The 42,959-nt window shown below is 60.0% G+C and carries 38 protein-coding genes (1 of these 38 cut by a window edge); 15 read left to right on the plus strand and 23 right to left on the minus strand.

The genetic code is table 11. From position 1 onward, the window contains the following. Nucleotides 1–120, plus strand: the end of a protein-coding gene (locus Q0601_RS12760) for a hypothetical protein (RefSeq protein WP_305290223.1). Its footprint begins 378 nt before the window's first position; 120 of the gene's 498 nt are visible here — the last part of the coding sequence; the start codon falls outside the window, past its left edge; its stop codon occupies nt 118–120. Nucleotides 121–163: 43 nt separating this feature from the next. Here Q0601_RS12760 and Q0601_RS12765 read toward each other — a convergent pair whose 3' ends face one another. From Q0601_RS12765 to surE, 3 genes are read right to left on the minus strand one after another with little or no spacing between them, the layout of a single operon-like run. After that, complete coding sequence (locus Q0601_RS12765) at nt 164–1,312, minus strand: LysM peptidoglycan-binding domain-containing protein (RefSeq protein WP_305290224.1); 1,149 nt, start codon at nt 1,310–1,312, stop codon at nt 164–166. Nucleotides 1,313–1,348: 36 nt separating this feature from the next. Next, nucleotides 1,349–2,017: a protein-L-isoaspartate(D-aspartate) O-methyltransferase gene (locus Q0601_RS12770; RefSeq protein ID WP_119745766.1), complete on the minus strand. Its 669-nt coding sequence runs from the start codon at nt 2,015–2,017 to the stop codon at nt 1,349–1,351. A 2-nt stretch (nt 2,018–2,019) separates the two neighbouring features. After that, entirely contained in the window at nt 2,020–2,838 is an 819-nt protein-coding gene (surE, locus tag Q0601_RS12775; RefSeq protein ID WP_305290225.1) for a 5'/3'-nucleotidase SurE, read from the minus strand. Nucleotides 2,839–2,997: 159 nt separating this feature from the next. Between surE and Q0601_RS12780 the strand changes: the two genes are divergently transcribed. Both Q0601_RS12780 and Q0601_RS12785 read left to right on the plus strand, forming a co-directional pair. Beyond that, nucleotides 2,998–3,912 (plus strand): sulfite exporter TauE/SafE family protein, encoded by a 915-nt coding sequence (locus Q0601_RS12780; RefSeq protein WP_305290226.1) that lies wholly within the window; start codon nt 2,998–3,000, stop codon nt 3,910–3,912. After that, nucleotides 3,912–4,781 carry a TIGR02186 family protein gene (locus Q0601_RS12785; protein ID WP_305290227.1) on the plus strand — a complete coding sequence of 290 codons (870 nt, stop codon included), beginning with the start codon at nt 3,912–3,914 and terminating at the stop codon, nt 4,779–4,781. Before Q0601_RS12780 ends, Q0601_RS12785 begins: the two co-directional genes overlap by 1 nt. 102 nt (nt 4,782–4,883) lie before the next feature. On the opposite strand, the gene Q0601_RS12790 is transcribed toward Q0601_RS12785, so the two are convergent. Further along, nucleotides 4,884–5,843 (minus strand): L-malyl-CoA/beta-methylmalyl-CoA lyase, encoded by a 960-nt coding sequence (locus tag Q0601_RS12790; RefSeq protein WP_305290228.1) that lies wholly within the window; start codon nt 5,841–5,843, stop codon nt 4,884–4,886. A 176-nt stretch (nt 5,844–6,019) separates the two neighbouring features. Here Q0601_RS12790 and Q0601_RS12795 point away from each other — a divergent pair, with 176 nt between their 5' ends. After that, on the plus strand, nt 6,020–6,880 hold the full coding sequence (locus tag Q0601_RS12795; protein WP_305290229.1) for a D-amino-acid transaminase: 861 nt from the start codon (nt 6,020–6,022) through the stop codon (nt 6,878–6,880). An 87-nt stretch (nt 6,881–6,967) separates the two neighbouring features. Then, a complete protein-coding gene (locus tag Q0601_RS12800; RefSeq protein WP_305290231.1) occupies nt 6,968–7,288 on the plus strand; it encodes a TM2 domain-containing protein in 321 nt (106 codons plus the stop codon). 260 nt (nt 7,289–7,548) lie between these two features. On the opposite strand, the gene Q0601_RS12805 is transcribed toward Q0601_RS12800, so the two are convergent. The 8 genes from Q0601_RS12805 to Q0601_RS12840 form a co-directional block, all read right to left on the minus strand. Continuing rightward, nucleotides 7,549–8,328 carry an SDR family oxidoreductase gene (locus Q0601_RS12805; protein ID WP_305290232.1) on the minus strand — a complete coding sequence of 260 codons (780 nt, stop codon included), beginning with the start codon at nt 8,326–8,328 and terminating at the stop codon, nt 7,549–7,551. A 53-nt stretch (nt 8,329–8,381) separates the two neighbouring features. Continuing rightward, the gene (rpe, locus tag Q0601_RS12810; protein WP_305290233.1) at nt 8,382–9,068 is read right to left on the minus strand and encodes a ribulose-phosphate 3-epimerase; all 687 of its coding nucleotides are present in this window, start codon (nt 9,066–9,068) and stop codon (nt 8,382–8,384) included. A gap of 103 nt (nt 9,069–9,171) precedes the next feature. Next, a complete protein-coding gene (locus tag Q0601_RS12815; protein WP_305290234.1) occupies nt 9,172–9,513 on the minus strand; it encodes a hypothetical protein in 342 nt (113 codons plus the stop codon). Next, entirely contained in the window at nt 9,510–10,136 is a 627-nt protein-coding gene (locus Q0601_RS12820; RefSeq protein WP_305290235.1) for a hypothetical protein, read from the minus strand. Before Q0601_RS12820 ends, Q0601_RS12815 begins: the two co-directional genes overlap by 4 nt. 182 nt (nt 10,137–10,318) lie before the next feature. Then, entirely contained in the window at nt 10,319–11,641 is a 1,323-nt protein-coding gene (locus Q0601_RS12825; protein WP_305290236.1) for an ATP-binding response regulator, read from the minus strand. Then, nucleotides 11,631–12,800, minus strand: a complete 1,170-nt coding sequence (locus tag Q0601_RS12830; protein ID WP_305290237.1) for an FIST N-terminal domain-containing protein — start codon at nt 12,798–12,800, stop codon at nt 11,631–11,633. The genes Q0601_RS12825 and Q0601_RS12830 overlap by 11 nt, the downstream gene beginning before the upstream one ends. After that, nucleotides 12,800–13,507 (minus strand): response regulator, encoded by a 708-nt coding sequence (locus Q0601_RS12835; protein WP_119745790.1) that lies wholly within the window; start codon nt 13,505–13,507, stop codon nt 12,800–12,802. Before Q0601_RS12835 ends, Q0601_RS12830 begins: the two co-directional genes overlap by 1 nt. Nucleotides 13,508–13,761: 254 nt before the next feature. Then, entirely contained in the window at nt 13,762–14,919 is a 1,158-nt protein-coding gene (locus Q0601_RS12840; protein ID WP_305290238.1) for an NAD-dependent epimerase/dehydratase family protein, read from the minus strand. 200 nt (nt 14,920–15,119) lie between these two features. Between Q0601_RS12840 and arfB the strand changes: the two genes are divergently transcribed. The 3 genes from arfB to Q0601_RS12855 all read left to right on the plus strand — a co-directional run bounded on the left by arfB (nt 15,120) and on the right by Q0601_RS12855 (nt 17,503). After that, entirely contained in the window at nt 15,120–15,542 is a 423-nt protein-coding gene (gene arfB, locus Q0601_RS12845) for an alternative ribosome rescue aminoacyl-tRNA hydrolase ArfB (RefSeq protein WP_119745794.1), read from the plus strand. Continuing rightward, entirely contained in the window at nt 15,539–15,991 is a 453-nt protein-coding gene (locus tag Q0601_RS12850; protein WP_305290239.1) for an NUDIX hydrolase, read from the plus strand. Before arfB ends, Q0601_RS12850 begins: the two co-directional genes overlap by 4 nt. A gap of 84 nt (nt 15,992–16,075) precedes the next feature. Next, nucleotides 16,076–17,503 (plus strand): inorganic phosphate transporter, encoded by a 1,428-nt coding sequence (locus Q0601_RS12855; RefSeq protein WP_305290240.1) that lies wholly within the window; start codon nt 16,076–16,078, stop codon nt 17,501–17,503. A 52-nt stretch (nt 17,504–17,555) separates the two neighbouring features. Here the strand turns inward: Q0601_RS12855 and pncB are convergent, their stop codons facing one another. Further along, nucleotides 17,556–18,848, minus strand: coding sequence for a nicotinate phosphoribosyltransferase (gene pncB, locus Q0601_RS12860; protein ID WP_305290241.1), 1,293 nt, complete (start codon nt 18,846–18,848; stop codon nt 17,556–17,558). A 68-nt stretch (nt 18,849–18,916) separates the two neighbouring features. Then, on the minus strand, nt 18,917–19,513 hold the full coding sequence (gene pncA, locus Q0601_RS12865; protein ID WP_305290242.1) for a bifunctional nicotinamidase/pyrazinamidase: 597 nt from the start codon (nt 19,511–19,513) through the stop codon (nt 18,917–18,919). A gap of 103 nt (nt 19,514–19,616) precedes the next feature. Between pncA and trhO the strand changes: the two genes are divergently transcribed. Together trhO and Q0601_RS12875 are read left to right on the plus strand one after the other, a co-directional pair. Beyond that, nucleotides 19,617–20,507, plus strand: a complete 891-nt coding sequence (gene trhO, locus Q0601_RS12870) for an oxygen-dependent tRNA uridine(34) hydroxylase TrhO (protein WP_305290261.1) — start codon at nt 19,617–19,619, stop codon at nt 20,505–20,507. Continuing rightward, a complete protein-coding gene (locus Q0601_RS12875; RefSeq protein ID WP_305290243.1) occupies nt 20,504–21,337 on the plus strand; it encodes a hypothetical protein in 834 nt (277 codons plus the stop codon). The genes trhO and Q0601_RS12875 overlap by 4 nt, the downstream gene beginning before the upstream one ends. Nucleotides 21,338–21,343: 6 nt before the next feature. On the opposite strand, the gene Q0601_RS12880 is transcribed toward Q0601_RS12875, so the two are convergent. The 9 genes from Q0601_RS12880 to Q0601_RS12920 all read right to left on the minus strand — a co-directional run bounded on the left by Q0601_RS12880 (nt 21,344) and on the right by Q0601_RS12920 (nt 29,602). Further along, on the minus strand, nt 21,344–23,620 hold the full coding sequence (locus tag Q0601_RS12880; protein WP_305290245.1) for an NADP-dependent malic enzyme: 2,277 nt from the start codon (nt 23,618–23,620) through the stop codon (nt 21,344–21,346). A 121-nt stretch (nt 23,621–23,741) separates the two neighbouring features. Next, complete coding sequence (locus Q0601_RS12885; RefSeq protein WP_305290246.1) at nt 23,742–25,007, minus strand: MFS transporter; 1,266 nt, start codon at nt 25,005–25,007, stop codon at nt 23,742–23,744. A gap of 70 nt (nt 25,008–25,077) precedes the next feature. After that, nucleotides 25,078–25,797, minus strand: coding sequence for an Ntn hydrolase family protein (locus Q0601_RS12890; RefSeq protein ID WP_305290247.1), 720 nt, complete (start codon nt 25,795–25,797; stop codon nt 25,078–25,080). A gap of 212 nt (nt 25,798–26,009) precedes the next feature. After that, nucleotides 26,010–27,047: a hypothetical protein gene (locus Q0601_RS12895; protein ID WP_305290248.1), complete on the minus strand. Its 1,038-nt coding sequence runs from the start codon at nt 27,045–27,047 to the stop codon at nt 26,010–26,012. After that, nucleotides 27,044–27,442, minus strand: coding sequence for an ExbD/TolR family protein (locus tag Q0601_RS12900; protein WP_305290249.1), 399 nt, complete (start codon nt 27,440–27,442; stop codon nt 27,044–27,046). Before Q0601_RS12900 ends, Q0601_RS12895 begins: the two co-directional genes overlap by 4 nt. Continuing rightward, nucleotides 27,439–27,846 (minus strand): ExbD/TolR family protein, encoded by a 408-nt coding sequence (locus Q0601_RS12905; protein ID WP_305290250.1) that lies wholly within the window; start codon nt 27,844–27,846, stop codon nt 27,439–27,441. The genes Q0601_RS12900 and Q0601_RS12905 overlap by 4 nt, the downstream gene beginning before the upstream one ends. A gap of 69 nt (nt 27,847–27,915) precedes the next feature. Next, nucleotides 27,916–28,551, minus strand: coding sequence for a MotA/TolQ/ExbB proton channel family protein (locus Q0601_RS12910; protein WP_305290251.1), 636 nt, complete (start codon nt 28,549–28,551; stop codon nt 27,916–27,918). A 19-nt stretch (nt 28,552–28,570) separates the two neighbouring features. After that, entirely contained in the window at nt 28,571–29,092 is a 522-nt protein-coding gene (locus Q0601_RS12915) for a hypothetical protein (RefSeq protein ID WP_305290252.1), read from the minus strand. Between the two features lie 21 nt (nt 29,093–29,113). After that, complete coding sequence (locus Q0601_RS12920; RefSeq protein ID WP_305290253.1) at nt 29,114–29,602, minus strand: hypothetical protein; 489 nt, start codon at nt 29,600–29,602, stop codon at nt 29,114–29,116. A 71-nt stretch (nt 29,603–29,673) separates the two neighbouring features. Between Q0601_RS12920 and Q0601_RS12925 the strand changes: the two genes are divergently transcribed. The 5 genes from Q0601_RS12925 to tssK all read left to right on the plus strand — a co-directional run bounded on the left by Q0601_RS12925 (nt 29,674) and on the right by tssK (nt 42,812). Then, on the plus strand, nt 29,674–30,093 hold the full coding sequence (locus tag Q0601_RS12925; RefSeq protein ID WP_305290254.1) for a DUF1036 domain-containing protein: 420 nt from the start codon (nt 29,674–29,676) through the stop codon (nt 30,091–30,093). A gap of 50 nt (nt 30,094–30,143) precedes the next feature. Then, nucleotides 30,144–31,415, plus strand: coding sequence for a hypothetical protein (locus Q0601_RS12930; protein ID WP_305290255.1), 1,272 nt, complete (start codon nt 30,144–30,146; stop codon nt 31,413–31,415). A 4-nt stretch (nt 31,416–31,419) separates the two neighbouring features. Beyond that, complete coding sequence (locus Q0601_RS12935) at nt 31,420–33,609, plus strand: M23 family metallopeptidase (protein WP_305290256.1); 2,190 nt, start codon at nt 31,420–31,422, stop codon at nt 33,607–33,609. 111 nt (nt 33,610–33,720) lie between these two features. After that, complete coding sequence (locus Q0601_RS12940; protein ID WP_305290257.1) at nt 33,721–41,361, plus strand: beta strand repeat-containing protein; 7,641 nt, start codon at nt 33,721–33,723, stop codon at nt 41,359–41,361. A 116-nt stretch (nt 41,362–41,477) separates the two neighbouring features. After that, entirely contained in the window at nt 41,478–42,812 is a 1,335-nt protein-coding gene (gene tssK / locus Q0601_RS12945) for a type VI secretion system baseplate subunit TssK (RefSeq protein WP_305290258.1), read from the plus strand. Nucleotides 42,813–42,959: the final 147 nt, after the last annotated feature.

The following is a 42,959-nucleotide window of genomic DNA, read 5'->3' on the forward strand; positions in this document are numbered from 1 at the left end:
CGCGAAATGATTCAAAGCGAATTGCAGGGCGAACTGGGAGAGCGGTTTTCCCGCAACCTGCGTATCGTGATCCGGCGCGAGATTGCGGCCGCGGTTGACGATCAGTTCGACCGGCTCTGAGCAGGCGTGGCACCGCCCGATCCCGTGACCGGGCGGTTTGCCATCAGTTCAGGTAATCTTCCGGGTTCACACTGTTATAACCACGGCGGACCTCGAAATGCACCACGCCACTGCTGCCCGATGTACCCATCGCCTGACCACTGCTGACTGAATCGCCCTTGGACACGCTGAGTTCGTCCAGACCGGTATAGACCGTCATCAGACCGTCATTGTGACGCACCACCACGATCGGCACGCCGCTTGTGTCGCGGGTAACGGCGGCGACTTGTCCCGCCCCGGCTGCCTTGACCGATGTGCCAGCGGGTGCGGAAATGTCGATTCCCTCATTCTTGCCCTTTTCATAGACCCGGATGATCGAGCCCGAGGCCGGCATGCTGAAGCGACCGTTGCCCGAGGCGCCCGTCCGCGTCGCACCCAGATCCGGTGTGTCGGTCGCAGGCCCCGGCTCCGAGGCGGGATCGGTCTTTTCGTCCGGCAGAGGGGCAGCCGCGGAAGGCGGGCGCGGGGTGGGGCTGCCGCTGCCCGGTGCGGTGGTCCCTGTTCCCGCAGCCGGGGCGGCCTGACCCTTGACTGGGATCATCAACCTTTGACCGACACGCAATTGCATGTTTGAAGGCAATCCGTTCCAGGACGCCAGATCCTGCACATTGACCCCGTACTTGCGGGCGATCGACCATGCGGTTTCGCCAGAAGCAACCTGATGCTGCTGCGGTTGCTCGCCTTTGGGCGCGGCAGCCTGTTGTTCGCCTTCCATGCCCGGCACGTCCGGCTTGGCGATGCCCTGGCCCGCGAATGGATCGGACACTTGCCCGGTGCTGCTGATGATGCCGCCCTGAACCTGTGTGCCGCCGGGAACGCTGCGCGGCAGGACCAGAACAGCGCCCTGCTGTAGGGTGGCGCTGGCAGGCAATGCGTTGTAGCGGGCCAGTTCCTCGGCGCCCAGCCCGATCCGCGACGCGACGCTGGCCGGTGTGTCGCCGGATCTGGCCACCACCACCTGATAATCGCGGAAAGTGATCAATCCGCGGCTGTCCGGTTGCGGGCGTGGCACGGCCTTGGCCGCAGCATCCGCCGTGCTCAACGCGCCGGGAACCCAACCACGCAGATCCGGATCAAAACCATTCGGACCGCAAGAGGAAAGCAGGGCAATTACCATAGATGTGCCCGCCAAACGCCTGAAATTTCTGCTCATTCCAAAATCCTCAACCTGTATCTGCCCGAACGGGGGTCATGTTTGTCCCAACCCCTCGACCAGAGGCACGAACCGTACCTGCCGCAACTCGTCATAATCGAACCCGGTATCCGTCCGGGTCACGCGGATCAAGGTCTGAACTGCGTCCGATTGCCCGACAGGCACCACCATAATACCGCCGATCTTGAGCTGTGCCAATAATGGACCGGGGGGGTCCTCTGCCGCGGCGGTCACGAGAATGCGGTCGAAAGGGGATTGATCCGGCAACCCGCGAGAACCATCGGCAACCTGCGCGGTGATATTCGACAGACCCAGCTTCTGAAAAATCGCTTCGGATTCCTGCACCAGCCGGCGATGACGGTCGACAGTATAGACCCGGCGGCACAGCCCCGCCAGAACGGCGGCCTGATAGCCCGAGCCGGTCCCGACTTCCAGCACAGTATCGCGCGGGCGTGGGTTCAGTGCCTGAGTCATCAGGCCAACGACGGATGGCTGGCTGATCGTCTGACCGCAGGGGATGGGCAAAGGCGTGTCTTCATAGGCTCTGTCGGCGAATTGCCCGCGGATGAAAATCCCCCGGTCGATACGTTCCATCACGGAAAGGACACGCGGATCGGTTACCCCACGGGAGCGAAGCTGGAAAAGAAAGCGCATCTTGCGCTCGGCTGGCGAGTCATCTTGATCTGGAAGATCATCGTCGCTCATTGCTATCCGGTACCTCTGCTATCCACGAGATCCCGATCAAGCTTTCCGGCAAGGCTGGACAGCGAATCATGGCAGGTCAGATCGGCCCGCATCGGTGTAACAGAGATGTAACCCGCCATATTTACGGCGACATCGCTGCCTTCATTCGCCATCGCCTGCTGATCGCCGCCCTTGGCCCACATGAACCGTCTGCCGTTCGGGGCGCTGTATGGCTGTACTGAAAAGCGCGAATCCTTGCGCCTGCCTTGCGCGGCGACTCTGGTGCCCAATACCTCGGCGGCCGGGAGTGCGGGAAAATTGACATTGTAGAACAGGCAGTAATCGTCGTTCTGTGTCCAGTCGGCATGATCAAGCAGCCCGCGTATGATCGCCACGCCATGCCGGCGCGACGCTTCGAACGGGTCATCGAGCCCGGCTGTGCGCGGTCCCAGATATTGCGACAGCGCAATTGCGGGCAGACCTTGCAGCGCGGCCTCCATCGCGCCGCCAATCGTGCCGGAATACATTGCGTTCTCGCCCGAGTTGTTGCCGCGATTCACGCCTGACAGGACCAGATCGGGCAGGGCATCGGCCATGACATCGGCAACGGCTGCCAGCACGCAATCGGCGGGGCTGCCTTCGGTTGCATAGCGCCGGTTATCCAGCCGGGCGACCATCGTCGGATGGGAATAGCTGATGCAATGTCCCACGCCGGATTGCTCGAATGCGGGGGCCACTGTCCAGACTTCGCCGGACGGGCCTGCAATTTCGGCGGCGATCTCTGACAGTACCGCCAGCCCCGGAGCGTTGATCCCGTCGTCATTGGTGATGAGGATGCGCATTGCGGTTCCGTTCACGCGCTTGTTGTTTCTTTTCCCTGCTTACCTGCGTGCAGGATGGGCTGCAACCCGTTGAGATTCCCTTGACGGCGATCCGCAAAGCCGTTTGACGCAGCGAATTTACCGTTGCATCCTAGGATAACCTGACCGATAGCGCTCAACATGCAGATCTTTCTTCCCATCGCCGAGGTTTCGGTCAACGCTTTCACCCTTGTAGGACTTGGCGGTCTTGTCGGGCTGATGAGCGGGCTGTTCGGCGTGGGGGGCGGTTTTCTGATTACCCCGCTTCTGTTCTTTATCGGCATTCCTCCGGCGATTGCGGTGGCGACCGGCGCAAATCAGGTCGTCGCCTCCTCGGTTTCCGGCGTATTGGCGCATGTCAAACGCAAGACCGTGGATTTCCGGATGGGTGGTGTGCTGCTGGCGGGCGGCCTGATCGGCTCTTGGCTTGGGGTATGGGTGTTCAACCTGTTGCAATCGGTTGGGCAGGTCGATCTGGTGGTGCAGCTTTGCTATGTGGTGTTTCTGGGCCTGATCGGCATGATGATGCTGCAGGAAAGCATACGCGCCCTGCGCCGGTCGAAGAATGCCACCTATCGCCGACGGCTGCATCAGCACATGTGGGTGCATCGCTGGCCGGTCAAGATGAAATTCCGCGCGTCGGGCCTGTATATCAGCGTGTTTCCTCCGCTTCTGGTGGGGCTTGCAGTCGGGGTTCTGGCTGCGATCATGGGGGTCGGCGGCGGCTTCATCATGGTTCCCGCGATGATCTACCTGCTTGGGGTGCCGACCAAGGTCGTCGTCGGGACGTCGCTGTTCCAGATCATCTTCGTAACCGCATTCACTACGGTGATGCACGCCGTCAGCTACAATACCGTGGATATCATGCTGGCGTTGCTGCTGATCGTGGGCGGCGTGATCGGCGCGCAGGTTGGCACGACCCTTGGCGCAAGACTCAGGGCCGAGCAATTGCGCATTCTTCTGGCGCTGCTGGTGCTGCTGGTCTGTGGCAAGCTGGCGCTTGATCTGGTTCTGCGTCCGGATGAACTCTACTCGATCACGTCGGGGATCGAGTGATGCGGCGTATCGCAGCATTCCTTCTGGCGCTTTCGTTTTGCGGTGCGACCAATGCGCAAAGCCCCGATACCGGCACTGGGCAGACCGAGGGCGAGGCCGTTCCCGTCTACCCGGTCACGGTATTTCCCCCCAGTCCCGAATCCGAAGACAAGGAACAGCGCAGGGAAAGGGTTGTGGCCGGTCTGTCGCAGGATTCGGTCGGAATCACCGCAAGATATGACCGGATGGATATCCTGATTTATGGTGCGATCAAGCGGGAGGCGCCGATACCTTCGGGTTCGCTGGATGTCATCGTCACGGTCGAGGCGCCGTCCCGCCCTTTGACGATCTGGCGGAAAGAGCGCAAGGCGGGGATCTGGATCAATTCCGAAAAGGTCGAGATCGGGGCCGCGCCCGGCTTCTATGCCGTCGCGAGTTCGGCGCCACTGGATGAAATCCTGCAACCGGATTGGGATCGTCGCTACCGGATCTCGCTGCCGCTGGCTCTCCGGGCCTATGCCGGTCAGATCGCGGTCAAGGATGCGGTTCCCTTTACCGAGGCGTTGATCCGCATTCGCGAGAGTAACGGCCTGTATCGTCTGGACGAAGGCGCGGTCAAGCTGGTCGATCAGACCCTGTTTCGTGCGGATGTGCGATTGCCCGCGAATCTGATCGAAGGCGACTATAAAACCCGCATCTTCCTGCTGCGTGACGGCAAGGTGATCGACGTCTATCGCGCCCCGATCGAGGTTCGTAAGGTCGGGTTGGAACGCTGGCTTTACCGCCTGGCATTCGATCAGCCGCTCGTTTACGGCCTGATGTCGCTGGCTGTCGCGGTGTTTGCGGGCTGGGGCGCCTCTGCCGCGTTCCGCAAGCTGCGCCGGGCGTGATGCGCAGCCCGAAAACGCAACGGGCCCTGTGTTGCCACAGAGCCCGCGCCCTCCCACGTCGCGAACCGGCCCCCTCCACAAGGCTAGTCCGCTTGTGATCGATTATTTCCTCGCAATCAGTTCGGCCTGCCGCACGATCACCTCGGCCTGTCTGATCGAAGCTATATCGACCAGGCGGCCCTTGTAAACCGTTGCCCCTGCACCAGAGCGTTTGGCTTCTTCCATGGCGGCAAGGATTTCCCGCGCTTCGGTTACGGCGTCTTCCGTGGGCGAGAAGACCTCGTTTGCCAGCGCGATCTGGCTGGGATGGATTGCCCATTTGCCGACCATGCCCAAAGTGGCCGAGCGTCGTGCCTGCGCCACGAAGCCCTCTTTGTCGCTGAAATCGCCGAAAGGACCATCAACCGGCAGCACGCCATGGGTCCGGCAGGCCGCGACGATATTCGCCTGAGCCCAGTGCCAGGGATCGGACCAGTATTTCTGGCCCTCGCGATGCATGTAATAATTCTCTTGCGTTCCGCCGATTCCGGTTGTGGCCATGCCCATCGATGCCGCGAAATCCGCAGCACCAAGGCTGACCGCCTGCAGGCGCGGCGAGGCAGCGGCGATTTCCTCGACATGTGAAATACCGGCTGCGCTTTCGATGATGACTTCGAAACCAAGGCGTTTTTCCCGCCCCTTGGCCCGCTCAATTGCGGTGACAAGCGCGTCAACGGCGTAGATATCCGAGGCATTTCCGACCTTTGGGATCATGATCAGGTCAAGCCGCTCGCTTGCCTGTTCCATCAGGTCGACCACATCGCGGTACCAGTAAGGCGTGTCCAGCCCGTTGATCCGCACCGAAAGCGTCTTGTCGCCCCAGTCGATATCGCCGATGGCCTGAATGGCCTGCTTGCGCGCGGTGTCCTTGTCATCGGGGGCAACTGAATCTTCCAGATCGATATTGATGACATCGGCTTCGGATTTGGCCATCTTCTCGAACAGCGCCGTGCGCGATCCCGGTCCGAACAATTGGCAGCGGTTCAGGCGGGCCGGAGCTGCGGGTTGGAGGCGAAAGCTCATTACGAATCCTTGGTGCGTGACGAAACGATGTTGCGCTACCCTTTACCGCAGCCTATTCCGGGCAGCAAGCCGTCTTTGGGAAACCGTACTGGGAAAGGGTTAACGCGCCACGTCGCTTGACCCTGCCGCAGTTTCGGCGCAGGACCGGAACCACCAGCCGCAAGGGAGAGAAAGCGATGACACGGACCGTATATGTAAATGGCGAATATCTGCCTGAAGATCAGGCCACAGTGTCGGTATTCGACCGTGGTTTCCTGATGGCCGATGCGGTTTACGAGGTTGTCAGCGTTCTGGACGGAAAATTGCTTGATTTCGCTGGGCATATGACGCGGCTGGCTCGTTCTCTGGATGCGCTGGCCATGACCAATCCGATGTCCGGGGATGAATATCTCGACGCGCATCGGCAGTTGATCGAACGGAACGGGATCACCGACGGGTTGATCTATCTGCAAGTCACGCGGGGCAATCCGGGAGATCGCGATTTTGCCTATCCGCCCGAGGGAACTGCCCCTACCGTTGTCATGTTCACGCAATCCAAGCCGGGGCTGGCCGACAGCCCTGTGGCAAAAACCGGTTTGAAAATCATCAGTGTCGAGGATCTTCGCTGGGGACGGCGGGACATCAAGACGGTGCAGCTTCTTTACCCCTCGATGGCCAAGATGGAGGCCAAGGCACGAGGCGTGGACGATGCCTGGCTGACCGAGAACGGCACCGTGACCGAGGGCACTTCGAACAATGCCTATATCGTCAAGGGCGGCAAGATCATCACCCGCGAACTCAGCCACGATATCCTGCATGGGATCACCCGCGCCGCTGTTTTGCGTTTTGCCCACGAGGCGCAGATGCAGGTCGAGGAGCGCAGTTTTACCATCGCCGAGGCGCAGGAGGCCGATGAAGCCTTTATCACATCGGCCTCGTCATTCGTGATGCCGGTGGTCGAGATCGACGGCAAGCAGCTTGGCAAGGGTGAAGTCGGGCCGGTGGCCACGAGGCTACGCGAAATCTATCTTGAAGAAAGCCGCAAGTCGGCGGTCTGACGCCCGGGGATTTTGCCCGGCACTTGTCCATTTCTGGGCCGACCCTATCTTTTACGGGAAGAATAGAGGCACAAGGATGGAATATCGATGAATGTCGAGCAACAGTTACTGATCGAACAGCGCGTGGCGAATGAAGGGAAATCCCAGATCGTCGCTTATCTGCTGTTGATCCTGCTATGGGGTTTCGGTGTCCATCGCATGTATCTGGGCCGCTATGTCAGCGGGTTCCTGATGCTGGTGCTGTGGGGGCTGGGCTGGTTGACTGCGGCCATCCTGATCGGCTGGATTCCGATCGGTTTCGTCTGCCTGTGGGCGATTCTCGATCTGTTCCTCATTCCCGGAATGATCCGCGAGGATAATGCCGTTATCCGGCAGAGATTGCTTGCAGAAACCGGCTGGGAAAGATGACGGGCGGGGCGGGAACCTGCCGTCCGTATCTTGGTGAATTGTCCTGAACGGGGGCTTGATCCGCCCTGTTTCAGGCTGATGGCAAATTCTTATAGCGCGTTGCAGCTTGTTGGATTCGGATAACCGCATTTCTTCTTTGCGGAAATACCTCGGGGTTGCCGGTTGGTGCGCCACTGGTTCGAGAACCAGCCGGCGACGGGGCAGCGCCCCCGGCCATCGCGGGACGCAATCGCCCTGAAGCCGGATGACCGCAACCCGCTTTAAATCGAGACGTTCAACGCGCCGCCGTCAAGCAGGATGTTCTGGCCGATGATGAACCGGGCATGCTGGCTGCACAGAAAAGCGCAGGTTGCGCCGAAATCCTCGGGCTGACCATATTCGCCGGTCGGGATGCCCGCTTGCCGCTTGATGCGCGCCTCTTCCAGACTGATGCCGTTCTTTTGGGCAACACCCTGATCCAGCGAGTCGGCACGTGCGGTCGCATGGATGCCCGGCAGGATATTGTTGACGCAAACGCCTTTGCCGGCCACCTGCCGCGACATTCCGGCGACAAAACCCGTCAGACCCGACCGTGCCGTGTTGGACAAGCCCAATACCGATATGGGGGAGCGTACCGATTGCGAGGTGATATTCACCACCCGCCCCCATCCACGCTCCATCATGCCGGGGACAAGCGCCTGCATCAGGGCAATCGCAGAAAGCATATTCGCATCGATGGCCTTGATGAAATCGTCGCGGCTCCAGTCCGTCCAGACGCCCGGAGGCGGCCCGCCCGCGTTATTGACCAGAATATCGGCCTGACCGACAGCCTTCAGCACATCGGCGCGGCCCTTTTCGGTGGTGATATCCGCTGCGACAGCTGTGACCTGCACCCCGAATTTATCGGCAATCTCGGCTGCGGTTCTGGTGATATCCGCCTCGGTCCGGCTGTTGATCACCAGATCGACACCCGCTTCGGCCAGCGCCTCGGCGCAGGCGCGGCCAAGACCTTTCGATGCGGCGCAGACCAGCCCGCGCTTGCCTTTGATTCCCAGATCCATCCTGTCCTCCTGTTTTCGGTCGCGGCAAGATAAGCGCCTGTCGGGCGGGAAAGTCAAATCGCCTGGGCTGCCTCGCGGATGGAGCGGATATTATCGCCGTAGATGCCCGTCTGATCGACCGAGCCGCCCTTGAACACGGCAGAGCCCGCCACCAGAACATCGGCCCCTGCTTTGGCGACAAGGGGTGCGGTTTTCGGATCGACGCCGCCATCCACCTGAATATGGATCGGGCGGTCGCCGATCATGCCACGCAGGCGGGCGATCTTGTCAAGTTGGCTATGGATGAATTTCTGGCCGCCAAAGCCGGGATTTACCGTCATCACCAGAACCATGTCGCAAAGGCTTAGCAGATATTCGACGGCTTCGACCGGAGTTCCGGGGTTCAATGCGATCCCGGCCTGTTTTCCGGTTGCCTTGATCGCCTGAAGGGTCCGGTGCGGATGTGGACCTGCCTCGACATGGGCGGTGATCATGTCGGCGCCGGCTTCGGCATAGGCCTCGATATAGGCGTCCACCGGTGCGATCATCAGATGCACATCCATGAAGGTCGTTACATGCGGCCGGAACGCCTTCACTGCCGGAGGGCCGAAGGTCAGGTTCGGCACGAAATGTCCGTCCATAACATCGATATGAACCCAATCCGCGCCCTCGGCCTCGATCGCGCGGATCTCGCGCCCGAAATCCGCGAAATCCGCCGACAGGATCGACGGCGCGATCTTGATGTTGCGATCGAAGCTCATGGTATATCCTTTCTGCGAATGATGCCGGCGCTGCTGTTAACGGTTATGAACGAACGCAGCGGCAGGTCAACCGCAACACAAGGATGAGCCCCGGTCGCAGAAATCAGAAACAGAGAATTTCGGCCTCGGCTTCGGCGCGGCGAAGCTTGGCGACGGTTTCGGTCATCTGCGGCATGCCCTTGAACATCGATGCCCTTTCGCCAGTGGTCTGGCGCATGCGCAGCACGGTTTCGGCACTGACATAATCGTCATAGGGCAGGACCGATGCGATCTGATCTATCGCGCAAGAGCAGCGATCCAGCAGGTCGCGGTTCTCGCCATTGGTCGCCATGCAGGTAAAGACATATTCGGCGCGGGCATTGGTGGGATAGTCGTTCACGGCCTGCGTCCAGCCGGCTGAAGAAACCAGCGTCAGAGCAATTGCGATCGGGAGGGTGAATTTCATTGCAGCACCATGCGATTGATGTAACCGGGCTGGTCGCCTTCGGTCCGGGCCAGCAGTTCACGGATCGGGGCCTTGGGATCTTCACCCAGCACGAAAGTCAGGGTCAGCGTCTCGAAGCCGTTCATCCGGCTGGCATTCGGATCGTCCTGCAGCGGATGAAAGCTTGCCGTCCTGTTGTCGTCATTCTGTGTGATCTCGCCGCTTTCGAACAGCGCTTCCTTTATGCGGTTGCGGATATAGAAAGGGCTGCCACCGGTCAGTTTCGCGATGTCGCGGGTGGTCTGTTCTAAAAAGAAGGTCAGCACCGGATCTCCGCCAGAGATGGGGAATGGCCCGATCTTGCGGGTCCGGTTGTCGGTTTTCTCGGTCAGTTGAAGGGCGGGCTTGTTGTCGGTTGGATCGGTGAATTCATGCAAAATGACCGAGCCCGCTTCCACCGGTAGAAAACCGGCCATGTCGGGGCCCTCGACATGCATCGACCAGTTCAGCCCTTCATCCGAAACCGACCACGGCCCCCGTTCCGCAAAAACGGCATCTCCGGCTTCGCCTGCAGCCAGAGAGGTAGCTGCAAGGCCGCCTGCGGACAGTCCAAGCCAGAAGATCGTGGCGATGCTGCGGATCATTATAGTTTCCCCCATGATGGCCTGCGGAACCCGTGATGCCGCAGATACACGACACTCCGAGGTGCGGCGACAAGGCAAGACATTTACGCGTGATTAAGCTCTCTTCCCCAAGCGTCAGATTTGCGCCCCGCGCCCGGAAGAGCAAGCCCCGCATGGCCCTACCTAATCCCTTGGTCGCAGGATCAGCTAAGCAGCCGGATCAGGATCTCGCTGAGTTCCGATGGCCGCACGGGTTTTTCCACGAGCGGAATTTTCATTTCTGTACAACGTCGTGCGATCTCGGGATCACGATGAGCGGTCACGACCATCGCAGGCAAATACCTGCCTGCTTCATTGCGAAGCGCCGCGATGGCGGCAAGACCGGTATCACCGCCTTCCAGATTGTAGTCCGCGATGACGATGTCCGGCGGCTCGTCCCCCATTGTCGCCAGGGCTTCTGCCGTGCCTCCGGTGACTCTCGCCACCATGCCCAGCGTCTCGGCAAGGATCATCTCGTAACCCCGGCGCACCGCGAGATCGTTCTCGACGACAAGGGCGACGCGCCCGCGCAGCAATTGGTTCGTGGCGGTATTCGGCTGCGGGAGACGCTCGTAATCGCCATGGACAAGTGGCAGGGCGATGCGAAACAGGGTGCCGCGCATGGCTTCGGAACTCAGGCTGATGCGATGGCCAAGCTTGTTGCAGGCGCGGCGCACAATGGACAGGCCCAGCCCCATACCCGGAGTGCCGGCATCGTTTCCAAGCCGCTGGAACTCATCGAAGATCCGATTCCTGTCGACTGCCGGAATGCCGACGCCGGTATCGAACACGCAAAGCCAGCCGGTTTCACCGCTGCGGCGCACCCCGACCACCACACCGCCGCGATTGGTGTATTTGATCGCATTCGAGACCAGATTCTGCGCAATTCGACGCAGGAACACCGGGTCACTTTCGACCACGGCAGTTGTAGGGACGAAGCTGAGCCGCAGGCCCTTTGCCTCGGCCATCGGTGCGAATTCGGCAGCCAGACGGCGGAACAACTCACCCAGCGGGACGGGCTGACGGTGAAATTCGATCCGCTGGCTGTCCAACCGTGAAATGTCAAGCACGGCATGCATCAACTGTTCGACCGATTCGAATGCCCCTGACAGGCGTTCGGTCAGTTCCTTCTGCTGCTCGTCCATCGGAGTATCCGTCAGGGCCGACAGAAATAGCCGCGCGGCTGACAGGGGCTGAACCAGATCATGGCTTGCCGCGCGCAGGAAGCGGGTTTTCGAGCGGTTCGCCTCTTCGGCGGCGGCGCGGGCGACCGCCAGTTCCCGGTTGCGCTGCGACAGGTCGGCCATGGCCTGCTCTAGCTGTCTGGTACGGGCCAGAACCTCTTGCTCCAATGCGACGGCGGCCTGAAACATGGACCAAGCGGAACCCCGGGTTTCCTCGAGCCTGTCGATCCGGTTGATCAATACGCTGTTGATGCGCTGCAGTTTCTCGATCTGCCTGAGCGGCGGATCGTCTTCACGCAGCATCATGCGCCTCTTTGTCGGAAGCGGGGGGCAGGAAGGCCATGCCGACGAATGTCTGGTTGACATGCATGCCGCTGTGCTGTTCCCCATAGGTATTGAACCCGGCAACCCGGTAACGCCTGAACATCTCGGACATGGTGTTCATCAGCCCGGCGCGCTCAAGCGCAAGTCGCCGCAGGATACAGTCGAAACCAAGCACCATCAGCGGCGGGCGGGGCAGGCTTTCCAGCACTTCGGCGAAGCCCTGGGTCATGTCGTCGCTGCGACCAAGCGTCAGAACCGTTCCGGTATCGATCGAGGACATCAGCGACAAACCTCCGTCCTCGGTCAAAGCGCTGATCGCGCGGACATGGTGATGTTTGCCCATCCGGACCATCAGCGGGTGCCGGGCGAATTCGGTGGGTGTCAGATCCTGCTGCGCGATACCGGCGATGCGGGCATATTCCTCGGCTGCGGGTTCTGCGTTCAATTCCACGATGCGGCGTTTATCCGGAATCGCGGCGGTGACGACGGCGCGGGTTTCCGTCGGGCTGAAATGCGCAAAACTCACCTCGCTGATGGCTAGGTCTGTTTCCACCAGCAGGAAAACCGCCGCATTGCTGCAGACCTCATCCCCGGCCAGCAGACTCGTATGCCGGAAATCCAGCCCATCGCCGGCAGAGCCGCCCATGACGGGAACCGCGGGCAGGGCGGCCTCGATGGTCGAGACCAGCGCATCCTCTTGTCCGGAGACGCCATCGACCAGCAGGATCCCGAATAATGAGCGCGCCGGGGCAGGGGCAAAGCCCTTATGCATCCTGCGCAGTAGTGTCATCCATTCTGAAACGGGCAATGTCGCAAGATTGCGCAGGGTGATGGAATGGGCCCGGAAACTGCTTTTGGGAAAGCCGATGGCAACCACACTGTCGGAACTGTAGCCGGAAGGCCCGATTTCCCCGGCCGAAGAACAGCCGCATATGACGCATTCCGCCGGAAGCGAAGCGCGTAGCGCCTGACCCAGCTTGCCCAGCCCTTCGTGGGCGGCGCCAAAGACAAGTACAAGCCCCGGCGCGATGGCGTGCAGGCCTGCCAGAAGCCGATCCGCCAGATCGGGGGCTTCACGGCTGGCCTGCACGGCCACCGGTCCGGCGACGTCCTCCTTCGCAGCCGGGCCGGTATTCATCAGCAGGCCTCGAACAGCCTGATCGAATTGGCCAGCAAGACCGCCTGAGTACGGCGGCGGGCATTGATCTTGGACATAATCGCCGTGATGTGGGTTTTCACCGTGGCCTCGGCAATCGACAATTCGTAACTGATTTCCTTGTTCGCCTTGCCCTGACAGATCAGTCGCAGGATGCGCATCTGTTGCGGGGTCAGCGTGGCAAAGCGGCGAGCCAGTTCCGCCCGCGCCTCGTCCTCGGCCCCGGCTTGTTCGGGTTGATAGCAGTCGGGCGTCACGAATTCGCCGTCCCACATTCGGCGCAGGCTGTCCACCAACGCCTCGCGGCTAAGCGATTTGCTGATATAGCCCTGCGCGCCTGCGGCCATGGCGGTCGAGATCATTGCATCTTCCAGATCGGCCGAAATCATGGTGATCGGCACCTCGGGCAATTGGCGGCGAAGGGTAACGATACCTTCGGCCCCGCGTGCATCAGGCAGATTCAGATCGAGAATCACCGCATCGGGCGCGCCTTGCATCTTGATTTGTTCGATCGCGGCTTCAAGGCTGCGAGCGGTACGGACATGTTTAAGACCAAAGCTGATCTTGAGCGTAAGAGCCAGAGCATCGCACATTAACGGGTGGTCATCGACGATCAGAATTTCCTTGACCTGATCGGCGCTGGGTCGTGGCGAATGCAGCGTTCTGGCCTGCATAGCTGCGGCAGTCATTATGTCTCCTCCCCGGACAATGACGTCAAATGCGGCACTGCTCCCCCATGCAGTATCCACCTATCGTGAGATGATTGTACGGCGGAACGCGAACAACGCAACCCCAAGCTGCGAATCAGCTGCTATTATGACTACCGGCGCGCAGGGACACGCCGGTTGAAAACCCCTGTCACCCGGATTTTCTTACAGAAAAACAAGATCTGTCCGATTGTCTTGAATGACTCTGGCCTCAGTGGCAGCAGATGCGGTCGCGCTCAACTCCAGCGTGAGACGCAGGGAATCTTGGTCCTGTCGCAGCGATCGGCATATTTCCGGGCGATTTCGCTTACTTCCTCCATGAGTCCCGCTTCGAGCCGGATCGGATCAAGTCCCATGCCGATGAACCGGTCGTTGACGACATGCAGATCGTTTTCCGCCGCCTCGTTGCGCGGATTGTCCAGATAGGCGATCTCGACCCCGGTGCCATCGTGGATCATCTGCGCCAGATCGCGGACGCGGTGGGTTTCGGTCATCTGGTTGAGGATATGTACACGGTCGCCGCTGGCCGGTGCGTTCCGCAGAGCCAGTTCGATACAGCGGCAGGTATCCTGAATATGGATGAAAGCCCGCGTCTGCCCGCCAGTGCCATGAACCGTCATCGGATAGCCGATGGCCGCCTGCATGATGAAACGGTTCAGCACGGTGCCGTAATCGCCGTCATAGTCGAAACGGTTGATCAGCCGCTCGTCCATGCGGGTTTCCCTGGTCTGGGTGCCCCAGACGATGCCCTGATGCAGATCGGTGATCCTGACCCGGTCGTTCTTGTTGTAATAGGCGAAGAACAACTGATCCTGGCTTTTCGTCATGTGATAGATCGAGCCGGGATTGGTTGGGTAAAGGATTTCCTGCTCGGCGTCCCCCTCTGGCGTTTCGACCTTCACCTTCAGATAACCCTCGGGGATCTTCATTCCGGCGGTGCCGTAGCCGTAAACCCCCATCGTGCCCAGATGCACCAGATGAATATCCTGCCCGGATTCGACGATCGCGGCCAGAACGTCATTGGTCGCGTTCAGGTTGTTATTGACCGTGTAACGCTTGTGATAGCTTGATTTCATCGAATAGGGCGCGGCGCGCTGTTCGGCGAAATGGATGACCGCGTCGGGCCGTTCTTCTTTGAACAGGGTCAGCAGGCGATGATAATGCTTGCCCACGGTGAAATTGAGAGACCGGATTTCATTGCCGGTCAGATCTTTCCAGACCCGCAGCCGCTCGCCCAAAGGGCTGATGGGCGTCAGGCTTTCGACCTCGAGTTCAAGATCGATGGCGCGGCGGCTGAGATTGTCGACGATGATGATTTCATGTCCGCATCCGGACAGATGCAAGGCTGTGGGCCAGCCGCAAAAACCGTCGCCGCCAAGGATGACTATCTTCATGATCTGGACTTCCTGCCTTGGTCCTCGGATTCGCGGACTATATGTCCTATTCTCGATACGAGTTAAAGCGTGAAGACCCGCGGAAATCCGCCCTCGGCGGTGTCCGGCGGAACGGCGGGGCGCGGGCGGCCTGCATCTCGACGGTATTCCGTCGCAATTGATGCTTGGAATTATCGAAGAAGCTGCCATATCAAGCTATCATGATCTATGTCACCGAGAATTTGGTTATTGAAGAGTGGGAATTGTCCGAGCAGTTTATTCAGGCTCAGGGGCCTGGCGGTCAGAATGTCAACAAAGTCGAGACGGCGGTTCAGCTGCGTTTCGAGGCAGAGCGTTCGCCGAACCTTTCCGATCAGGTCAAGCGGCGGTTGCGGCGTCTGGCGGGTCGCAGATGGACGTCAGACGGGGCCGTCGTGATCCAATCGCAGGAAACCCGTAGCCAGTCGCGGAACCGGGCCATCGCGCGCGAGCGCCTGGCAGAGCTGATCCGGAACGCATTGGTCGCGCCGAAACGCCGCATCGCGACCCGCCCGACGCTTGCCAGCAAGAAACGGCGGCTTAAGGCCAAGACAGTGCGTGGGCAGGTAAAGACGTTGCGGGGCAGGGTGGAGACGGACGAATGAACGCTTTGCTCAGATCGATCAGATTGCTGTTCGGCAAGCGACCACGTTCCTTGCAGGTCGGTGCGGTTTGCCGAGATCCCGACACGGGTAAGGTTTTGCTGATCACAAGCCGGGGAACAGGGCGATGGGTCATTCCTAAGGGCTGGCCGATGGCGGGGCGCAGCCTGGCAGGTGCCGCTGCCCGCGAGGCATGGGAAGAAGCAGGGGTGGAGGGGCAGGTTTCCGACGACGAACTGGGTCGCTATCGCTATGACAAAGCGCAGGATAGCGGCTTTTCCGTACCCGTCGATGTCGCGGTCTATACCCTGAAGGTCACAGCCTTGCAGGACGCATTCCCCGAGGCGGCAGAGCGTGAACGCCAGTGGTTCACGCCAATCGAGGCCGAAGCCGCAGTGGCCGAACCCGGCCTGAAAACCATTTTACGCGGATTGTCTGCGGCGCAGAGCTAGGGCAGACTGCGCCGGGGACGATCAAACCGGCATCAAAGCCGGGTGAATGATAACAGGCGAGGGTGGTAAAGGAGTGCGATCCGCATGAAATCCGGCTTTCATATCCTGGACAAGGATCTGGGCCGGATCACCCATGCCGAAGCCGCGCAAAGCCAGGCATTCCGTCCGGTGTTGCGGCTTGGCCTTGTTGTCCTGTTCTGCGTTGTGGTGCTGATCTTCCTGATGGGGGCGCTGGGGCTGGAGCCGTATAGCACCGGGCTGGGCGCGGGGCTGATCGTGGCATGCTGGCTTGGGCTGGCGATTGGCTCGAACGATGTGGCGAACTCGCTGGGTCCCGCTGTGGGCGCGGGGGCGATCAGCCTTGTTCCGGGCTTGATCCTTGTGGCGCTGGCCGAGATTGCCGGCGCCAGTCTTGCGGGTGCCGCCGTCACTCATCGTCTCGCGGGCGGAATTTTCGAGTCGCAATATCTTGTCTCCCGCCTGGACGCACAGATGTTGATGGTGGCTGCCCTGATTGGTGCGGCGTTCTGGATAACGCTGGCGACAGGTGCGGGGCTTCCGGTCAGTACCTCGCATTCGATCGTTGGCGCCATCGCTGGCGCCAGTATCGCCGCGCTTGGATTTGCGGCGGTCCATTGGAACAATCTCATGATGATTGCGACTGCGTGGATCATCTCGCCACTTGCGGCCGGAACTCTTGCGGCTGCGCTTCTCGCCTTTGTGACCGTCAGCGTCCGGGATGCCCCGGACCGCGCGGCAGCCGCGCTAAGATGGTTGCCGTTTCTGGTTGGGGTGATGGCGGCGCTGTTTCTTGCCTATCTGGCGCTGCTTTTGACGCTGCGGATGGGAATCTGGCCACTGCCGGTAGTTCTTGGAGCGCTGCCGTTCGGACTGCCGATGGCGTGGCTGACCTTGCGGCAGCTTCGGGGCGAGATCGCTGCGAATCCGGAAAAGCCGCGGATGAAACCATTATTCAGACCGCCGTTGCTTATGGCCGTGGTGATCATGGGCTTTGCCCACGGAGCGAATGATGTCGGTAATGTCGCCGGTCCATTATCGGTCATTCTTCCGCGTGCCGGGACAAGCGAGCCGATGCAGGTGCCGATCACGATCCTGCTGATGGCGGGGCTGGCCATTGCGGTTGGCACGCTGCTGTTCGGCAGGCGGCTGGTTGTCATGGTCGGGAGTGGGATCACCAGGCTGAACCCGGTTCGGGCCTTCTGCGTTTCGCTGGCGACCGCGGCGACCGTGTTGTTTGCCGCTGCCGCCGGGCTGCCGGTTTCGACGACGCATATCGCGATCGGAGGAATCTTCGGTGTGGGTTTTGCTCGCGAATGGCTTGACGGAAAGCGCCGCCGCCCGGACCTGCCCGCCGAAGAAAATCGCCGCCGCCTGCTGATCCGCCGCAGTCATGTGATCACGATCACCGCTGCCTGGGTTGTGACAGTGCCGGTGACCGCCTTACTGGGGGCCGCAAGCTATCTGGTAATCGCCCTGGTGATGCAGACCTAGCCGGGATGTTGGTTAAGGATCCATGCCTTGCATGACGGTCTGCCGGTGCCGGTTACACGATCACTTTCTGCGCGACTTGCTGGCCAACATCGAAGACGCGTTTGTAACGGTCGACCTCCTCTTCCGGCCCCATGGCCTTGGCCGGGTTGTCCGACAGTTTGACCGTTGGCCTGCCATTCGCCGCGACGGCCTTGCAGACCAGGCTGAACGGAGCCAGCCCGTCGCCCGGAACCAGCCCGCGAAAATCATTGGTCAGCAATGTGCCCCAGCCGAAACTGACCTTGACGCGACCGTGAAATTGCCGGTGCAACTCAACGATCTTCTCGACATCCAGCCCGTCGGAAAAGATCACCAGCTTCTCGCGCGGATCTTCTCCCCGCTCTTTCCACCAGCGGATCGCGGTTTCCGCCCCCTCTGCCGGATCGCCGCTGTCGATGCGGATCCCGGTCCAGCCCGCCAGCCAGTCGGGCGCGTGGTCCAGAAAACCCTCGCTGCCATAGGTGTCCGGCAGAATGATCCGCAAATTGCCGTCATGCTCTTCATGCCAATCGGCAAGCACGTCATAGGGCGCGCGCCGCAACGCCTCGTCATTCTCGGCCAAAGCGGCATAGACCATCGGCAGTTCATGGGCATTGGTGCCGATCGCCTCGATATCGCGATGCATGGCGATCAGACAGTTCGAGGTGCCTGTGAAACGGTCGCCCAGCCCTTCGATCATCGCCTGCACGCACCAGTCTTGCCACAGGAAACTGTGCCGCCGCCTTGTGCCGAAATCGGCGATCAGCAGATCGGGCAGTTCCCGCAGCGTCTGGATCTTTTCCCAGACCCGGGTCATGGCGCGGGCATAGAGAACCTGCAACTCGAAGCGCCCCATATCTTTTAGCACCGCGCGCGAGCGGAGTTCCATCAGAACGGTAAGCGCCGGGATCTCCCACAGCATCACCTCGGGCCAGCGGCCTTCGAAGCTCAGTTCATATTGGCCATCCCGTGTTTCAAGATGATAGGGCGGCAGCCGCAATCCTTCGAGGAATTCCATGAAATCGGGGCGGAACATCTGACGTTTGCCGTAGAATGTATTGCCGCGCAGCCAAGTGCTTTCCCCGCGTGTCAGGGACAATCCCCGCACATGATCAAGCTGTTCGCGCAATTCACCTTCGTCGATCAGTTCCGCAAGGCGGACATCGGTACTGCGGTTGATCAGGCTGAAACTGACTGTCGTATCCGGGCGGTTGCGAAAGACCGACTGGCACATCAGCAGCTTGTAGAAGTCATCGTCGATCAGCGAGCGCACGATCGGGTCGATCTTCCATTTGTGATTATATACGCGCGTGGCAATATCGACCATGAGCGGACTCCTCGGATGGTTTTTCCTTGGTGCATGTCAGGGTTAAGGAATGCAAGCGTGATCGCTGCTCAGCGAAGCAAGACCCCCGCGTCGCGCATATCCTTCCGCGCTTTTGCAAGGCTGCCGTCAAGATCGATGGCGCGGGTCGCCGACTCGGCCACGCTGGCGGTAAAGCCCAGCCCGGCGGCATCTATCGCGCTCCATGCCACGCAGAAATCATGCGCCAGCCCGACGAATGTCAGATCAAGCAGGTCACGTTCGCGCAGATAACCTGCTAGACCGGTCGGGGTCTTGTGGTCGTTTTCGAAGAATGCAGAGTAACTATCTATTTCACTTCGAAAACCCTTGCGGATCACCAGATCGGCGCGATCAATGTTCAGGGCAGGGTGAAAAGCGGCTCCTTCGCTGCCGATCACGCAGTGGGCAGGCCAAAGGACCTGTGGGCCATAGGGCATTTCAGTCATGGTGAAAGGCTTGGCCCCGGGATGATTTCGCGCAAAGCTGCCATGATCGGCGGGATGCCAGTCCTGCGTCAGGATGACCGCATCGACTTCATCCATCAACGCATTGATCGGATGCAGGATTTCATCTCCGCCGGAAACGGCGAGCGCCCCGCCGGGGCAGAAATCATTCTGCATGTCGATGACGATCAGGGCTTTGGGCATATCAGCCTCCGGTTGATTGCCATATTGGTAGAAAATGACAGGATGGCCGTCAATGAAGCATTCCCCCTTGCCTTGCGATATCGGGCTGGCATATGCCCCGCCTATGCTGATTGTTGCCGCCCTTTACCACTTCACCCGCTTCAGCGAGCCTGCGGGCCTTCGCGCACCGTTACTCGAGACCTGTGAAAGGCACGGCATTCGCGGTACGCTTCTGCTGGCACGCGAAGGAATAAACGGAACCATCGCCGGAAGCCGCGCAGGCATTGATGCTGTCCTTTCCTACATTCGCGGCCTGCCGGGATGCGGGACGCTTGAGTGGAAGGAAAGCACCGCCGCCGAAATGCCCTTTGGCCGGATGAAGGTTCGCATCAAACGCGAAATCGTTACCATGGGACAGCCGGATGTCGATCCGACCGCTGCCGTCGGGCATTATGTCGAGCCTGCGGAATGGAATGCATTGATCTCGGCCCCCGATGTCGCGGTGATCGATACGCGCAACGATTACGAGACCGCCATCGGCACATTCGCGGGCGCGGCCGACCCCGCCACGAAATCCTTCAGTGAATTTCCCGAATGGTGGCGGCAGAACGCGCATCGCTTTGCAGGCAAACGCGTCGCCATGTTCTGCACCGGCGGAATCCGCTGCGAGAAATCAACGAATTACCTGCTGTCTCAGGGCGTGGAAGAGGTCTTTCACCTCAAAGGCGGTATTCTGAAATATCTGGAAGATATCCCCGAACAAGACAGCCTTTGGCAGGGCGAATGCTTCGTATTCGATCGCCGCGTCAGCCTGAAACATGGGCTTGAGCAAGGCAGATACAACCTGTGCCATGCCTGCCGCCGACCACTTGCACCCGAGGATGCCAGTCGTCCCGAATATGAAGAGGGCGTAAGCTGCCATCGCTGCCTGCATGAATATGACGAGGCCGATCGGGAACGTTTCCGCGAACGGCAGCGGCAGTTCGATCTGGCGGAAGAGCGGGGGCGGCAATGACAGGCTGGACCTTGCCCGTCGCGACATTCTGGGCGGGCGAGCCGATTTCCTTTGTCGAGCAGATGGTGATCCGCTCTTATCTCGATCAGGGGTGCGATTTCACCATTTACCTTGCCGAGCCTGTCGCCGGCATCCCCGAGGGCGCACGGATTGCCGATGCCGCCGAGATCATGCCAAAGCCCGGTTTCGTCTCGGATCCGCCGACGCGCAAGGAACTGGCGGTATGGTCCGATCTGTTCCGGGTGGCGCTGCTGCGCAAGCGGCAGGTGGTCTGGGTCGATGCCGATGCATATTGCGTTCGCCCGTTCGAGCTTGAAGGCGGCTATGGGTTCGGTCTGAACGGTGAAGGGGGCGTCTTGTCCGGGGTCATGGCGCTTCCGCCGGAATCGCCGACTTTATTATGGATGGATGAGTTTCTGAGTGCCGAAATACTGGAACCGCCATGGGTCAAGCCGTTCCTGATCCAGCAGCGCCGGAAGAAGGGGACGCTTGGCCCCGACAGTCTGAACTGGGGTGATACGGGTCCGCGTCTTCTGACCTATGCGCTGCAGCAATGCGGGGAATTCGAGCGGGCATTGCCGAAATCCGTATTTTACCCGCTTTTCCGGCAGACATTGCGCAAATTATGGGCCCCGGGCATCCCCGATCAGGGAATCGTGGCCAATAATACCCAGTCGGTTCATATCTTCGGTTATACGAAACGGGTCATGGTCACGTATTGGAACGGCCTGCCGCCGCCCGGTTCCTGGTTGGCGCGAACCGCCGAGCGGCATGGGATCGATCCCGCAGCCGCCCCTGCAACCGGTATGCCCTTGCCACAAAAGACCTGAGATCGCTTACGTAATCGCGCCCAGACCGCCGGCCGAAATCGCCGCCATGTTCAGGATGTCATTCACGGTCGAACTGGTCGAGCATATCTGGATCGGCTTGGACACGCCTGTCAGAATCGGGCCGATCACGGTTGCTCCGGCCATTTCCTGCATCAGCTTGACCGAGATCGAGGCCGAGTGACGGGCAGGCATGACCAGAATATTCGCCGGGCCGGTCAGACGGCTGAAAGGATAACGCGCCGCCGCTTCTATGTTCAGGGCGACATCCACGGTCATTTCGCCCTCATATTCGAAATCGACTTTGCGCGCGTCCAGAACTGTCGGGGCTTTGGCCATCTTGATGGCGCGTTCGCTGAGAGGATGGCCGAAATTCGAGAATGACAGGAAGGCGACCCGCGGCTCCAGCCCCAGTCCCCGCCCGACCGCTGCTCCGCGCGTGGCGATATCGGCAAGATCGTCTGCCTCGGGCCATTCATGAACCAGCGTGTCGCCAATGAGCACGATCCGGCCCTTGTGCAGAACGGCTGTGATGCCGACCACGCCATCTTCCGGGCGCAGATCGAAGACTTGTCCCATCTGGTCAAGAACATGTGCGCTTTTGCGGGTCGCGCCCGTCACCAGCCCGTCGCCATGCCCATGCGCAAGCATAAGCGCCGCGAAAACATGCCGGTCGCGATTGGCCAGACGGTTGGTGTCCTCGCGATCCATTCCCTGCCGCTGCAGCCGGGCATAGAGGAAATTCTGATATGCCTCCTGATGGCGGGAATTCGCGGCATTGACCACGGCGATCTCGCGCACGGCATCGCCAAGCCCGGCGGCTTCCAGCTTTTCCTTCACGTCATGTTCGCGGCCGACGACCAGTGCCTGCCCCATGCCGCCCCGCTGCCAGGCAACAGCGGCGCGCAGCACGCGCGGATCATCGCCCTCTGCAAAGATCATCCGCGCCTGGCTATTCCGCGCCCGTGCATGCATGCCCTGCAATATCGCCGCTGTCGGATCCATCCGCGCCTTCAGGGACTGGATATACCCGTCCATATCGATGATCGGGCGGCGGGCCGCACCCGTATCCATCCCGGCTTTTGCGACGGCGGGCGGGACCACATGGATCAGCCGCGGATCGAATGGCGTCGGGATGATGTAATCGCGCCCGAATTGCAGCTTGCGGCCATAGGCGGCGGCAACCTCATCGGGAACATCCTCGCGGGCAAGACGGGCAAGCGCCTCGGCGCAGGCGATTTTCATCTCATCGTTGATTGCGCGGGCATGAATGTCCAAGGCCCCTCGAAACAGATAAGGAAAGCCCAGCACGTTATTGACCTGATTGGGATAATCGCTTCGGCCTGTCGCGACGATCGCATCGGCGCGAACGGCATGGGCTTCTTCGGGAGTGATCTCGGGATCGGGGTTGGCCATGGCGAAGATGACCGGGTTCTCGGCCATGCTTTCGACCATGTCCGGTGTTACCGCCCCCTTGACCGACACGCCCAGAAAGACATCCGCGCCTTTCATGGCATCTTCAAGCGTCCGAGCTTCGGTCACCACCGCATGGGCCGATTTCCATTGGTTCATGCCTTCGGTCCGGCCTTGATAAATCACTCCCTTGGTGTCGCACAGGATGCAGTTTTCATGCCGCGCGCCCATGGATTTCAGCAATTCCAGGCAGGCGATTCCCGCCGCGCCCGCACCGTTCAGAACGATCCGTACATCCTCGATCTTCTTGCCCGACAGTTCCAGCGCATTGATCAGCCCCGCCGCGCAGATCACCGCCGTGCCGTGCTGATCGTCATGGAAAACCGGGATATCCATGATTTCTTTCAGGCGCTGTTCAATGACGAAGCATTCCGGCGCCTTGATATCTTCAAGATTGATCCCGCCGAAACTTGGCGCCATCAGTTTGACGGCGTTGATAATCTCTTCGGGGTCCTCGCTGTCCAGTTCGATATCGATGGCATTCACATCGGCAAAACGCTTGAACAGCACCGCCTTGCCCTCCATCACCGGTTTCGAGGCCAGCGCGCCCAGATTGCCCATCCCCAGAATTGCTGTCCCGTTCGAGATAACCGCGACCATATTGCCCTTGGTCGTATAGTCATAGGCCGTTTCGGGCTGATCCGCGATCGCCTGCACGGGAACAGCAACGCCAGGGGAATAGGCCAGAGACAGGTCCCGCTGCGTGGTCATCGGCTTCGAGGCGATCACCTCGAATTTCCCCGGATGCGGTTCCATGTGGTAGGCGAGCGCTTCTTCGGATGTGGTTCTTGTGTGTCTGCTATTGTTGGCCATCTGCTCCCCCGGCTTGCTCATGGCCTGCTTAACGCGGGGCAGGCACGCGCTCAATAAGTTTCCGGAAAGGCATCTGAACCGGCACGGAATTTCAGGATTGTCCGCCGATGATCCGATCGGGTCAGGTAAAGCTGCGATCCAGAAAACGCCAGTAAATCACGCTTAGACCTGCGAAAACGAGGATGGCTAGCCAGAAGGGTGTCAGCAATGCGGTTTCGCGCCCGAACGACTCGGTGGCGCCTCGGGTCAGAAACCCGGCGGTCAGCATGCCCAGAGGGGCCATGCCGACAGCGAATAACCGATAGGCCGAGTTGACGCGGCCCAGTAACCTGCGGGGGATATGCCGCTGGCGGTAGGTGATGGAAACCGTGTTCCACAGGATGCCCATGAATTCGCTGACGAAGAAACCCGCGCAAATCAAGAACAGAGCGCCATACCCGGTACCAGCCAGCAAAACCGTAAGCGGAAAGGCAAAGGTCGAGATCATCGCCGCCTGCAGCACCCTGCTGCGCCCGTAATGGATAACGATCCGGTCGTTGATCGTGCCGGCCAGCACGCCGCCGACCGCGCCCGAGGCCATGATCGCCGAGATCGCCAATGGGCCAAGCTGCAGTCGCTCTTGCACGATCAGGACCAGCGTGACGATCATCGCCTCGAAGGCGAAGTTGAAGAAGCCGGTCAAGATGGCAAGACCGCGCAGGATCGGCTGGCTTAACAGGAAGGCCAGCCCCTCGCGCAGATCCGCCCGCCAGTTGCGGCTGCGGGTGGAATTATCCGAGGTATCGGCGCGAAAATCGCCATGCAGGCTAAGGATCAGCAGCATCGCTGCCGCCATGGCAGCGGCATTGACGGCAAAGGGCAGGGCGAGGGAAATCCCGATCAGCACGCCTGCCAGCGCCGTGCCCACGAACATGTTCATCACCATCTCGACCGACCACAGGCGGCCATTCGCCCGTTCAAGATGCTGTTCCGGGATTAATGCGGGCAAGAGCGTCTGGGCGGCGTTGTCGCGCAAGACCTCGGCTGCGCCCACGGTAACGGCGCAGATGGCGATCAGGACGAAAAGCCCCGGCTGGTCGGTGCCGCGCAGGGGTGGCGGATCCAGCGGCAGGGCCAGCCAGACCACAACCGCCGCAGCGGCATAGGCAATCAGCCTGACCGCATCGGCGGCAAGGATCACCCCGCGGCGGTCGGCCCGGTCGATCAGCAGCCCGGCAGGTAGCGAGAACAGGAACCACGGCGCCTTGAGCGCCACCGGCACAAGCGCGATCAGCAGCGGATCACGTGTCAGCTGGGTCGCCAGCCATGCCCAGGCGACAAGGGCGATGCCGTCGCCCATATTGGTCAGGCCGGACGCAGCGATGAAACGAGGCAGCGGATTGCGCATTGGAAGAAGCTATCCGCGCCCGCATTCCCTCGCAAGATGCGATCTTGGCGGGGCATGACGCGGGGTCGGATCAGACCTCGATCCTGGCAAAACTGTCGCGCAGCGCGGCGGACCAGGCTGCACTCATCTTCATGAAATCGGGGTCGCCCTCTTCGATGCGGCGCTTCAGAGATATTGCACAGGCATCTTGCTCGATAACGGTCAGATCCAGCGGCATTCCGACCGAAAGGTTCGAACGCAGGGTCGAATCCATCGAAAGAAGAACCGCTTTCTGCGCATCCGCCAGACTGGTATCGCGCCGCACCACCCGGTCGAGGATCGGCTTGCCGTATTTATGTTCGCCGATCTGAAGGAACGGGGTATCTTCGGTCGCCTCGATAAAGTTGCCCTCGGGATAGATCAGGAACATCCGCATATCGCCGCCTCTGCGCTGCCCGGCGACAATCATGCTGGCGGATGCCTGTTGGCTAAGATCGCGATGCTGCTCGACGATCTTGCGGCGGGTCCGGGCCAGTGTTTCTCCGATGATCGAGGCGACGCGCAGCATCGAGGGCGCATTCAGAACCGAATTCGCATCGTCTGCATCCTCGGCAGCTTCCTCCAGCCGCGCGATCGTGGTCTGCGTCACCGAAAGCGAGCCGGCGGTCATGATGGCGACCACACGCTCGCCGGGAGTTTCGAAAAAGAATGTCTTGCGATAGCTGGCGATATTGTCCAGCCCGGCATTGGTGCGCGTATCCGATAGCAAAACAAGGCCGGCATCCAGCTTCAGCCCGACACAATACGTCATAAGAAATGCACTCCGAAAATATGTCCGGCCGTCGAATACCGGCTCGGTGTAGTACAATTTTCCCGGATGAAACCGGATTGGCAAGGGAGTGCTGCTATGGGTCCGTTCATGCGATGACAATTGTAGCGATTTTGCCCGGACAGATGGCCGACTTCATGGCCGATGCGCCGCAACCGGATATGGTTGTCGTCAAAGGCATGATTACAACTGGTTCAGCGGACATAGATGCTGCTGACCCCGACCATTGCCTCTTGCCCGACTTCGCGGGTGAGGGCATCAAAAAAACGTTCGGCGGTTTCGCCGGATAGCTGGGAAACTGTTTCCGGACGGCTGGGCGTGGCGATGGCGACCACAAGCTGATGGGTGTCCCGCGTGGCGCCAGAGCGCGCGACCGGCACATCGAAACGGATCCGGTCGGCCGAGCGGATCAGAAAGCGGCGCAGATCATGCACGACCCCGTTGTCATCCACAAGAAGCAGGGTGTTGTACCAGCCGGTGCCCCCCGATATCTGCCCCTGCAAGGATGCGCCGCTGGATACATCCTGACTTTCAAGCTGAATGCCAAGGCCAAGCACGGGATAGCGGGGATCGCGGCGCGCGAATGCCAGCCCCGGACATTGCCGTTGATCCAGCAGCACCGCCGCTTCGGTCACCTGAGTAGCCAGACCATCCGTCAGTCTGTCCATCAGCCGCGAGATCTCGCGGTCGTTCGCGGCAAGGACGCCAAGCTGGATCTGGTTATCACCACGCAGAGCGGGCAACGCCAGCAGGCAGGGTTGGGTTAACAGGTTGCGGATGCGCTCGAACAATTCGACAAGGCGCGGATCGGTATCCGCCGCACTTGTCTCTGCGGCAGCAGGCTGCGCCTGATCCTCGCCATCTTGCCCGGGTTCAGATTCGGTATCGGGCATCTGAACCATCGGAAGGCTCGTATCCGACAGTACAGGCGCGGCGGCTTCGTTTTCCAGCCGGGCAAGAACATCCTCCTGTTCCGGCTGCTGCGCCGTTTCGGGTTCAATGCTGGCAACGGAGGTTTCGGGCGTGGAAACCGGTGTCAGCGTTTGTGTCTGGACAGTATCGCGGGCGGGATTGAGGGTTGTGACCTCAAGTCGCATTTCTTCAGGCGCGGGCGGCTGCGTGAAATTCCAGTTCGGGCGATAGATCAGTGCAGCTGCTGCGGCGCCATGCAGGGAAACCGACAGAAGCGCCGCCTGTGCCCATGCCCAGGATCCCCGGGTGCCGCCGATCATTGTGCAGAGCCCTCGCGCAATGTGACAAGCCGCACATCGCGGTTCACCAGTTCGGGATGGTCGAGAACCTTGATCAGCAGATTTGCATCGGCCTCCTTGTCTATGACAAGATGCAGAACCTCGTCGGATTCCGACAGGGCCGCGGCAAGCAGATCCGGCAGGATGGGCTGCCCGTCGAGAAGCCAGTCTTCCTCGGACCGGATCTGAAGCAGCGGCGAGGGCAGGTTCGACGGCGCAAGCTGGGATGTCTTGGCCAGACTGATGTCGTGGGGTGGGCGGGCGTCCTGCCCTGCCACGAGAAAGAAGAAGATCAGCAGCAACACGATATTGACGATCGCCAGCGACGTGTCGATTCGCAGGCGCTCCGAGCTGCGGGCGGGCAGTTGCAGGCTCATTCCAACCCTCCGCTTGCGATCTGAACCGACTCGATCCCCTGTGTCGCCAGGGTTTCCAGAACCGTTGTGATCTGCTGGACCCGGATGCCCGAACGCACGACGATCAGCACATTCTGCGTGCCTTGCGCCGAGATTGCCGCAGCCAGTGAAGGCAGGCTGTCCATGCCAAAACGCTGACCGCCCGCCACCAGGCCATCAGGATGCAGGGTCCAGACCGCGGTGGATGAGACGGCGGTTGCGGTGGTTTCCGCCCGTTCCTGCTGCCCGCCGGCATTGCCGCCCTCCAATGCGCCACTGCGCAGGGTCAGCATGGAATAGGGAACGATATTCGACGATAGCATGAAGAAGATCAGCAACTGGAACAGAACATCTGCCAAAGGCGTCATCGAGAATCTGTAGCGCACCTGTCGTCGGGGAAGCCCCAGCCCCCGGACTGCCTGATGCGAATATGATGTGCCAGCCGAGGCCATGGCTCAGGCGCGGGCCGGTTGCGCGATCCGGCCATGAATGGCCGATGAGATCACCAGTTCGATGGTCTGGCGCTCATCCTCGATCCGGCTTTCCAGCCACGCCGCGATGAAATAGGCGGTCAACGCAATCGCAAGCCCTGCGGCCGTGGTGGTGAGGGCTGTCCAGATGCCCGAAGCCAGCAACCGGGGATCGGTGGCTTCCTGACTCAGGGCCAGATTGCCGAACGCATCGATCATGCCGATCACTGTGCCCAGAAGCCCAAGCATCGGCGCCATCTGCACAACTGCTTCGAGCAGGCGCATCCTTGCGCCCATGCGGGACATTTCGGCCAACGCGACCTGCCGCGCCAGTTCCTCGCCATAGCCAGGCTCGGACGGGCGGGCGCGCAGTCCCGACATTACCGCGCCCAGCACGCGGGCCAGAACCGTCTGCCCGGCCTGAGCCTTGCGCTGCGCTTCGTCGGGCCGGCCGTTCAGCCAGTCGTCCAGGATCTCTTCGCCACGCTTGTGCCCGCCGACGCCAAGTCTGCGGAACTGGACAAGTTTGAAGATGGTTACGGTCAGCGTCAGGATGGACAACAATGTCAATGCGGCAAAAACCGCCTTGGTTGTCAGCGGCAGGTCGTTGAAAAAAATCATCTTTGAAAGCCTTCAGCGATCAGAGCCCAAAATCGATATCCGTGCGCGACTGGGTCGCAAGCCCGCCAAGGCAGGCTTCGCGCAGATCTTCGCCATCGTCAGTCGTGCAGGCGGCGACATCATTGACGACGATCCGCCCGATATCCGCGCATTGCTGATCGGGCAGTTCGAACATCGCAACTTTTGTCTTGCCGGTGACCATCGCGCCGAAATCGAGAATCGGCAAGGACTTCACTACGCCATCACCATCGAAAATCGCCACTTGCCACGCCGCGCGGCCAAGATCCTGATCAAGCCGGTTCGTGGTCACGACCGTCAGCCGGCAGCCGTTATCCTCGGTCGCGGCAGCGCCGTTCAATTCGAGAAGGATACTGCCACCGGCGAGGGCGGCACTGTCTGCGGCGTCACTTTCGGGAGCAGGGGCCGCCGCTTCGGGCTGGTTGGTTTGTTCTGTGTCCTGCTCCGCGGATTGCGACCATGAGGCCGGCACGGCAAAAATCAAAGCGGCACCGCTAAGCAGCGCAATTGCACTGAGGCGCATGAATAATCCTTTCATAAAAACTCAGCGATAAACCCCGATCATGGGTAAATTCTCGAACCTGTCACGAGCCGTTTCATCCAGGGCTCCCGTCTCGGAAAATGCTCCCGGAGAACCGGGCAACATATCCTGTCCGCCGGGCGCGACAAAATAATTGACGGGCGCCGCCGGTTGGCTGCCGGAATCCAATGCGGCAACCGCTGTGGATGGGTGCGATGCCGTGGGTGCCGCTTCTGAAGCCGGCAGTTCGGTTTGCGGAAGATCGGGCGATGCCGCGGGTTCGACAGGAATATCGGCGAAGTCGCGTATCCGGGCCGAATCAGTGCCTAACGGACGGATCCCCTTTCGGATTTCGCTTAGCGGCGCGGTAGGGTTGATGCTGCGCTCGACCGCGATCCCCGTTTCCGATGCGGTGGTGTCAGGAGACAGTGCGAACTGATCGACCGCTTTCGCGAAACCGAATGCGGCGCCCGCAGCAAGTATGGTTGCGCCTATTATAAAGATCGGTTTCATGTACAAAATACTCCCTGATAACGTAATCCTATCATGGCCAAACCATTTGCTCAATTATTCCGGTCAAGGAAATGAAATCAATATTACCTGTATTTGTAGCCGTCTTTGGTCTGGCCGGGATATTGTTGCCGCAAGGCGCGCGCGCGGAAATGCGGATATGCAATCAGTCATATGACGTGCTGAACGTGGCCTTCGGCGCTCCGGAAGGCGAGGGCTTCATAACCTATGGCTGGTGGCGGGTTGCGCCGAATCAATGCGCTGTCCTGAAAAGAGAACCGCTGCGCGACCGCAATTATTACGTTTTCGCTGCGGATGTTTTCGGAAACGAGGTGTTGTCGGGAACGACGCCAATGTGCGTGGCGCCACGTCGTTTCGAGATTGCCGGGCAGGAAAATTGTCTGCTGCGCGGTTTTCTGGATGCGAGATTCATGGAAGTGGATACAGGTGAGCGCCGGGATTGGACCGTATTCGTTTCTCTTCGCCCGGTTTGAGACTTGGATGAAATGGCGGCGGCTGATATTCAGGAACTGTATTGAGTCAGATGGCGATCGGAAAAGGGCATTTCATGCGGTTTGAAAGCGTGGGAATACTTGCCATGCTTATGCTGTGCGCAGCGGACAGGCAGGCATTCGCGCAGACTGATCCGGCTGTGCTGATCGTGGGTGCGTCCATGCCCGCGCCGCTTGCGATGCTGGAAGACAAGGCTGCCGTCGTGCCTGCCGATGGAATTGGCGATGAACTGGCCGGCGGGCGGGCCGATCTGATCTATATCGGGGCCGCGCCGGAAAATGGGGTCGGATCGCTGCCCGACATGCTGGTGGAACTGCCTGCGGATCGCCCGATGATGCTTGTCGTCAATGATTGTGGTTGGCAAGAGCGGGGCGTCGATCCCGATCAGATGCAATCGGCTCTGCGCGACGGTTCGCAGGTGACGATCGCCGTTTCGGACAAGGCGGGGAATTGCGATGCCGAAGCTCTGGCACAGTCATTCGCTGCGGCCGCCGTGAAAGAAGGCGCCTCCCGGCGGGAGGTGCTTCGGAAAGGCGGCTATCGCCTGAGCGAAGCCACTGCGGTTGCGGCGACGGCGCCCGCGGGCGGGCTGGTGATCTCTGCCCTTCCGGCTGAATCGATGCGTGCCACGGGTGCGTCTCCGGTTATTCTGGCCAGCGCCGATCCCAATCCGGTGATTGCGTCCGATACCGCAAATGACAGCGTTGCTCTTGCTCCCGAATCTGTGGCCACGGCGCGGCGACTCGGTGCGCCCGAACCCTCGATCATCGTCGGGGATCTTGCGGTGCTTGTGGCCGCCGATTCGCGGGGACCGCTTGGTATGCCGTATCAGGCACGGGAGGAAATTCGCCGTCGTGACCCGGCGATGTTCAACCGCCTTCTTGGCCGTGGCGCGTTCGATCCCGAGGGAGAACAGGTTGCCGCGGCAATCCAGACTGAACTTGCGCGGATGAACTGTTATAACGGTGGCATCGACGGTGCCTGGGGTTCGGGTTCGGCTTCGGCGCTGCGCCGTTATTTCGAAGAGGCTGGGGCGGCGCAGGCATCGACGACTCCGGAAATCGGGCTTTATCGGGGCATGATCAGCCGTGAGGCAGTGGAATGCCCCGATATTCAACCGGTTGCTCAGGCGACGCCAAGCAGAAACAGCGGCGGCGGCAATACCCGTTCACAGCCCGCGCCCAATGCCGCGCGCGCGCAGGCTGCCGCCCCGGAAGCCAGCGCGTCTGCGCAGCCAACGGCCCCGACAACGCGCGAGATTAACCTGCGCCCCGGCCTGCTGGGGGTGGGGTCGATCCGGTGACAAGATGATCGGGGTCGACCCGCGCTTTCAGAAGATGGGCCGGGCCGCGCGCCGTCGTCGTTTCCGGATTCGCCTGTTTCGCTGGACCGGAGGCATTTGTGCCGTTTCATTGGCCGCATTTCTGGGGACTCGCTATTTTCAGCCGGATTTCAAGGCATTATTGCGGCTTGGGGATCAGAATGAGACACTGGTGCAAGTTGAGTCCGAGTTTGACATCGCGCCGGTGGTGCGTTCGGACACCTTTACCAATATTCCCGGCGATCCGCTGATCATTCCGACCTCGGACGATGGCGAGGCGCCAGAGATACGCGAAAAGCCGGTCCCTTCCGATCCTGCAATCACGCGCCGCCTCCCGGCGGCATTGCGCGCCGTGGCTGTTCTTGAAAGTGAACTGGTTCTGAGCAATCGTCAGCTTGTCGCCACGCTTCCCTCGACCCGGGAGGAATTCGCGCTGTTTCAGTCAGAGCGGAATCGTGCCCGGCTGATAGATGCCGCCGCGGATGACACCAATATTGGCGCTGCGTTCGATGCGGGGCAGGAGCCGACATCCAGCACTGTCTTCCTGCGGGAATCGGCATATCGGACAAGCCTGTGGCGCGAAATCGTCCTTGAAACGACCGCCCCGGTCGCCATCGGCGAATTGTTGGAGCGTAACGGTTTTGAAGAAGGAAATGCCGGTTATCTGGAGCAGCGTATCCGGGATCAGCTTTCGCTGAAGGAGGTGCTGCCAACAGGTTCGCTTCTGGCACTGCGCTATCGGATGCAAAGCGGTCAGCGGCAGGTCATCCAGCTTGCCCTCTACGATACGGAAGGCTTCGTTGGCGCATTGGGGATGTCTTCCGCAGGGCAGCTTGTGCCGTCTGCGGATGCCTGGGCGGATCAGTCTCTGCTGGAACAGGCGCTTTCCAGCGAGGGTGAGGAAGGGCAGGATGCGGGACAGCAGCGTCTGCTTGACCTGATATATTCCGCCGCGTTGCGTAACGATATTCCCACACAGGTCGCAGGCGAAGCGATCGCGATGATGGCCAAGGTCTATGATCTGGACAGCTATGCCGACAAATCGGACCGGCTGACACTGATCTATGCGCCGGGCAGCGACGGCGATCCCGGCTCGATCCTTTATATAGGTGTGACGGGCAAGGCGGGCGCGCGCGAATGCTATGTCGTTCCGGACGAAGAGGAAGGATTCGAATGCTATGCGCCGGGTTCCCGGGTCCGGGAAAGCGAAGGTGGGTTGCAGATGATCGCCCCGGTTTCCGGGGTCCTGTCACAGCGTTTCGTGCCACCCTCCGAGGGGCAGGAAGATCGCGGCCGGGTCATCTGGTCGGCCCCAACCGGCAGCCCGGTCATCGCGGCGGGCGACGGCGAGGTGACGCTTGCATCGGTCGGGGGCGAAAACGGAATACAGGTCGAGATTACCCATCCCAATGGCATGGTCAGCCGATATTCGGGGCTGGCCTCCCTGTCGGGCAAGGTCGCACAGGGCGGAAGGATTTCCCACGGTACAGCAATCGGCGTGGTGGGGCGGCCGCTTGATGACGGACAGGAGACGGGGCTTGTGTTTCAATTGCTCAAGGACGGGCAGGCGGTTGATCCCATGTCCTATCTTAGCTCGGCCGGTCAGGTCATGGCCTCGAATGCTGTTGAAGCCCTGATCGGTCAGATCATCCAGGTGGAAAGCGCGGGCAATGCACGTGCTCAGAATCCGCGATCATCGGCTACCGGGCTGGGACAGTTTATCGACTCCACATGGCTGCGCATGATGCGGGATTATCGCCCCGACCTGATGGCCAGCCTGTCCCGGCGCGAATTGCTCGATCTGCGTTTCGATCCCGGAATGTCGCGCGAGATGGTTCGGCGGCTGGCACAGGAAAACGAAGCTTTCCTTCGTGCCCGAGGCCATTCGATCACTGCGGGGCGTCTTTATCTTGCGCATTTTCTTGGGCCGGCCGGAGCCGATCTGGCCTTGCGTGCCGATCCCTCGCTGCCGGTCGGCAGCGTGATGGGGGCGGGTGTCGTCTCGGCCAACCCGTTCCTGCGCGGCTACAGCCTGGGCGATCTGCGGAACTGGGCCGAGCGTAAAATGTCGGGCAGGTCGAATCCGGCGCTTGTCGCCCCGGAGCCGCCACTGTCCCCGGAAGTCAGGGCCTATGTCGCCGCGATCGACCAGCTGCGCGGGCCGGAGCCGGGGTGATCGGGTCACAACGGGTCGGAAAGTTTTAGTTAGCACTTGTTAAAGCCGGGTTTGACAGGGTATTCCCGTGGCAAGTTTCCCTATTTGATCTTATTCAGAGAAGCTTCAATCATGTTTGTCAATTTCCGCCGTCCGCATCGCTCTGTCCTTCGTTCCCGTCTGCTGCTTTCAACCGCTTTGATCGGTGTCGGGGCATTGATGCTGACCCCAGAGGGGCATGCGCAGGATTCCCATCTTTATTTCGACAATACGGATACGCGTGAAGGGCTTTTTTCCACGCCGACGACAGGCAATGATGTGGAACTGCTTCCGGAAAGCGGCGAATGGGGCACGAAATGGTATAATTCGAATTTCTGGCGCGGCTTGAACGATAACGGATGGTGGCGCGCAGCAGGGAAAATCTCATCCGGCCAGATAGGTGTTCTGACCGAAGGCGCAGATCGTGACGATGACGGTCTTCCTGACCCTGTCACGATCACGATCGGTAATCGCTATGATTTGCTCGGTGGCGATGTCACGGTGGATGTCGGCGGCCTTCGGCTGGATTCCGGGCAATATACGTTTTCCGAAGGATTTATCCGAGGCGGTCTGAACGGCGACACACTTTTGCTGGAGAATAACTCCGGCGACGTGGATTCCGATTTGACGATTGAATCCGGCCTTCTGGGCAAGGTCGAGATTGCAGGCACCGGGGATGGCGCCGTCGTCTATGCCGGCAATATGCTGGAGAATGATTCTGACGTCAGCGAGTTAAGCGTACGGAAAGGCGCGCTGTTCGAGATTACGGGAACCACCAGCGGGACGCTGCAGAACCAGGGCGATACGGTGCTTGTGGATGGCGGCCTGCATAGCGGGCGTTTCGTCAATGGCAATGCCGGTCAGCTTGGTGTTGACGGAACGGGGATGATTGACGGCCAACTTGTCAATCAGGGTAATGGCGATCTGCGCGGGATAATCGATATCGGCGCGGATGAGCATCTGATCGTCTCTGACGGGGTTCAGAATAGCGGTATTGTGGCACTCGGCGGCGTTCTGGAAACGCCGAGACTGCTTAACACCGGGCAAGGCATCATTTCGCTGACCGATGCGGATGACAGAGGCAATCCGACGGTGCGCGGCGGGGTAAGCAATTACGGGAAGATCACCGTTACAGATGGCGCTTCGGTCGAACTGACCGTCGAAGACCCCGATTCCGCCGTTAAGGGCGATGGTGACGGTGTTTTCCTGAACGGTGGCACGAATGGCGATTTTGTTCTTGGGCAGAACAGCACCCTGACCATCAATGCCGAAAAATTTCAGTTCGAACCCGCATCGAATATCACCGTTGGCCACAACCTTATTCTGAATGGTGAAATCCGGAATGTCGGTACGCTGACCTACGAAGATGCCGCAGGCACCGCGACCATAAACGACACATTGATCAATGCGTCCAGACAGGTTGCAGACGGTTCCCCCGTCCTTGGTATATTGCAGGTCAGATCCGAGGTGGATGCCGGCGGCAATATCATCGTAAACGACGGCAAGATGACCGTGGGTTCGGACGATGCGCAGCAAGCATCCGACGCGCATTTGTTCAATGTCGGTCGGATCAGCAATAAAACCAATCGCGAACTGAATATTCAGGGCGGTCTTATTGAAACCGAGGGTTTCGGCAATCAGGGGATTGTGAATGTCGGCCTTGCCGGCGGCGATATCGGTACCGCGCGGGTCGAAGAGGCGTTTGATAATCATCGCGGTGCCACCGTTAATGTCAATGGTGGCCTTATTGATGTTGGCGATGCGGATCATCAGGGCACATTCACCAATTCGGGTGACGTTTTTATTAATGTTGTCAATGACGCTGTCGGAACCGTTGCGGGCGATACGATCGCGAATAACGGTCTGATTGACGTTGCTGGCGAGTTGAAGGCGCGTGACCTGCTTGTGAACACGACGAGCGGTGAAATCAATGTCAATGGCGGGCTGGTTGATGCGGCCCGACTCGTCAATCGCGGTTCGCTGAATATCAATTCGGTGAATGATACCGCAGGCCGGGTTACAGGCGGGACGATTAATAACGAGAATCTCATCAATGTCGCTGGTGAGTTGGATGCCACGACGCTGCTGCACAATAAGGCGGGCGGTACGATTGATGTTGGCAGCGGTGGCCTGGTCGATGCCACCCGCCTTGATAACTCGGGCGAGTTGGTTATCCGATCCGTGAATGGCGTCGCAGGCATGGTTACGGGCGGCACGATCACGAATAGCAATCGCATGACTGTTGCGGGCGAATTGGCGGCTACGACTTTGCTTCACAATCAAAGGGATAGCGCGCTGATCGTTGCCGGAGGTGTGATAGATGCCAGCAATGTCACGAATTCCGGAACGCTTGCTGTCAATGTAAATAACGGCAATATCGGGACGGTTACGGCGGGCACAAGCTTCACCAACAATATCCACGGCACCGTCAACCTGAACGGCACGAGCCTGGAGGTCGTGGATTCTGCGGGAACTCGTGGCGCACTGAACAATTCGGGGCGATTCAGAGTCAATCTGAACGGTACTCATGTCGGAGCGGTTGCTGCGGATACCGTCACGAATGGCGGGACATTCGATATTGCTGGCGATCTGGCCGCCGATACCGAGTTCAAGAATAATCGCAATGGCACTGTTAACGTTAATGGTGGGGTGCTCCAGACCGTCGCGCTGGACAATTCGGGCGAAATCTTCGTCAATGAGACCGGAGGGGTTGCCGGCTCGGTCACCGTCGATACGGTTGCAAACCGAAACAGGATCGATGTTGCCGGCGAGTTGGCGGCTGCAACCCGGGTCACCAATGAACGTGGCGGCCGGATCAACGTCAACGATGGGTGGCTGAACACCGGTGAATTTGTCAATATCGGGGCATTGGATATCAATGGCGGCGATGGAACAGTAACCGCCGCGACTGCCTTCGACAATAATGGCGGTGTCGTCACGGTTGACGGAGGAAACCTGTCGGTCGAGGATTCGGCAGGAGCATTGGGTACCCTGACCAATTCCGGCCAGATCCATGTCGGCATGGCGGGGGACACCGCGGGGAAGGTCACTGCTGATACGATCGAGAACAGCAATATCGTTACCGTTGCAGGCGATCTGGCAGCCGAGACGGCATTTGCCAACGACAGTGCAGGGCAGGTGACGGTCGATGGCGGCAAGATCGGGACAGCCACATTCGACAATTCGGGCAAGCTGACCATCGCCCGAGATGACAGCGGAACCGCTATCGGAACGGTCACTGCCGGAACGGTATTCGTCAATCATACCGGCGGCGAGGTCGATGTTGATGGTGGCCGGTTGCGGGTCAAGGACGCCGATGGCGTATTGGGGAACCTGAATAATTGGGGCGTCGTCTCGGTTAATGTGGCGAATGGCCGTAATGGCACGGTAGAGGCCGACCGGGTTATGAACCGCGACACCTTGCAAATTGCTGGCGCAATGACCGCAGCAACCCGTGTCAGCAACGGGTTTGGCAGCACGATTAACGTCGATGGCGGTTCGCTTGAGGTTAATTCCGCCGGCAGCGACGCCGATGTCGCCGGGTTCGAGAATTCCGGCACCCTGAATGTTGATGCGGCAGGCGGAAATGTCGGGACCGTTACCGTCGGCACACGTTTCCTGAACAATGGTGCTGGCTCGGTCGTGGTATCCGGCGGTGATCTGGCGGTGTCGGATTCAGCCGGTGTTCTGGGAACTCTGAGTAATTCCGGGAAGCTGACCGTTCGGAATAAGGACGGCCAGACGGGCAAGGTCCGGGCCGAGAGTGTCGCGAATGATGGCGGCGCCGTCGATGTGGCGGGGGAATTGACCGCTGTTTCCGAGTTCATCAATAACAAGGGCAAGGTTACCCTCTCTGGCTTGCTGGATGCCGGTACCAGCTTCGGGAATATCGGTGAGTTGGCCGGCGGTGAGTATATCGGAACCGTGCAGTTGGATAACGGCACATTGGCCGCCGACAACCTAAGCAATTCGGGCGCGGTAACCGGATCCGGCAGGATCCGGGGCGATCTGGAGAACCTTGGCCTGATAGATATCGCCGACGGCGTGCTTATCGGCACAGAGTTCGCGAACCTCGCCGGCGGTAATATGACGTTTTCGGGGCGGGCGCGGGGCGCGGCTGGTGGAGATGTGAATATTACCAATGCCGGCCGCATGACGCTGGACGCGGATATTACCGGGAATCTTGCCAATACGAACAACCTGTCGGCTTCGGGCTCGATTTCCGGGCATCTGACGAATGCAGGTAACATGACGGTTCGCCGGGACCAGACGCTTGAACTCACCTCTGCCAGTGAAGAGGGCGAGAATACCGGCAATATGACCGTCAGGGGTACGGTCAAGACCGAATCCCAGCTTTGGAATCGGGCTGGCGGCAAGCTGAATGTGCTGGGCGGCACGATCGATGGCGATGTGCGCAATCGCGGGACGATGCAGCTTGCCGGCGGTGGCACCGTCGACGGGAATGTGAATAATGGCGGTACGCTGGACGCGAATGGCACGGTTACCGGTGCGGTTGTTCAGGGGCAGAACGGCACGCTGAATGTCTCGGATTCGCTTGCCGTGGGCAGCCTGTCAAATTCCGGGACGGTTAATCTGAACGGAACCCTGACCTCTGACGATGTGATCGCAAACCGTGCATCTGGCGTGATCAATCTTGACGGTGCGACGGTCGAGCTTGCATCTGAATCTACACGCGCAGAAGGCGATATTCTGCTGAACCACGGCACCATCAATGTGCTGTCGGATTCAAGCCTGCTGGGCGGTCTGACCAATCATAATCTTATCAACATGACCGAAGATGATCGCGACGCGACGCTGACTGTCTCGGGGCAATTCACCAATACCAGCGATGTGCGGGTGGACGGGGCGAACAGCTCCTTGACGATCACCGCCGACAGGATCGCGCTGCGAGAGGGCTCGTCAGTTGAACTTAGCCAGGTGACGCTGATCGGCGATGTGCTGAACAGCATTGATCTGCTTTATGACCGGGCGACGACATTGGCCGGCGCGCTGCTGAACGATGAGATGGGCAGCGTGGCGGTGTCGGCAGCGGTCGATGGCAACGGTAATAGTATCGATAACAGCGGTTTGCTGGATGTCCGTTCGTCGGGAAGCCTGACCAATGTCGCGGATCTGACGAACCGTGCCAGCGGCATAGTGAATATCGCGGAGGGCGGAGAGGTTGCAGCCGAGGATGTGATCAACAGGGCCGGTGGCACGATGACGGTTGCCGGTACGCTGACGGCCAATTCGGATGCTGGTGTCGTGAACCAGGGAAATCTTGATCTTTCAGGGACTTTGAACGGCCGGCTGGCGAATGCTGCCGGAACCGTCACGCTTGATGGCGCAGTGATCAATGGCGATGTCCGGAACAGCTCGACCGATACCAGAATCGGCAGCCTTGAGGGAACGGTGACGATTGCCGGTAATCTCGACAATGCCGGAACGGCCGATCTGGCCGGTTCGGTGCGTGACGTCACGAATACGGGCACGCTTCGGACTGCCGGCGATCTGGCGGTCAGCAGTCTCAGCAATTCGGGCACGGTGAATATCCGGGCGGACCACCGGCTGGATTCGGAAAGCGATGTCGCGAATGCCGGACGCTTCGTGATTGTGGGTACGCTTGGCTCGGGGCTGGATAACCGGCAAGACGGAACCGTCGTGCTGTCAGAGGGTACCGTCGAGGGCGATGTGACCAATTCGGGCGTTCTGAGGGGGGCAGGGAATATCGCCGGTCACCTGACCCAGAACGAGGGCGCTACGATGCGCGTAAACGGCGCTTTGGCGACGGACGGTCTTACCAATCTGGGCGTCGTTGCAGTCACAAATGGCAATACTCTTTCGTCCAGAACTGTTGCCGAAAACCAGGGCCGGATGAATATCGGTGGAACCTTCGATGGAAATATCCGCAATTCCGGCACCTATGTGCAGAATGGCAGGCTTGAAGGTTCGCTTGCCACGACCGGAGTCGCGCGTGTTAATGGTGAGATCACCGGCGATCTGCGTTACCGCGGGTTGGGCGACGGATCCGATCTCGATATCACCGATGCTGCCGCGGTCCGGGGTACGCTCGATCTGGGGGCGAATTTCGGGATTCGTGACGGACGTCAGATTACGGCAGGAAACACCCTGGTCCGGCGCGACGTGGCGCTTGGTCTGAACGGCACACTGAACGGCGATTTGACCAATACGGGTATCGTTCAGGTTGGCGCGAATGCCCTTCTCAATGGCGATGTGACCAACCGGCAGGATGGAATAATTCGTGCAGTTCGTTCGATCGAAATCGACGGCTCACTTGCCAATGATGGTCTGATCAACCTGGCTCGGAATAAATCCGTGGGCGATAAACTGACCGTCAATGGCGGCGTTTCGGGTTCCGGGGTCTATGCGCTTGATATCAATCTCAGCAACATGACATCCGACGCGATCGTTGTGGCCGGTGGCCCGGCGACGGGGAATTTCGATATCCAGTTGAATTATATGGGCGACGTGAAGGTCAGCGATGTTGGCCAAAGCACAACTCTGGTCGATGTCTCCGAGGAATATCAATCCGCAAATGATTTCACCTACAAGGTTCTGAACCCGCAGGCGATCGCAAACGAGAAAGTCATTTACTCGCTGCATCGGGATATCGCATCCGGCGATATCGAGATGGTGAGCAGCATCCATCCGGGTATCGGCGCGTTGTTTGGAAATATCTCTCTGACCCGGTCGCTGATTGGCGTTGTGGTCAACCGCCCGACAAGCCCCTTTGTCACCGGCCTGGCCTTCGATGCGTCGGACAAACCTTGCGGCGTCGGAAGCTGGGGCCGTGCGACCGGAGGCGTCGCGGAAGTCACCGGCGGAACCGACAATGGAACGGTCAAAGTCGACAGCACCATTAACGCGACTTATTACGGCATGCAGGTCGGAACGGATTTCGCCTGTTTCGACGACCGCTTTGCAGGTTGGAGCATGTCCTTCGGTGGTTTCCTGGGCGTCAACCAGGGCGACACCACGCAGCCGGTTTACGTGCCTGATCCGATTACTGGAGGCCGGATCGGTAATCAGCCAACCAGTATCAACGATACCGAGTTCGATCAGATATATGGCGGCGTTTATGTGACGGCGACGAAAGGCCGTTTCCAGGCCGATTTGCAGTATCGTCATGAGAAGACCGATTTCCTCGCAAGCAATGCTGCCCTGACGGACGGTGGAGGTCTTGGTCTTGATGACGAGGAATTCTCGAGCAAGGGTAACACGCTCAGCGGCTCGTTAAGCTATACGCTTCCGATCGGCGAAGAGGGCTGGACATTTGTGCCAAGCGTGGGCTTCGCTTTCACTCGTTCCAAGACCGATACGATCACATTCAGCGACGGTTATCAGCTTGAATTCGAAGACAGCGATGCGCAGATCGGTTTCCTGGCGGGTACGGTCGCAAAGACCTTTGTGCAGTCCGAATCGAATTCTGCCCTGTATGCCTTTGCGACCGGTACCATCTACAAGGATTTTGCCGATCCCAGCGTTTCGACCTTCTTCGACCCGAATAATGCCAGCTTTGAACCGCAACGGCTGACCTCTGACAATCTGGGAACCTATGGGGAACTCAGTGTCGGGGCGAACTATATCAAGGTTCTTCAACCGGGGCCGGGACTGCGTCCCAGACAGCTTAGCGCCAGCGCAAGAATCGATGCGCGTTCCGGTGATGGGCTGGAAAGCGTGGGTGTGACCGGCCAGATCCGGTTGCAATTCTGATTGGCATCCGTTGGTCCATTGCTTAGGCTTGCCACGTCAGACAGAAGCCGTCCGGCCGGGTGAAACCCGGTCGGGCTCGTTGCCGCATTCGATTATAGGTTGGGGGCCAAACCTTCATGTCCTGGTTCAGTAAGGTTGCCTGGAAAGAGGGGCTGTTCATGCAGCCCCAGCATTTGCAGCAAGCTGATCGTTACCACGAGCATCTGGTCCATGCGCGGACCCGGTTGATCACGCCTTACCCGTGGGGGGTGGGCGAATTGGCGATTGACCGGGATCAGGCGCAGCAGGGCATGATCTCATTACGGGCTGTGTCGGGGCTGATGCCTGACGGCACGCCATTCGATGCCCCCGATACCGGCCCGCTGCCAGTGGCCGTACCCGTGCCCGATGATGCCGCCGGGCAGTTCGTCTGGCTGACATTGCCCGACCGATCGCCGAATATGCGTGACACCGCCCCTTATGACGAAGAAGGATCCACGACGCGCTGGGGTATCGTGACCGAGACAGTCAGCGATTCAGCCTCGTCCATGCGATCCGAGCAGATGCTTGAACTGGCCGTGCCGCGGTTGGAGCTTGCGATACGCAAGACGCCCCGGCCGGGCTATCAGAATATCCGTCTGGCCCGTATCACCGAAGTGCGCGACGGCGTCGTGACTTTGGATGAGACATTTCCGCCGCCTTCGCTGGTGATCGGGGCGCATCCGCAGATCCTGGGTTATCTGAATCGGGTGATCGGCTGGATTGAGGCCCGGCTTGAAAGTCTTGCCCGCTATGCGACAGACCCTTCGGCGGGCGGCGGTTTGCAGGCCAGCGATTACCTGATGCTGATGGCGCTCAATCGGCGGATTGGCGTTTTGCGGCATATGTCCCGCACCTTTGCCGTGCATCCCGAGGCACTGTATTGCGAATTGGTCTCGCTGGCCGGGGAACTGGCAACCTTTGACAGCGGTAACCGGCATGCGCCCGATTATGCGGCCTATGATCATGACGACCCGAAAGAGGCATTTTCCCAGATCGTGGCGGATATCCAGCGGCTGCTGTCCCGCGATGTTGGCAGGGCCATCCGTCTGCCGTTGCGTGAAGTGCGGCAGAACTCCTATCTCGCGGAAGTCGCCGACCGCAACCTGTTCCGCGACGCGGCTTTCGTGATCGAGGTCGAAAGCGCGAAACCGCTGACCGAGGTGCAAAGCCAGTTCCCGGAACTGTGTAAAGTCGGGCCCAATACGCGCATGTCCGAGATCGTGAACAACAACCTGCCGGGCATTGCCCTGCAGCATCTGCCCAACCCGCCCAGACAGATCCGCGTATTGTCCTCTAACGTGTATTTCCGGCTGGAAAAGAATTCACCCCTGTGGCGGGAATTTTCCACGGCGCCTGCGATCGGGATGCATTTCGCAGGTGACTGGCCGCATCTTAAATTGGAGCTATGGGCTGTACCCGAGAGGTCGTGATGGCTGCTGATGACGATGATGACAAGACGGTGTTCGGTGGGGCGCGGCCCGGCGGGGCCCCGTTCGGGCCGCCGGCGCCCGGGGGGGCGCCCCCCCCGGGGGGGGGGGGCGGGGGGGGCGGCGCCCCCGCCCCCCCGCGGGGGGGGG

It is taken from the genome of Paracoccus wurundjeri, from assembly GCF_030678915.1.
GTDB lineage: Bacteria > Pseudomonadota > Alphaproteobacteria > Rhodobacterales > Rhodobacteraceae > Paracoccus > Paracoccus onubensis_A.

Coding starts and splice junctions, on each gene's coding strand:
- Q0601_RS12765 (WP_305290224.1), bottom strand. CDS start 1,312: ATGAGCAGAAATTTCAGGCGTTTGGCGGGCACATCTATGGTAATTGCC.
- Q0601_RS12770 (WP_119745766.1), bottom strand. CDS start 2,017: ATGAGCGACGATGATCTTCCAGATCAAGATGACTCGCCAGCCGAGCGC.
- surE (WP_305290225.1), bottom strand. CDS start 2,838: ATGCGCATCCTCATCACCAATGACGACGGGATCAACGCTCCGGGGCTG.
- Q0601_RS12780 (WP_305290226.1), top strand. CDS start 2,998: ATGCAGATCTTTCTTCCCATCGCCGAGGTTTCGGTCAACGCTTTCACC.
- Q0601_RS12785 (WP_305290227.1), top strand. CDS start 3,912: ATGCGGCGTATCGCAGCATTCCTTCTGGCGCTTTCGTTTTGCGGTGCG.
- Q0601_RS12790 (WP_305290228.1), bottom strand. CDS start 5,843: ATGAGCTTTCGCCTCCAACCCGCAGCTCCGGCCCGCCTGAACCGCTGC.
- Q0601_RS12795 (WP_305290229.1), top strand. CDS start 6,020: ATGACACGGACCGTATATGTAAATGGCGAATATCTGCCTGAAGATCAG.
- Q0601_RS12800 (WP_305290231.1), top strand. CDS start 6,968: ATGAATGTCGAGCAACAGTTACTGATCGAACAGCGCGTGGCGAATGAA.
- Q0601_RS12805 (WP_305290232.1), bottom strand. CDS start 8,328: ATGGATCTGGGAATCAAAGGCAAGCGCGGGCTGGTCTGCGCCGCATCG.
- rpe (WP_305290233.1), bottom strand. CDS start 9,068: ATGAGCTTCGATCGCAACATCAAGATCGCGCCGTCGATCCTGTCGGCG.
- Q0601_RS12815 (WP_305290234.1), bottom strand. CDS start 9,513: ATGAAATTCACCCTCCCGATCGCAATTGCTCTGACGCTGGTTTCTTCA.
- Q0601_RS12820 (WP_305290235.1), bottom strand. CDS start 10,136: ATGATCCGCAGCATCGCCACGATCTTCTGGCTTGGACTGTCCGCAGGC.
- Q0601_RS12825 (WP_305290236.1), bottom strand. CDS start 11,641: ATGCTGCGTGAAGACGATCCGCCGCTCAGGCAGATCGAGAAACTGCAG.
- Q0601_RS12830 (WP_305290237.1), bottom strand. CDS start 12,800: ATGAATACCGGCCCGGCTGCGAAGGAGGACGTCGCCGGACCGGTGGCC.
- Q0601_RS12835 (WP_119745790.1), bottom strand. CDS start 13,507: ATGACTGCCGCAGCTATGCAGGCCAGAACGCTGCATTCGCCACGACCC.
- Q0601_RS12840 (WP_305290238.1), bottom strand. CDS start 14,919: ATGAAGATAGTCATCCTTGGCGGCGACGGTTTTTGCGGCTGGCCCACA.
- arfB (WP_119745794.1), top strand. CDS start 15,120: ATGATCTATGTCACCGAGAATTTGGTTATTGAAGAGTGGGAATTGTCC.
- Q0601_RS12850 (WP_305290239.1), top strand. CDS start 15,539: ATGAACGCTTTGCTCAGATCGATCAGATTGCTGTTCGGCAAGCGACCA.
- Q0601_RS12855 (WP_305290240.1), top strand. CDS start 16,076: ATGAAATCCGGCTTTCATATCCTGGACAAGGATCTGGGCCGGATCACC.
- pncB (WP_305290241.1), bottom strand. CDS start 18,848: ATGGTCGATATTGCCACGCGCGTATATAATCACAAATGGAAGATCGAC.
- pncA (WP_305290242.1), bottom strand. CDS start 19,513: ATGCCCAAAGCCCTGATCGTCATCGACATGCAGAATGATTTCTGCCCC.
- trhO (WP_305290261.1), top strand. CDS start 19,617: ATGCTGATTGTTGCCGCCCTTTACCACTTCACCCGCTTCAGCGAGCCT.
- Q0601_RS12875 (WP_305290243.1), top strand. CDS start 20,504: ATGACAGGCTGGACCTTGCCCGTCGCGACATTCTGGGCGGGCGAGCCG.
- Q0601_RS12880 (WP_305290245.1), bottom strand. CDS start 23,620: ATGGCCAACAATAGCAGACACACAAGAACCACATCCGAAGAAGCGCTC.
- Q0601_RS12885 (WP_305290246.1), bottom strand. CDS start 25,007: ATGCGCAATCCGCTGCCTCGTTTCATCGCTGCGTCCGGCCTGACCAAT.
- Q0601_RS12890 (WP_305290247.1), bottom strand. CDS start 25,797: ATGACGTATTGTGTCGGGCTGAAGCTGGATGCCGGCCTTGTTTTGCTA.
- Q0601_RS12895 (WP_305290248.1), bottom strand. CDS start 27,047: ATGATCGGCGGCACCCGGGGATCCTGGGCATGGGCACAGGCGGCGCTT.
- Q0601_RS12900 (WP_305290249.1), bottom strand. CDS start 27,442: ATGAGCCTGCAACTGCCCGCCCGCAGCTCGGAGCGCCTGCGAATCGAC.
- Q0601_RS12910 (WP_305290251.1), bottom strand. CDS start 28,551: ATGATTTTTTTCAACGACCTGCCGCTGACAACCAAGGCGGTTTTTGCC.
- Q0601_RS12915 (WP_305290252.1), bottom strand. CDS start 29,092: ATGCGCCTCAGTGCAATTGCGCTGCTTAGCGGTGCCGCTTTGATTTTT.
- Q0601_RS12920 (WP_305290253.1), bottom strand. CDS start 29,602: ATGAAACCGATCTTTATAATAGGCGCAACCATACTTGCTGCGGGCGCC.
- Q0601_RS12925 (WP_305290254.1), top strand. CDS start 29,674: ATGAAATCAATATTACCTGTATTTGTAGCCGTCTTTGGTCTGGCCGGG.
- Q0601_RS12930 (WP_305290255.1), top strand. CDS start 30,144: ATGGCGATCGGAAAAGGGCATTTCATGCGGTTTGAAAGCGTGGGAATA.
- Q0601_RS12935 (WP_305290256.1), top strand. CDS start 31,420: ATGATCGGGGTCGACCCGCGCTTTCAGAAGATGGGCCGGGCCGCGCGC.
- Q0601_RS12940 (WP_305290257.1), top strand. CDS start 33,721: ATGTTTGTCAATTTCCGCCGTCCGCATCGCTCTGTCCTTCGTTCCCGT.
- tssK (WP_305290258.1), top strand. CDS start 41,478: ATGTCCTGGTTCAGTAAGGTTGCCTGGAAAGAGGGGCTGTTCATGCAG.